The organism is Streptomyces sp. NPDC001513 (assembly GCF_042894695.1).
Lineage (GTDB): Bacteria > Actinomycetota > Actinomycetes > Streptomycetales > Streptomycetaceae > Streptomyces.
This window is the reverse complement of sequence record NZ_JBIAVU010000011.1, coordinates 1-56,123: the sequence shown is the minus strand read 5'-3', so window position 1 is coordinate 56,123 and position 56,123 is coordinate 1. Positions and strand designations below refer to the sequence as shown.

Here is a 56,123-nt window from a genome sequence, read left to right as displayed (position 1 = left end):
GCCGGCACCACCGCCGTCGTCCTGATCTCGCTCCTGGTCGACTCCACCAACGTGAAGAACGGCTTCTACGCCCTCTCCGCCCTGGTCGTCGTCATCGCCACCATCACCGTCATCTCCCTCAGCAAGCACGACCGTGAGGTCGCCGCCGCCGAGGCCGCCGCTGCCGCCGCCGAGATCGTCTCCGAGCCCGCCGCCGCTGCCGCCACCGTGTCCGAGCCCGTCGCCGAGGCCGCCCCGGCCGAAGCCGTCCCGGCCAAGGTCTGAGGGGGGCGGCACAGATGAAGCTGCTCGCGATCGAAGCCAGTCAGAACGCCACCTACTACGTCTCGCGGTACCGGCAGATCGAGGCCCTCGGAGCCGAGGTCCACGTCCTCAACGGCATCGGCACGGAGGACTTCTGGGACGCGGACCGCTACCGGATCGCCGGCTCCAAGCACATCGAGGACATCGTCACCGCCGCCAAGGTCTGGCACGCGGAGGAGGAGTTCGAGGGGGTCCTGACCTTCTCGGAGTCCGGGGTCGTCACGGTGGCGGTCGTCGCCGAGGCGCTCGGCCTGCCGAGCATCGGCCTGGAGGCCGCCCGCACCAGCCGCAACAAGTTCCTGATGCGCCAGGCCCACGAGCGCGGCAGCGCGGCGCACCCCGGCTTCCGTTACGCCCCCGACGTCGAGGCCGCCCTGGCGGCCGGTGAGGAGCTCGGCTACCCGCTGATCCTGAAGCCCACCCTGGGCGCGGCCAGCAACTTCGTGTTCAAGGTCGACGACCCGCAGGAGATGCGGGCCCGCTTCGCGGACGCCACCTCGGGCATCGAGACCATGACCTGGGCCCTGATGGAGGCCGACGGACTGGACCTCGGCCCGAACGGGATCATCGTCGAGGGCTACCTCGACGGCCACGAGCACCTCATCGAGGCGCTCGCCTGGGACGAGGAGGTGTACCTCGGCTCCATCGTGGACCGGATCACCGTGGAGAGCGGGACCTTCGACGACGACGTCCACCACGCGCCGAGCTCCCTGACCCCCGAGCAGATCGCCGCGGTCCACGAGGTGGTCCGGGACGCGGCCCACGCCCAGGGACTGCGCCGGTCCGTCCTGCACGCCGAGGTGAGGTTCCACCAGGGCAAGCCCTTCATCCTGGAGATAGCGATCCGTCCCGGCGGCGGCGGACTCGACCACATGGCGCGGATCAGCGCCGGCCACGACCCCATCCGGTGCGTGGCGGACGTGGCCCGGGGCCTGCGGCCGGACGTCTCCCACTACGCGCCGACGGGTGTGCACACCGCCGCGATGTGCCTGATCAGCGGGGCCGGAACGGTCGAGGCCATCGAGGTGCCGACCGAGGTCGCCGAGGACCCCGCGCTGTTCTTCCTCAAGATCACGGCCACGGCGGGAACCGTCATCAAGCGCCCGCCGGCGGGCAACAACATCCTCGGTTTCATCGGTGCCACCGGCACCTCCCTGACGGAGGCGCTGACCACCGCGCACCTCGCGGCCGGCCGCATCAGCACCGAGATGAGGCCGGAGCATGGCTGAGTCCCCGCGGCGCACGGCCACCAGGCGCCACTACCTGATGTGCCGGCCCACCCACTTCGAGGTGAGCTACGCGATCAACCCGTGGATGCACCCGGACAAGCCGATGGACGCCGAGCTGGCGCTGGCCCAGTGGGAGCGGATCCGGGACCTCTACCTCGGCTTCGGCCACGAGGTCTCCTTCATCGACCCCGTCCCGGGCCTGCCGGACATGGTGTTCTCCGCCAACGGCGCCACCGTGATCGACGACAAGGTGCTCATCGCGAAGTTCCGCCACGAGGAGCGGGCGGCCGAGGCCGACGCGTACCGGGCCTGGTTCGAAGGGCACGGCCACACCGAGGTCCTCGTACCGGAGCACGTCAACGAGGGCGAGGGGGACTTCGCCCCCGCCGGCCGGCGCGTGCTGGCCGGCGCCGGATTCCGCAGCGACCCCGTCGCGCACGAGGAGCTCCGCGCGTTCTTCGGCCTGCCGGTGGTCGGCCTGGACCTGATCGACCCCCGCTTCTACCACCTGGACACCGCACTGTGCGTCCTCGACGACGACCTGGTGACGTACTACCCCGCCGCGTTCTCCGAAGAGAGCCGGGAGGTGCTGCGGGAGCTCTACCCGGACGCGATCCTCGCGACCCGGGACGATGCCGAGGCCTTCGGTCTGAACGCGGTCAGCGACGGACTGAACGTGGTCCTGACGGAGACGGCCACGCACCTGATCGGTGAGCTGCGCGAGCGCGGCTTCGAGGTGCACGGCGTGGACATGTCGGAACTGCTGAAGGCCGGTGGCGCGGTCAAGTGCATCACTCAGGAGATACGACACCGGTGATCGACTACGACGGCAGAAGCTTCCGCAACACCGGATACCCGGCGGGCGAGGACGCCCCCGTCGGCCACTACCGCCAGGAAGGCGACCTGCTCTGGGCCGACTTCGACGGCGGCCCCGTCCGACGGGGCTCGCTGAACGGCCGGGTGGAGCCCGACGGGAACCTCGAATTCGCCTACACGATGGTCCTCGCGGACGGCGAGGTGATCGCGGGCAGGTGCTGGAGCACCCCCGAGTTCCTGGACGACGGAAGGATCCGGCTCAACGAGCGCTGGGAGCGCTACGGAGCCCACTCGGACAGCGGCGAATCCGCACTGGAGGAGGTACCGAGATGACCCCGCCCACCACCCCGCTCCGCGGGGGCAGCGTGACCTGGGCCTGCACCAGCGGCTTCAGCCCGGTCTTCATCTTCCCGTTCACCCCCGGCGAGTACTACGGGGTGGCCAACCTGCACGAGTTCCAGACCCTGATGTACCGGCCGCTGTACTGGTACGGCACCGGCGGCCAGCCGACCGTCGACTACGAGCGCAGCCTCGCCGAGCCCCCCGAGTGGAGCGAGGACGGACTCACGGCGACGATCACCGTCAAGCCGTACGCGTGGTCGAACGGCGAGACGGTCAACGCCGACAACGTGATGCTGTGGATGCACCTCCTGGAGGCCGAGAAGGACAGCTTCGGCGGCTACACGCCGGGCTTCTTCCCGGACAACCTGGCCGGCTACGAGAAGGTCGCCGAGGACAAGGTCAGTTTCACCTTCGACCGCGCCTACTCGCACAACTGGGTGCTGATGAACCAGTTCAGCACCATCACCCCGCTGCCGAAGGCCTGGGACCGCACCGGCGACGAGCGCCCGGCCGACGCCACCCACGACCCGGCCCAGGCCTCCGCGGTCTACGCCTACCTGCGGGCCTGCAACGACGAGCGCAAGGGCTGGGACACCAGCCCCGTCTGGAGCGTGGTCAACGGACCCTGGAGGCTCAGCAGTTACACCATCGACGGGACCTCGGGCGAATGCGTCCTGGTGCCCAACGAGCGCTACTCGGGCCCCAACAAGCCCTACCTGGACGAGTTCCGGCTGGTGCCCACCGACTCGGACACCGACCAGTACGAGATGCTCCGCCGCGGCCCCGAGGCCCTCGACGGCGTACAGATCGGCTTCCTGCCCTTCGACGAGGTCACCGAGCCGGCCGAGGACCCGCTGCTCGGCGGGCCCAACCCGCTCGGCGAGCACTACGACCTCGTGCCCCAGCTCACTTACAAGATCCATTACTTCCCGATCAACTTCAACAACCCGACCGTTGCCGGAAAGATCTTCAAGCAGCTCTACTTCCGCCAGGCACTCCAGTCCAGCCTCGACTCCCGGGGCGCCATCCGCGACGTCTACAAGGGCTACGGCTATCCGACCACCGGGCCCATCCCGGCCCTGCCCGACAGCCCGCTGCTCTCACCCGCCGCGCACGAGGACCCGTACCCCTTCGATATCGACGCGGCCCGCCGCTTCCTGACCGAGAACGGCTGGGACACCGGCACCACTCCGGGCATCTGCGTCCGCGAGGGCACCGGACCCGGCGAGGCGGGGGAGGGCATCCCGGCCGGCACCCCGCTGCGCTTCTCGATGCGGTACGCCAAGGGCCACGAGACGCTGACCGCGGTCATGCGCAAGTTCGCCGCGGACGCCGCACAGGCCGGCATCGAGATCGAACTCACCGAGGTCGAGGCGAGCGTGCTGGTCCTGGAGGACACGACCTGCACCCCGGGCCCCGACAGCCCGTGCCTGTGGGAGTTCAGCGACTGGAACGGCGGCTGGGGCTACGGCCCGGGCTTCTACCCCACCGGAGAGGCCCTCTACTCGACCGGATCCTCGGTCAACTTCGGCAGCTACAGCGACCCGAAGGCCGACGAACTGATCGCCCGCACCGTGGTCAGCGACGATCTGGAGGACCTCTACGCCTACCAGGACCACATCGCGCAGCAGGTCCCGGTCATCTGGATGCCCAACTTCCCCTTCCGTCTCCTGGAGGTCGCCAAGGACCTCCGCGGCGTGGCCCCGATCAACCCCTTCGGGCTGATCAATCCCGAGGACTGGCACTACGTCGGCGAGGTGCTGTGATGTACCAGAGGCTGCTCGACCACCTCGACGGGCACCAGGCCCGCTACCGGCTGATCGACCACCCCTCCGAGGGCCGCACGGACCTGGCGAGCGTGCTGCGCGGCCACCCGCTGGAGCAGGCCGCGAAGTGCATCGTCGTCCGCGTGAGCATCACCAAGCGGGTCGGCAAGTACGTCCTCGCGGTGGTGCCCGGTGACCGGCAGGTCGACCTGGAGGCGGTGGGCGCGCTGTTCGGCGGCGGCCGGACGGCCTTCGCGACGCCGGAGATCGCCGAGCGGCTGGCCGGCAGCGTCTGCGGCACGGTGATGCCGCTCAGCTTCCACCCCGATCTGCACCTCGTCGTCGACGAGGGCCTGATCCTCACCGAAGAGATCTACTTCAACGCGGCCCGCCTGGACCGCTCCGTGGCCCTGTCCACCCCCGACTACCTGGCCATCGCCCAGCCGCAGCTCGCGGCGATCGCGACGGCCGGCGACCGGGTCCTGACCCACTCCGCGAGGTGACGAAGATGACGGAAGACGCCAAGACGACCGATGACGGCGTGGTGATCCTGGTCGGCAGCGGACAGCGCGCCTACCGCGAGTACCTGCTCGCGGGCGCCGCCCGCCGGCGCCCGATCTGGATCCTGGACGCGGTGGACCCGACCTGGCAGAAGGAGTACGTGATCGGCTCGACCACCGTCGGGCTGCTCGACCGGGAACGCCTGGTGCCCGACCAGGAGGGGCTGATCAAGGCCGCCGAGGCGGTGGCCGCCGAGCACCGCGTGATCGGGGTGTTCAGCTACGACGAGACGCTCGTGGTGACCACCGCGCTCATAGCCGAGCGGCTGGGCCTGCCCGGACTGACCTCGCGGGGCGCCGACAACTGCCGCAACAAGCACAACACCCGGCAGCTGCTGACCGCCGCCGGACTGCCCCAGCCGCACTTCGCCTACGTGACCGACGCCGATCAGGCGCTCGCGGCGGCCGACTCCTTCGGCTACCCGGTGGTGCTCAAGCCCCGCGGCATGGGGGCGAGCATCGGCGTCATCCGGGTCGACGGACCCGATGCGGTCCGCGCGGCCTTCGAGGTCGCCGACGCCGCCGGCCGCGGCGGGAACAGCGACTACGAGGGCGGGGCGCTGGTCGAGGAGTGCGTGATCGGGCCCGAGATCAGCATCGACGGCGCGGTCTTCGACGGCGGCTACACCCCGCTCTTCCTCGCGCACAAGGAAGTGGGCCTGGAGCCCTACTTCGAGGAGACCGGGCACATCGTCAGCGCCACCGATCCGCTGCTGGCCGACGAGGAACTGCTGGGCATCCTCCGGGACGCCCACCGGGAACTGGGAGTCGGCTACGGGATCACCCACACGGAGGTGAAGCTGACCTCCCGCGGGCCGGTGATCATCGAGGTGAACGCCCGCCTGGGCGGCGACCTCATCCCGTACCTCGGCAGTCTCGCCACCGGCATCGAGCCGGGCGAGGTGGCCGCGGAGCTGGCGACCGGCACCCGCCCCGAGTGGACGCCGACCCGGGCCCGCACCGTGGGCATCCGCTTCCTCTACCCGCCCCAGAACGGCACCGTCCGCTCGGTCGACGTGCCCGCAGCGTCCGACACCCCGGGGCTGCTGGAGGCGAACGTCATGGTCGGGCCCGGGACGACGCTGCTGCTGCCGCCGGACGGCTACCTCAGCCGGTACGCCAACGTCATCTGCGCCGGCGACGACCGGCCGGGCTGCGAGGAGTACCTCGCCAAGGCCGCCGCACTGACCACGATCGTCCTCGACAGCTGACACGTCGGCACCGGAACACGGAAAGGAGGTGTGTGATGTCGGCGAGGGTGACGGTAGTGGGCGGCGGTGTGATCGCCCTGCTCACGGCAGTCGAATGCGTGCTCGACGGACACAAGGTCACGGTCGTGGACCAAGGCCCCATCCCGCACAGCAGAGCCACCTCTTTCGACCAGCACCGGATCCTGCGGGCCCTGCACCCCGCGGATCCGCAGGCCACGGCGGCCGCGCTGCGCGCGCACCACCGCTGGGTCGAACTGGAAGACCTCTTCCTGACCCGCTTCTACGAGCAGGTCGGCGCCCTCACCGTGCTGCCGCCCGCGGCGGCGGCGGAAGCGGCGGCGATGCTCGGCAACGCCGGAGGCAGCGTCAGGGAACTGACCGCGGCCGGCCTGTCCGACCGCTATCCGCACCTGCACGTGGACGGCGGTCTCGGCGCGGTACTCGAGGACGAGGCGGGGGTCCTGCTCGCCGAACGGGTCCTGGCCGCTTGCGTCGGCTGGCTGAAGTGGCAGTCCGGCATCGAGCTCATCGAGCACCGGGCCGTGACCGCCGTCGACGGCGAGAGCGGCACCGTACGGCTGGTGGACGGACGGGTGCTGCACGGCGACGCGGTCCTGGTCGCGGTGGGCCCCTGGTCCCGCGGGCTGATGCCGGAGAGCATCGCCGAACGGCTGACGCTGTTCCGCCAGTCCCTCCTCTACTGCCGGGTGCCCCGGCACCAGGCCCGGGCCTGGGCGTCCACCCCGGCCATCCCCGCCCTCGGAACCAAGGGGGGAGCCTGGCTGATCCCGCCGGTGGCGGGCACGGCCCTCAAGCTGACCTCGGCCACCGCCTGCCGGGTGGTGGACGAACTCACCGACCACGCCACCGACCCGTACTGGCAGCGCAGGCTGGAGAAGGAGTTCGGGGACCTGCTGCCCGGCTTCGGCCCGGCCTGGGTCACCGCCGCCAAGGACGCCTACTACTCCTCCTTCTCCGAGACCGGCGGGCCGCTGGTGGTCGCCCTCGGCGGCGACGCGTACGCGTACGCGGCCTGCGGTGGCACATCCTTCAAGTTCGCGCCGCTCATCGCGCGGTCGCTGGCGGACCGGCTGACCGGCCGGATCCCGTCACCGATCGGGCTCGGCGCGCTCGACGGGCCGCCGCTCGACGCGCTCGCCCCGCAGCTCGCGGGCCGGTGAGCGGGCGGCCGAGGGTGAAGCCGAAGGCGAAGGAGGAAACGGTGGTCACGACGGACGACGTGCGCAGGCTCGCGCTCGGCCTGCCGAGGACGGAGGAGCACCTGATCCGGGACCGGGTGAAGTTCCGGATCGGGAAGATCGTCTATCTCGCCCTCTCCCGGGACGAGACCGAGCTGGGCTTCGCCTTCCCCAAGGAGGAGCGGGCGGCGCTCGTCGCCGCCGAACCGGCGAAGTTCCTCATGCCCCGTGAGTCCGACCTGCGCTTCAACTGGGTCGAGGCCAGGATGGCGGCCCTGGACCCGGAGGAGCTGACGGAACTGGTCACCGAGGCCTGGCGGATGGTGGTGCCGGCCAAGGTGGCGCGCGCGTACCCGGCCCCGGCCGCACCGCCGCTCCCGCCCGCGCCCACCCTGGCCGAACTGCACGCCTCGGCCGAGGTGTTCAACGGCTTCGCCGGGGTGGACCGGAGCTGGCTGGCGCTGCGCGAGGAGACCGCGCCCGGTCTCGACCTCTCCACCGCCGCCCACCGCACCGCCCTGCACCGCTGGCTGAACTCCTGGGGCTGCCGGATCCGCTACCCGCGGGAGGGGGAGCCCGACCTGTTCGGCGCGGGGCTCGCCGCCTGGTGGGGACGCCACCCCCTGCCGGACGCACCGCTGTCCCGGCTCACCCCCCGCGACATCTCCCGCTTCGCACGGGCCTACGAGGAACTGGCCGCGCTGCCGATCGGCCGCCGCAGCCTCGGCCCGACCGCGGCGGCCAAGGCGCTGTACGCCCTGCGCCCCGACTCGGTCATGCCGTGGGACGCGGCCATCGCCGACCGGCTCTACGGCGTACGGGACGGGGCCGCCTTCGCCCGCCACCTGGAGACCGGCCGGGCCTGGGCACGCGCGGCGCTCGCGGAGGGCGGCGGCGCGGACGAGCGGATCCTGTGCGCCGACCTCGGCCGCCCCGGGATCTCCCTCGCCAAGATCCTCGACGAACACCTCTACCTCACGATCACCCACGCGGCGGCCCGGCAGCGCTCCGACGCCCGAGACGCCTGAGGGGGCGACGTACGACGGCGCCCCGCAGCCGGAGCTGCGGGGCGCCTGCGCACCAAGGGGCCGGGCGGTGCTAGCGGGAGATCCGGGCGAGCGCCTCGGAGCGGGCCACGGGCACCTGCTCCTCCTCCGTCGGGTCGGGCTGGGCCAGCGCGAACGCCCTGGCCATCGGCGTCAGCCCGTACTGCCCCGGCAGATCGGAGTGCTCGACCAGGCCCGCGTCGAGGAGGCGTTCGAGGAGGTCTTCCACCGGCTGGGCGGAGCGCTCGACCAGGACGGCGAGCGCGTCCGTGGACTCGTACACCACGTTGTCCACGGAGGGCGGGTTCTCGGAGCCGGCGAACTGGCGCAGCATCAGGCGGGCCCACGGGGTCAGCAGCCGGTAGGCGCTGTCCAGTCGGCTGCCCAGGCTGTCGTCCCCGACCTGGAGCCGGCCCAGGAAACGGCCGGGTTCCCGCCGTCCGTCGCCGAGCAGCTCGGACACGGAGTCCTGCAGCATCCACTCGGGCCGCGCCGCGATCCGCCGGCCCGCCAGGTTCAGCGCGAGCGGCAGGTCCCCGCACGCGTCGGCGAGCCGCAGGCAGGCGCGCGGCTCGGTGCCGACCCGGTCCCCGCCGATCAGTCCGGCGAGCAGCTCCATGGACTCGTCGCGGTCCAGTGAGGGCAGCCTTATTCGGCCAATTCCGTCGAGGCCCAGGAGCCTTGAGCGGCTGGTGACGAGGATGCGGCTTTCGGGCGCCGCGGTGAGCAGTTCCCGTACCTGCCGCTCGTGCTGCACACCGTCCAGCACCACGAGCAGCCGGCGCCGGTGGAGCAGCGACCGGTACAGGCCGATGCGCTGCCCGGGATCGTTCGGGATGCGGTCGGCGGGGATGCCGAGCGCCTCCAGGAAACCGCCCGCGATTCCCGCCGCGTCCTTGCGTCCGTCGGCGGCCGGGTCCAGGTTCGCGTAGAGCTGTCCGTCCGGCAGGCCGGGCGCCAGTTCGTGGGCGAGCCGCAGGGCGAAGGCCGACTTGCCCGCACCGACCTGACCACTGATCAGCAGCGGCCCCGGCGGGCGCTGTTCGCCGTAGCAGGGGGCCGTCAGGGCGCGGGCCCGCTGGAGCAGTTCGGCCCGTCCCACCAGGGGATGAGGCTCCATCGGCAGCTGGGCGGGCGGCGGCAGGACGGCGCGCACGTCGGCGGCGCGCAACTCGTTCTCCTGGTGCTGCTGCACGGCCTTGGCCGCCGGGCGGGCCGCGCCCTCGTCACCGTCGGCGCGCGCCGCCTCGTGCCAGCGGCGCTCCCAGGTGGCGCGGTCCCCGCCGCAGGCTTCCGCGAAGGCGAGGGCCACCTGAAGGGTCGGGAGGCGGTAGCCGGCGGCCGCGTCGGAGAGCACCGAGGCGGAGAACATGGCCCGTGTGGCCATGTCGCGGTAACCGGGACTGCCGGCCGCGGTCCGCAGCCTGCGCAACTCCCGGGCGAACGCGGTGACTGGTCCGGCATCGGGGGCCAGTGGTCGCTCCAGTCTTCCCACACCTTGCTCCTTTGGCACTCGTTCTGTGTGCTGCCAGCTCCTCCGGCCTGCCCATGAACTGTCTGTGTCGCCCTTCCTGATCTGCTACCGGATGCTTACCGCCTGCTAGGGGGAACCCCTATGATCCGGGTGACATGACCTGGCCAGGGGTCGTGTTCTTGGGGGGTGGATAGCCGATGCCGGGGGCGGATGCGGAATCCGGGGAGAGACGAAGCGCGGTTCCCGTGGGGGGAAGACCGCGTTTCCATGTGCTCGGATCACTTGAGGGGTGGGACGGAGAAGTACGGCTGAGACTGGGGGGAGCGATTCAGGAACGGGTCCTGTGCATGCTCCTTCTGGAGGCCGGGCGGGTGGTGCCCGTTGCCCGGCTGGTCGAGGCCACCTGGGAGAAGGACCCGCCGGTGACCGCGGCGCACCAGGTCCGCAAGGCAGTCGCCGATCTGCGGCGGCGCATACCGGCCGGCAACGAGGTCATCGCGACCGACGGGCCCGGATACCGCGTGGTGGTGACGGACGACCAGGTTGACCTCCTGGAGTTCGACGCACTGACCAGGGCGGCGGGCCAGGCCGTACGGGAAGGCCGGCAGTCCGAGGCCGCCGAGACCCTGCGGGCCGCCCTCGCGCTGTGGCGGGGCTCGGTGCTGTCCGGCGCGGGCGGGCCGGTGATCGAGGCCGCGGCGACCGCGCTGGAAGAGCGCCGGCTGGCCGCGGCCGAGCAGCGCTTCGAGCTGTGCCTGGCCCTGGGCGAGAGCGGCGAGCTCATCTCCGCGCTACGCGCGCTGATCACCCAGCATCCGCTGCGGGAGACGCTGCGCGGCCAGCTGATGCTCGCCCTGTACCGCTCGGGCCGGCAGGCCGAGGCGCTCAAGGAGTACGGGGAGGTCCGCGAGCTCCTCGTCGACGAGCTCGGGATCGATCCGGGACCGCGGCTGGCCCGGCTGTACGAGGCGATCCTGCGGGACAGCCCCGAGCTGGCCGCGCCCGAGCGCCCGCAGCCCGTACCCGTGGCCGTGGCGCCCGTACCGGCCGCGGCCGTGCGTCCGGAACCGGCCGAGCAGCCGGCCCCCGTACCGCCGGCGCCCGAGCCGGCCGGTCCCGTGGGGACGGCTGCCGAGCCCGCGGCGGCCGGGGCGCCGGCGCCCGCCGCCGGGGAGCCGGGGGCGCAGGCGGGGACGGCCGTACCGGCGGACGCCCCGTGCACCCTGCCGTACGACCTGCCCGACTTCACCGGCCGCGCCAAGGAGCTGGCCGAGCTCTTCGACTACGTGCAGGACGAGGGCCGGGGCGCCGAGCGGTACTCCCGGATCGTGGCCATCGACGGCATGGGCGGCATGGGCAAGACCACCCTGGCCGTACGCGCCGCACACCGTCTGGCCGGGGGCTATCCCGACGGGCAGCTCCACATCGACCTGCACGGATTCACCCCGGGCGGCCTGCCGGTGTCACCGGCCAGCGCCCTCGACAGCCTGCTGCGGACCGTCGGTACGCCGGGCGACCGGATCCCCGAGGACCTGGAGGGCCGCACGGCCCTGTGGCGCTCGAAGCTGGACGGCCGGCGGATGCTCCTGCTGTTCGACAACGCCGTCGACGCCGCGCAGATCCGGCCGCTGCTGCCGGCCTCGCCCGGCTGTCTGGTCCTGATCACCAGCCGGGGCCGGCTGCTGGACCTCGACGGCGTCGAGTGGGTGTCGATCGGGATGATGGAGCCCGAGGACAGCACCAGCCTGATGACCGAGACGCTCGGCACCACCCGGGTGGCCGCCGAGCCGGAGGCCTCCGCCGAACTGGCCGAGCTGTGCGGCCACCTGCCGCTGGCCCTGCGGATCGCGACCGCCCGGCTGCGCAACAGGCCGCGCTGGACGGTGCGTTACCTGGTCGAGCGGCTGCGCGACGAGAAACGCCGGATGGACGAGCTGAGTTCGGGCGAGCGCAGCGTCGCGGCGACCCTGCGCCTGTCGTACCTGGCGATGGACGAGGAGTACCGCACGGCGTTCCGCATCCTGAGCCTGTACCCGTGTGCGGGAACCGACGTGTACTCGGCGGCGGCCCTGCTGGGCACGGCCGTCCGGGACGCCGAGGACGCGCTGGAGTTCCTGCTCGACGTCCACCTCGTGCAGCAGCCCGACATCGGTCTCTACACCTTCCACGACCTGGTGCGCAGCTTCGCGCAGAGCCTGCGGGGACCGGCGACGGCGGAGGACGACGCGGCGGCCGTCGAGCGGCTGCTCGGCTACTACCTGACGACCTCCAACGCGGCGTGCGAGGTGCTGTTCCCGGGCCGCGAGCGCCGGCCCACCGGCATCCCGCCCTACCAGGGCGAACGGCCGGCGTTCACGCTGGCCGAACAGGCGGTGAGCTGGTTCGACCGGGAGCAGGCCGGGCTGCTGGCGGCCGTGTCCCTCGCCGAGCGGTCCGGCCACGACCGGTACGCCGCCTGCCTGAGCCGCAACGTCGGCTTCCACCTGCACGCGCGCGGTCAGCTCGACGAGTTCTGGAGCGTCGGGCACCTCGCGGTCGCCGCCGCCCGCCGGGTCGACGACCCGGCGCTCCTCGGGATCAGCCTGGCCAATCTGGGCGCGGCCTGCTGGAAGCTCGGCCGCTTCGAGGAAGGGCTGGAGGTGGCCAGGGAAGCGCGCGACACCGCGGTACGCGCCGGGGACCGGCACACCGAGGCGCACAGCGAATCGACCATCGGGCTGCTGCTGTCGATGCTCGGGAGGTACGGGGAGGCGCTGCCCCTTCTGGAGCGCTCTCTCGGCATGTCCAGGGAGCTGGGCAATCCGCGCGCGGAGGCCGAGAACCTGACCACCCTCAGCACGCTGTACGAGCGGTGGGGCCGCTACCCGGAAGCGGCCCAGGCCGCCCGCCGGGCGATCGGGATCGGCCGCGACCTCGGCTACCGCAGCAACGAGATCGTGGCCCTGGCCGATCTGGCCTTCGCCCAGGTGGGCCTCGGCGACTACACGGACGCGCACGAGACCCTCAAGCGCGCCCGCGACCTGTGCGACGAGACGAGGTCGCCGGGTGACGTGGCCCTGGTGCTCGCGGTGTCCGCCCAGGTGGCGCAGGAGCGGGGGGACGGCACGCAGGCCCGTTCGTTCGCCGAGCGGGCCCTGCTCCTCGGCCGTACGAGCGGCGCCCCGATCCGGCTCGCCAAGGTCGAGAACGTCATCGGGCGGCTCCACATGACGTGGGGGGAGTACGAGGAGGCGCAGGGCCTGCACGCCCACGCCCACAAGATCGCGGCCCCGATGAGCTTCCGGGCCGAGGAGGCGTCCGCGCTGGTGGGCCTCGCCCGTGCGGCGGAGGCGCTCGGCGAGTCGCAGGCGGCGGCCGGACACCGGGCGGCCGCCGAGGGGTTATTCGAGTTCATGGGGCTGCCGGAGCACCGCCGGACGTACTGAGCCCGCACACGGATGTGCCCCGCACCGGAATCCGGTGCGGGGCACATCCGCGTGGTGCGCGGGGAAGCGGCCTGTTCAGCGGGTGGTGGGGCCCGGGGAGGGGGCGCCCGGCCCCTTGTCGTCGGCGAGGACCTCGTACCCGGAGGGCTGACCGGTGTCCGCGGACTGGACCGTCACACCGACGCCGATCACGAGGGTCGCCGCGAAGATCCCGATCAGTCCGGCCAGCTTGCTGCGCATGTGTTGAACCCCCAGGTTGTGTACCGGCGCGGCTCCCGTGTGGTGCGGTGGCCGCTCTCGACAAGACACAGACTGGCCGAGGCCCTTACCGGTCCGTTCCCCTCTCGATCCCGTTCGCGGCCGCCGCGCGGGAACGGCCGTTACCGGCCTGTTCCCGGTCCGGCTCGGTGGCCGCCGCGATCCGCGATCCCCGCGCGCTGACCAGCACGTCCGTCCGCGTGGTGCCCGATTCGTAGCCGGCCAGATCCAGCAGGGCCCGTACCGTCGCGCGGATCCCGGCCTGCTCCGTCTCGTGCAGCGGTACGGCGTTCCCCTCGGGGGTGATGTCGGCGACGAGGTGCATTCCGTCGACCGTCAGGGTCTCCACCCGGAACTTGGCTCCCGTCAAGAGCTCTTCGACGAGATAGGGGGCCGAATGCCGGGAGGTGACGGCCTGTTCGGCCCACCGGTCGAGAGCGGGCCGGTCGTGCACCGGCACGGTCCACCAACAGCCAGCCTTGTCGGCCGACTTGATCACCACCGGCAGCGGGAAGTCCTCCGCCAGCGAGCGCGCCTCGGCGACGGACCTCGCCTCCTCGGCGCGTACGGCCGAGGTCCGGCTCTCGTTGAGGATGCGCCGGATCGTCACCACGTCGGGCAGCCGCCCCGAGGGGGTCTCCCGGCACAAGGAGAGTTCCTGCAGCACCTGCCCGGCGGCGGCCGCCGCGCCGCTGCCGAGACCCTTCTCGAGATCGCTCGCGAGGTACAGGACGTGCCCGATGCCGTGCTCGACGACCGTGTCCGTCAACAGGGCGCGCAGTGCGGCCGTGTCGTCGAAGTCCACCCGGAGGAGTCGCTGCGGGGGCAGCTCTGCGGGAAGCCGTGCCCGGTGCGGACACGGGCCGGTGTCCGTCACCACCCAGACGTCCAGGCCCGCCACGACAGCGGCGCTTACGAGCCCTGGTCCGGGCCTGACGAGCACGACCTGTTCCGCGGACTGGTTGATGATCACAGAATTCTCCTCCATCGTGTCCCACGATGCTGGCGCCGGGCGTTCCCGGTCGGTTCCCGCCGTGTTCCCGGCCGCCGGCCGCCGTATCGCCGCCTTGTCGCCGCCCTGGCGCCGCCGTATCGCCGCAGGTCCCCCGGATGGCCCCGTCACAGGGCCGCCCGGCGTACCGTGTCCGACAGTGGGGGAAGGCACCGAGCCCAGGGGGCACCACACGCCGGAGGCGTACAGACATGGGACTCTTCGACTTCCTGAAGTCCGAAAAGCAGAAGGAACACGAGGCCGCCGAGAAGGCGAAGGGGCAGGTGGAGCAGCAGCCGGCCGCGCGGGCGACACCTCCCGCGAGCTCGGCCGCCGACGCCGCCGCGGCCACCAGGGCCACCGCCGAGCGGATGGCGGCCGCCGCACCGCCCAAGCCCAAGCCCAGGCCTCCCGCCCCCGCGACCCCGAGCCCCACGTCCGCCGCGCACAAGGCCGTGCCGGCCCCTCCCAGGCCCGCCGCGATGCCGAAGCCCGGTCCCCCGCCCGCCGCGCCGGCGGGCGCCGCGCACACCCCCTCCCCCACGTCGGCCGCGCACAAGGCCGTGCCCGCGGCCCCGATGCCCAAGCCGGGGGCGGCCGCGAAGAAGCGCACGTACACGGTCCGGACCGGCGACTCGCTCCCCGCGATCGCCCGCCGCGAGCTGGGCAACGAGGCCCGCTGGCGCGAGCTCTACGCCATGAACAAGGGCGTCGTCGGCGCCAACCCCGACCTGATCCGCCCGGGCATGGTCCTCACCCTCCCCGGCTGAGTCCCGCGGGCGCATGCCGAAGGGGCCCGGATCCGATCGGATCCGGGCCCCTTCCGCGTGGCCGAGCGTTCAGCGCTGCTGGTCGTCCGCAGCCGAACCGGACTCGTGTTCCTTGGCCGCGAGCTCGTCGTCGAAGCTCGCCGGAGCGGCGTCCTGCGTCGACAGCTCCGTGGCGGCCGGCGGCTCGACGAGCCAGTCCGGGTTCGACTGCTGGTCCCACCACTTCCACGCGGCGAAGGCGGCGCCGGCCACCAGGCCGACCACGACGGCACCCTTGAGCAGGCCCTTGCAGCGCGCCCGCCGCTCATGGCGCCGCACCAGCTTCTGCACTTCCTTGGCGGTCACCTGGCCGCGCAGCGCCGCGAACGCCGCCGCCGACCGCGAGGCGGCCTCCTCGGCCACCGGCGTGGCGGCCGCGATCGCGCTCTCGAGCCGCGGCTGGGTGTAGTCGGCGGCCTGTCGCGCCGCGACGCGGGTCTGGTGCACCGCCTTCGTCGCCGCCCGGTCCACGTTCGGCGGCACGTGCGCGCGCGCCGCCTTGAGCCGGGGATGCAGATGGCTGTCGTAGGTCGTACGCGCCTGCCGGGCGGCCGCGTCGGCCGCGTACGACATCTTGGGCGCGAGCAGTTCGTTGGCTTCTTGGGCGTAGTGCACCGCGGCGTCCCTGGCGGATTCCGCGTACGGTGCCACCACTTCCGCCGCGTGCAGGAAACTCTCCCTGGCGCTCTCGGCTGCCAGGCGCACGCTGTCCTTGCGGGTCACGGGATCCTCCTCCTCGGTGGCGGACACAGTTCACCTTTCCACCCTTTGTCGGATCATGCCTCTCCTATCGCCGACAGGCATGCGTGACAGGGCATACGGGTGGACGATTTCAGTGCTGCGGAGCGCTCCGTGCGACCATCTGGACCGACAGTGATGACTATGGAAGGCAGATCCGTGGCCGAGAAGCTCTACGCCACCCTGAAGACGACCCACGGCGACATCGAGATCGAGCTGCTGGAGAACTTCGCCCCGAAGACCGTCCGGAACTTCGTGGAGCTCGCCACCGGCGCCCGGGAGTGGACCCGTCCCACCGACGGTCAGAAGACCACGGACCCGCTGTACGACGGCACCGTCTTCCACCGCGTCATCAGCGGCTTCATGATCCAGGGCGGCGACCCGCTCGGCAACGGCACCGGCGGCCCCGGCTACCAGTTCGCCGACGAGTTCCACCCCGACCTGGCCTTCACCAAGCCGTACCTGCTCGCCATGGCCAACGCGGGCCCGGGCACCAACGGCTCGCAGTTCTTCATCACCGTGGCGCCCACCGCCTGGCTGACGCGCAAGCACACCATCTTCGGCGAGGTCGGCGACCCGGCCAGCCAGAAGGTCGTCGACGCCATCGCCGGCAGCGCCACGAACCCGCGCACCGAGCGCCCCCTGGACGACGTGATCATCCAGTCCGTGGTCGTCGAGAAGCGCTGACGGCCCCCGGGAACCTTTCCGCCCCGCCCGTCCGTCCTGCATGCGTATGAAGTGATGGGGCATACCGGACCGGCGGGGCGCGCCCCTGCCTCGCCGCTGATCGAGGGAACCGATGGACACCGACCGTCTGCCGGGCTGCTACCGCCACCCGGACCGCGACACGGGGATCAGCTGCACCCGGTGCGAGCGCCCCATCTGCCCCGATTGCATGATCAGCGCATCGGTCGGCTTCCAGTGCCCCGAGTGCGTCCGCGAGGGTTCCGGCACCGGGCACCGGCCGGCCGCGAACGCGCCGCGCACCATCGCGGGCGGGGTGGTCGCCTCCGACCCCCACCTCGTCACCAAGATCCTCATCGGGATCAACGTGCTGCTGTTCCTGGTGGTGCTCTTCGACCCGGCGCTCGTGCTCCGGCTGGAGCTGATCGGAGGCCAGTACCGGGAGTACCCCGGCGGCCCGATCCACGGCGTCGCGTCGGGCGAGTACTACCGGCTGCTGACGTCGGTGTTCCTGCACGTTCAGTGGTGGCACATCATCGGCAACATGATCGCCCTGTGGGTGATCGGCGGCCCGCTGGAGGCGGCACTGGGCCGGGTCCGATATCTCGCGGTCTTCCTGCTCTCGGGCCTGGGCGGCAGCGCGCTCGTCTATCTGCTGAGCGAGCCGTACGTGCAGACCCTCGGCGCTTCGGGCGCCGTCTTCGGCCTGCTCGGCGCCACCGTCGTGCTGGCGAAGCGGCTGCGGTACGAGATGCGGCCGGTGATCGTCATGGTCGTGCTGATGCTGGTGTTGACCTTCGTACCGCTCGGCGGTGCGCTCAGCGTGTCCTGGCAGGCCCATGTGGGCGGCCTGGTCACCGGTGCGCTGGTGGGCGTGGGCATGCTCATGCCCACCACGGGCAGGATGCGCGCACTCGTTCAGTGGGGCACCTGCGCGGTGGCGTTCCTGCTGGTCGCGGCGGTGATCGTGGCCCGCACGGCGGAACTCACCTGATCACACCGGCGTCAACTCTCCACAGAGTTATCCACAGATCTTCTGTCTTTTCCTCAGGTGTGGATGACGCTGTGGATAACTCATGGGGAGAGCTTCCGTCAGCGGTCGAGAGGTGCTACTTCCACTGCGTGGACACGCCGAATCCTGCGGCGATGAAGCCGAAACCGACCACGATGTTCCAATTGCCCAGTGCCTCGATCGGCAGCTGGGTCTCGGTCACGTAGAAGACGACGATCCACGCGAGTCCGATCAGGAAGAACGCCAGCATGACCGGGGCGACCCAGCTGCGGTTCGTCAGCCGGATGCTCTGCGGCTGCCGCGTGGGCGGCGGCGTGTAGTCGTCCTTCTTGCGGATACGTGACTTCGGCACGAGGGGCTCTCCTGTCGATGCGCTGGGGACCTTGCCTGCCCCGGGCGTCCGTTAGCGTAGTGGACCTGTGGCGTTGAAGGAGAAGGGTACGTTGAGCAATTCCGACGACTCCTCCGTGGGTCCCCGTCGCCGGGCCAGGCCGGTCCGGCTGCTGACGGCCGCCGTCTTCGCCCTGGCCGGGCTTCTCTTCGTCACCAGTTTCAACACCTCCAAGGGTACGAACATCCGGACGGACGCGTCGCTCCTCAAGCTGTCGGACCTCATCAAGGAGCGCAGCCAGGACAACGCGGAGCTGGAGCAGAGCACCGGCGTGGCCCGCCGGCGGGTGGACGCCCTCGCGGACCGCGACGACGGCAGCACCAAGGCCGAGGACGCGAAGCTGGCCGCCCTGCGCGCGGCCTCGGGCACCGAGGAGCTGTCCGGCAAGGGGCTGACGGTCACCCTCAACGACGCCCCGCCGAACGCCACCGCCCGCATCCCCAACGTGCCCGAGCCGCAGCCCAACGACCTGGTGATCCACCAGCAGGACCTGCAGGCCGTGGTGAACGCCCTCTGGCAGGGTGGCGCCCAGGGCATCCAGGTCATGGACCAGCGGCTCATCTCCACCAGCGCGGTGCGCTGCGTGGGCAACACCCTGATCCTCCAGGGCCGCGTCTACTCGCCCCCGTACAAGATCTCGGCGGTCGGCGACCCGAGCGCGCTGAAGAAGGCCCTGGCCGCCTCGCCGGCCCTGCAGAACTACCAGCTGTACGTGAACGCGTACGGGCTCGGCTGGAAAGTGGACGAGCACAAGGCGCTGACACTGCCCGGCTACTCCGGCACAGTGGACCTCCACTATGCGAAGCCGGTGGCGCCCACCCCGTGAGCGGGTCCGTTCCGACGTCGTACTGCGCCTGGTGGTACGGACGTTCAGCGAGGTGTGCCTGACGGCGGGCACGCTGATCGTGCTCTTCGTCGCGTACGTCCTCCTGTGGACCGGGGTGAAGGCCGACCGGGCCATGGACGGGGAGAGGGCCGGGCTGCGCGATCGCTGGGCGGCGGCGGCCCCGGCGGCCGCGCCGCAGCCCGCACCGTCCGAGACGGCGGCGGACCCCGCCAAACCGGCCGAGCCCGCCGAACCGCCCCCCTACCCCGCCGGCCGGGCCTTCGCCGAGATGTACGTCCCGCGCTTCGGCCCGGACTGGGTCAAGCCCGTCCTGGAGGGCACGGACACCGAGCTGCTGAAGAGGGGCCTCGGCCACTACGCCGGCACCGCCCGCCTCGGCGCCACCGGGAACTTCTCGGTGGCCGGGCACCGGCGCACCTACGGCGATCCCTTCAAGGACTTCCCGGAGCTGCGCACGGGGGACGAGGTGATCCTCAAGGACGAGAGCACCTGGTACACGTACACCGTGCGGGGCGGGCCCCTGCGCACGCTGCCGACCCAGGTCGGGGTGGTCGCCCCGGTCCCGGAGAGGTCGCCGTTCACCACGCCCGGCCGCTACCTGACCCTGACGACCTGCGATCCGGAGTGGGGCCACAGTCACCGGCTGGTCGTCTGGGCGGAGCTGACCGGCACCCGCGCCGTGGGGCAGGGCCGGCCGGAGGGTTTGTCCGGGTGACCCACCCCGTCGGGCCGCTGCCTTTAGTCTGTTCGCGTACCGCCCCCGCGGTGCGTTGAACGAATGTGGACGAAAAGGAAACAGGCGGCATGTACGGCTGGATCTGGCGGCACCTGCCGGGCAACGCGTGGGTCCGCGCGCTGATCTCACTCGTACTGGTCCTCGCGGTGGTCTTCGTGCTGTTCCAGTACGTCTTCCCCTGGGCCGAGCCGCTCCTGCCGTTCAACGATGTGACGGTGGACGAGGGATCGGGAGCCACTCCGTGAGCGCGCGCATTCTGGTTGTCGACAACTACGACAGCTTTGTCTTCAACCTGGTCCAGTACCTCTACCAGCTCGGCGCCGAATGCGAGGTGCTGCGCAACGACGAGGTCGAGCTCGCCCACGCGCAGGACGGTTTCGACGGAGTCCTGCTGTCCCCCGGGCCGGGCACGCCCGAGGAGGCGGGCGTCTGCATCGACATGGTCCGGCACTGCGCGAAGACGGCCGTTCCCGTCTTCGGCGTGTGCCTCGGCATGCAGTCGATGGCGGTCGCCTACGGCGGTGTCGTGGGCCGGGCGCCCGAGCTGCTGCACGGCAAGACCTCACCCGTGATCCACGAGGGGCTGGGCGTCTTCGAGGGACTGCCCTCGCCGTTCACCGCGACCCGCTACCACTCCCTCGCCGCCGAGCCCGGCACCCTGCCCGACGCGCTGGAGGTCACGGCGCGCACCGAGGACGGGATCATCATGGGCCTGCGCCACCGTGAGCACGACGTCGAGGGCGTGCAGTTCCACCCCGAGTCCGTGCTGACCGAGTGGGGTCACCGGATGCTCGCGAACTGGCTGGTGCGCTGCGGTGACGCGGGTGCCGTGGAGCGCTCGGTGGGGCTGGCCCCGGTGGTGGGCAAGGCCGTCGCGTGACGACGGTCGCGCCGTCCGCGCCCACGGAGGGCCGGGCCGCGCGACGCAGGGCAGCTCAGGAGGCCGCGAAACGGGCCGCCAGACACACCCGGAGGCGGGGCGGACGGCGGCGCAGGCGGCCGGCTTCGGGCGGCCCGGTGGTCATCGCGAGCCGGCTGGGCGGAGAGCTGTTCATCACGGTGGGGCTGGTGATGCTGCTGTTCGTCGCCTATCAGCTCTGGTACACGAACGTCGTGGCGGAGCGGGCGGCGAACGGGGCCGCCGGCTCGCTGCGCCAGACCTGGGAGCACCCGCCCGGCGGTGACGGGGCCGCGGCGCCGCCGGTGACGGCCTTCGAGCCCGGCCAGGGCTTCGCCATCCTCCACATCCCGAAGCTCGACGTGAAGGTCCCGGTGGCGGAGGGCATCAGCAAGCCCAAGGTGCTGGACCGGGGCATGGTCGGGCACTACGGCGAGGGCGCGCTGAAGACGGCGATGCCCTCGGACGAGCAGGGCAACTTCGCGTTGGCCGGCCACCGCAACACCCACGGCGAGCCCTTCCGCTACATCAACCGGCTGGTGCCCGGGGATCCCGTCGTGGTCGAGACCCGGGACGCGTACTACACGTACGAGATGACCTCGTCGCTCGCGCAGACCCCGCCGACGAACGTGGCGGTGATCAAGCCCGTGCCGGAGGGATCGGGATTCACATCCGAGGGCCGGTACATCACGCTGACCACCTGCACCCCCGAGTTCACCAGCACCTACCGGATGATCGTATGGGGCAGGATGACCGAGGAACGGCCCCGCAGCCAGGGCCCGCCGCCCGCGCTGACCAGTTAAGGACGAAACAAGCAGTGTCTCGAGCCCGCCGCCGCGCCGCGGCCCCGCCCGCCGGCAACCGCAGTGTGCTCGCCGGGTTCCTGAGCCTGCTGGGCGAGGTCCTGATCACGGTCGGCCTGGTGCTGGGCCTGTTCGTGGCCTACTCGCTGTGGTGGACGAACGTGCTCGCGGACCGGCAGGCCTCCGCGAAGGGCGACGAGGTCCGCCAGCAGTGGCAGACACCGGACGGGCCCGCGGAGCCCGGGGCGCTGGACACCGGGGACGGCGTCGGCTTCCTGCACGTACCGGCGATGAAGAACGGCGAGGTGCTCGTCAAGCCGGGAACGGCGCCGGACATCCTCGACGACGGCGTGGCCGGGTACTACACGGAGCCGGTGAAGTCGGCGCTGCCGTGGGACGAGAACGGGAACTTCTCGCTCGCCGCGCACCGCGACGGGCACGGGGCGAAGTTCCACAACATCGACAAGGTGCGCAACGGCGACGCGATCGTCTTCGAGACCCGGGACACCTGGTACGTCTACAAGGTCTTCGCGGAGCTGCGCCAGACGTCGAAGTACAACACCGACGTGATCAACCCGGTCCCGAAGGAGTCGGGGAAGACCGCCCCGGGCCGGTACATCACCCTCACCACCTGCACGCCGGTCTACACCTCGAAGTACCGGTACATCGTGTGGGGCGAGCTGGTCCGCACGGAGAAGGTCGACGCGAAGCGGACGCTGCCGGCGGAGCTGCGCTGAGGAAGGCTCCTGCGGGCTCCTGTGGCGCCTCCTGAGCCCCACGGGGCCTCCGGGGTCACCCGGGACCCGCACGGCCCCGGGCGGGGCGCAGGCGGCCGCGCAGCGGCGGGTACGGAAGGCGGGTCCGGGCGGCGGTCCGCGCGGCGGGTACGAAAAAGGTCCGGCCCTCCTCCCCTTCGACGGGGGAGGAGGGCCGGACCCTTCGTACCGGGCTTCCGCGCTACCTGCGGCCGTTGCCGCCGGTCAGGCCGGAGATGATGCCGCCGCCGTCCTGCTGGCCCTGGGTGGTGGCGATGTTGACGGGCTGGCCCGAGGTGAGCGGGGTGCCGGGCGGCGGGTTGGTGCCCACCACGAGCGCGGTGTCGTCCGACGGACCGCCGACGATGCCGACCCTCAGATTGGCGCGCTGGAGATCGTCCTTGTACTGGCCCAGCGTCCGGCCGGTGAAGTTCGGCACCACGGCCGCCGTCGAGGCCTTGACGATGGTGATGTTCACCGTCTTGCCCACCTCGAGCTGCTGCCCCGCCGCGAACTGCTGGAAGACGACCGTTCCCGGAGCGGCTCCGGGCTGCTCGTTCTCCGTCACGCTGCCGAGCTTGAGCTTGACGTCCTTGAGCGCCTTCTCCGCGTCGTCCCTGGTCTTGCCCTTGAGGTCGGGGACCACGGCCTTGGCCAGCTCCTTGGAGACCGTCAGCTTGATGACGGAGTTCTTCTCCGCCTCGCCGCCCTTCGGGTCCTGCTCCAGCACGATCCCGGGGGTCTGGTCGGACTCCTCGGTCTTGCGCTCGACCTGGAAGCCCCGGTCCTTCAGGGTCTTCTCGGCCTCCTCGTACGTGAGCCGCAGCACGTTGGGGACCTGCACCTTGGGCGCGCCCGAGGAGACGGTCACCGTGACCGTGGAACCGTCCTTGACCTTGGTGCCGTCCGCCGGGTCCTGCTTGCAGACGTTGCCCTTGGGCTGGTCGTCGCATGGCGCGTCGCCGCCCTTGACCACACTCAGGCCGACGTTGGTGCCGCTCCGCTGCGCCTGTTCGAAGGTCTGGCCGATGAGCTTGGGCACGGCGGGCCGGTTGTCGGCCGTCTCGCTGAAGAGGGAGCGGCCGATGAGGATCGCGCCGACGAGGACGAGGACGCCGGCCAGCACGAGCAGGACCGTGGAGGCCTTGCTCTTCTTCTGCTGGCGGCGGTTCGGGCCCTGGTCGTAGCCGCCGTGGCCCTGGTCGCCGTAGCCGTAGCCGCCGTCGCCCGGGGGCATCGGCGCCATCATCGCGGTCTGGCCGCCTTCGGTGGCGCGCAGCGCGGTGGTGGGCTGGTCGTAGCCGGGCTGCCCGTATCCGTGGCCCTGGTCGGGGTAGCCGTAGCCGGCCGCGCCCATGGAGGCGGTGGCGGCGACGGGCTGCCCGTCGAGGCAGGCCTCGATGTCGGCGCGCATCTCGTCGGCCGACTGGTAGCGGTAATCGGGGTCCTTGACCAGGGCCTTGAGGACGATGGCGTCCATCTCGGGCGTGATCTCGGGGTCGAAGTTCGACGGAGGCTGCGGCTCTTCCCGTACGTGCTGGTAGGCGACGGCCACGGGGGAGTCGCCGACGAACGGGGGCCGCACGCTGAGCAGCTCGTAGAGCAGGCAGCCCGCGGAGTAGAGGTCGGAGCGCGCGTCGACCTGCTCGCCCTTGGCCTGCTCCGGGGAGAGGTACTGGGCGGTGCCGATGACGGCGGCCGTCTGCGTCATGGTCATGCCGGAGTCGCCCATGGCGCGGGCGATGCCGAAGTCCATGACCTTGACCTGGCCCGTGCGCGTCAGCATCACGTTCGCGGGCTTGATGTCGCGGTGCACGATGCCGGCCCGGTGCGAGTACTCCAGGGCCTGGAGGATGCCGATGCACATCTCCAGGGTGCGCTCGGGCAGCAGCTTGCGGCCCGAGTGCAGCAGCTCGCGCAGGGTGGAGCCGTCGACGTACTCCATCACGATGTACGGGATGGAGATGTTGTCGACGTAGTCCTCGCCGGTGTCGTAGACGGCGACGATCGCGGGATGGTTCAGCGACGCGGCCGACTGGGCCTCGCGCCGGAACCGGGCCTGGAAGGACGGGTCACGGGCGAGGTCGGCACGCAGGGTCTTGACGGCGACGGTACGGCCGAGCCGGGTGTCGTGGGCGAGGTAGACCTCGGCCATGCCACCACGGCCGAGCACGTGGCTCAGCTCGTACCGGCCGCCGAGGCGACGCGGCTCTTCCATAACGTTGCAGCCCTCTCCGTCAGTCCCGACCGCACCTGTGTGTGGTCCGGCGGTGTGCTGTTCGCGCAAAGGCTACCGGCCGATCGTCCGTGATCGGTTCGTGGCCACAGGCTGATACTGGACCGGTACCGTACGCTCGGATCCGGGCGGATTTCAGTGAGGTGCGTCACTCCGCTCCGGCCCGTCATTGCTTGGTCACTTCTGGCTGTTGAGCACTGCCTTCATGACCGCCTGGGCGACGGGGGCGGCGAGACCGCCACCGCTGATGTCGTCGCGGGCGGTGCCCTCGCTGTCCTCGATGACGACGGCGACGGCGACGGGCGAGGTGCCGTCCGCTGCCTCGGCGTAGGAGATGAACCAGGCGTAGGGGCGCTTCTTGTTGCCCTCGCCGTGCTGCGCCGTACCGGTCTTGCCGCCGACCTTCACGTCCTTGATCTTGGCGTTGGTGCCGGTGCCCTTCTCGACGACGTTGACCATCATCTCCTGGACCTTCTGCGCGTTGGCGGGGGAGAGCGGCCGGCTCATCTCCTGCGGCTCGTGCTTCTCGATGACGTCCAGGTTGGGGGCCGTGAGCATGTCGACCATGTACGGCTTCATCAGCTTGCCGTCGTTGGCGATCGCGGCGGTGACCATGGCCATCTGCAGCGGGGTGGCCGCGGTGTTGAACTGGCCGATGGCGCTCTGGGCGTTGCCGTCCTTGCCCATCTTCTTGTCGTAGATGCTGGCGAAGGCGCGGACCGGAATGTCGATCTTGTCGTTGTTGAAGCCGAACTTCTCCGCGGTCTCCACCATCTTGTCGCGGGTGACCTTGTCGCCCATGTTCGCGAAGACGGAGTTGCAGGAGATGCGCAGGGCCTCGTTGAGGCTGGCCTTCTCACAACCGGTGTGGGAGTTGGGCAGCTTGGTCTGGGTGCCGGGCAGGATGTACGGCTCGGGGGTGTCCGTCGGGTCGTCGATGTTCTTGACGACGCCGTGCTCCAGGGCCGCGGCCGCGGTGACCACCTTGAAGGTGGAGCCCGGCGGATAGGTCTCGCGCAGGGCGCGGTTGACGAGCTTCTTGTCCTCGCTGTCCTTCAGCTCGACCCAGGCCTTCTCGTCGGCCTTGGAGTTGCCCGCGAAGCTGGAGGGGTCGTACGAGGGGGTGGAGACCAGGGCGAGGATGGCGCCGGTGCGCGGGTCGATGGCGGCGACCGCGCCCTTCTTCTCGCCGAGCTCCTTGAAGGCGGCGCGCTGCGCGTCGGGGTTGAGCGTGGTGACGACGTTGCCGCCCTGCTTCTTCTCCCCGGTGAACATGCCGATGGTGCGGTCGAAGAACAGCCGGTCGTCGTTGCCGGTGAGGATGCCGTCCTCGAGCGATTCGAGCTGGGTGGAGCCGAAGGCCTGCGAGGCGTACCCGGTGACGGGCGACCACAGTGCGCCGTCCTTGTAGGTGCGCTTGAACTTGTAGTCGCTGCCGTCGGTCTCCGCGGAGCCGGTGATCGGCTCGCCGCCCCTCACGATGATGTTGCCGCGCTCCGTCGCGTACTGGGCGATCTGGACCCGGCGGTTCTCCTTGCGCGTGCTGAGTTCCTCGGCCTGGACGTACTGCAGCCAGTTCGTACGGATCAGCAGGGCGAGGACGAGCAGCCCGCAGAACAGCGAGATGCGGCGCAGGGGCTTGTTCATGACGGGCGGACCACCTGGGTCATCTCGGAGTCGGGGGACGGGGCGGGGGCCGGTGCGGGGCGGCGTGCGGTGTCGCTGATCCGGATGAGGACGGCGATGAGGATCCAGTTGGCCAGGACGGAGGAACCGCCGGACGCGAGGAAGGGCATCGTCATGCCGGTGAGGGGGATGAGGCCCATGACTCCGCCGGCGACCACGAAGATCTGGAGCGCGAAGGCGCCGGAGAGGCCGATGGCGAAGAGCTTGCCGAAGGGGTCGCGGGCGGCGAGGGCGGTGCGGACGCCCCGCTCGATGATCAGGCCGTAGATCAGGAGGAAGGCCATCACACCGGCGAGCCCGAGCTCTTCGCCGACGGTGGAGAAGATGAAGTCCGAGTTGGCGGCGAAGCCGATGAGGTCGGAGTTGCCCTGGCCCCATCCGGTGCCGAGGACCCCGCCCGAGCCGAAGCTCATGATCGACTGGCCGACCTGCTCGCAGGCGCCGGAGGTGGAGTAGCAGGCGAAGGGGTCGAGCCAGGCGGTGACGCGGGCCTTGACGTGGCTGGCGGTGGCCCCGACGACGGTGGCGCCGCCGACCGACATCAGCAGGCCGATGACGATCCAGCTGGTGCGCTCGGTGGCCACGTACAGCATGATCACGAACATGCCGAAGAAGAGCAGCGAGGTGCCGAGGTCGTTCTCGAAGACGAGGACGAGCAGGCTCATCGCCCAGATCATCAGGATCGGGCCGAGGTCGCGGCCGCGCGGCAGGTAGAGGCCCATGAAGCGGCGGCTGGCCAGCGCGAGCGCGTCGCGCTTCACCATGAGATAGCCGGCGAAGAAGATCGCGATGACGATCTTCGCGAACTCGCCGGGCTGGATGGAGAAGCCGCCGACGCTGATCCAGATCTTGGCGCCGAAGACGTCGGCGCCGAGGCCCGGGATGACCGGCAGGATCAGCAGGACCAGGGCGCCGGCCATGGAGATGTACGTGAACCGCTGCAGGACGCGGTGGTCCTTGAGGATCAGCAGCACGGCGGCGAACAGGGCGATGGCCACCGCCGTGTACATCATCTGGCGGGGAGCCGACGGGGAGAACGTGCCGAAGGACCGCTTCGCCAGGTTCTGCAGCCGCTCGGACTGGTCCAGGCGCCAGATCAGGACGAGGCCCAGCCCGTTGAGGAGCGTGGCCAGCGGCAGCAGCAGCGGGTCGGCGTACTTGGCGTACCGGCGCACCACGAGGTGCGCGATCCCGGCGAGGCAGCCGAGGCCGAGCCCGTAGAGCACCATGCCGGGCGGCAGGCTGCCGTTGATCGCGAGACCCACGTTGGCGTAGGCGAACATCGGGATGACCACGGCGAAGACGAGCAGCAGGAGCTCGGTGTTCCGCCGGCTCGGCAGCTCGATGGCCCCGATGGTGGTCGTGTTGGTGACAACGCTCATGGTGTGGCAGGCCCCCTGCGCCCGCGTGTGACTGCTACTTCTCGCACAGGCCGACCAGCTGCTGCTCCTCGGCAGTCAGGCTGGGACCGGTTGCCGGAGGGTTCTGCGCCTCGGCGTTGCGGCGCTCTTCGTCCTTCTTGCAGGCGGCGGCCTGGACGCCGAGGTCGTCGAGCTTCCTCTTGGCGACGTCGAGGTTGCCCTCGCTGATGGTGGCCTCGACCAGCTTGCGCTTGAAGGGCGGCAGGTACTTCAGTTCGATGTCGGGGCGGTCGGTCTCCACCTTGGAGAGCTCCAGCGGGCCGAGCTTCGGGCTGATGCCGCGGAAGAGCGCGACGTGCTCGCCCTTCTTGCCGACGTAGAACTGGGTCTGGGTCCAGCGCCAGCCGGCGTACAGGCCGCCGCCGATGACGCCGACGACGATGAGCAGGGTCAGCGTACGGGTGGTCCACTTGCGCCCTTTGCCGCGGCGCCTGCGGGGGTGGTCGTACGTGTCCTCGTAGCCGGAGTCGGCGTCGTAGCCGTCGGCTTCGCCGAAGCTGCCGTAACCGCCGCCGCCCTGGCCCTGCTCGGAGTACCCGTAGCCGGGGGCGTCGCCGCTGCCGGGGGGGCCGAAGGCACCGGCGGGCGGCGGGGCCTGGCGGCCGAGGCCCGAGGCCCGGCCGGCCGGCGTCTGCATGGCGTTGCCGCCGTCGAAGAGCTGGTGCTGGTTCTCGGCGACCGCGCCGACGACCACAGGGGTGTCGCTGACCTGGGCGGCGAGGGTGTCGCCGCTGTCCGTGTCGAGGACGTCCGCGACGATGCAGGTGATGTTGTCGGGTCCGCCGCCGCGCAGCGCCAGCTGGATCAGCGACTGCACGGTCTCGCGGGGGCCGTGGTAGTCGGCGAGGGTCTCTTCCAGGGTCTGGTGCGAGACGACGCCGGAGAGCCCGTCGGAGCAGATCAGGTAGCGGTCGCCGGCCCGGACCTCACGGATGGAGAGGTCGGGTTCGACGATGTCGCCGCTGCCCAGCGCGCGCATCAGCAGGGAGCGCTGCGGGTGGGTGGTGGCTTCCTCTTCCGTGATGCGGCCCTCGTCGACGAGGCGCTGCACCCAGGTGTGGTCCTGGGTGATCTGGGTGAGGACGCCGTCGCGGAGCAGGTAGGCGCGGGAGTCGCCGACGTGGACGAGGCCGAGGCGCTGACCGGTCCACAGCAGGGCGGTCAGGGTGGTCCCCATGCCTTCGAGCTGGGGGTCCTCCTCGACCATGACGCGCAGCTGGTCGTTGGCCCGCTGCACGGCGGTGGCGAGGGAGGTGAGGATGTCGGAGCCCGGGACGTCGTCGTCGAGCTGCACGAGGGTGGAGATCACCTCGGAGCTCGCGACCTCGCCGGCGGCCTGGCCTCCCATGCCGTCGGCGATCGCGAGGAGACGGGGGCCGGCGTAGCCGGAGTCCTCGTTCCCCTCGCGGATCATGCCCTTGTGTGATCCGGCGGCGAACCGCAGGGACAGACTCATGCGCACCTCGCCGGTCGGCTCCGGGTACAACCGGTCTCGAGCCACACTGCCCACCCTCCGGTCGGGAGCGCGCGCGTGTCCGTGTCCTCGGTGGGACGGATCGCCGTCGCGCGCTCGCTCCGCTCGCTCATTCTCGTACTACTTCCGCAGCTCGATGACGGTCTTGCCGATGCGGATCGGTGCGCCCGGCGGAATGGGCGTCGGGGTGGTCAGCCGGGTCCGGTCGAGATACGTGCCGTTGGTGGACCCGAGATCCTCGACGATCCACTGGCCGTCACGGTCGGGATAGATCCTGGCATGGCGGCTGGACGCGTAGTCGTCGTCCAGCACGATCGTGGAGTCGTGGGCGCGGCCCAGCGTGATCGTCTGGCCTGCGAGGGCCACCGTGGTGCCCGTGAGGGTGCCCTCGGAGACGACGAGCTTGGTGGGCGCACCGCGGCGCTGGCGCTGCTGCGGAGGCGCGGCCTGGCGGCCCGCCTGCTGCGGGGCGCTCGTGGCGCCACCGCGGCGGGAGCCGCGCTGGGTCACTCTCGTCCCGAAGAGATCGCTGCGGATGACCTGGACGGCCACGATGACGAACAGCCACAGAACGGCTAGGAAACCCAACCGCATGACCGTCAGGGTCAGCTCTGACATTGCCCCCGCTTCACCCTTCGGCTTGCCGGTAAATGATGGTGGTGCTGCCCACGACGATCCGCGAGCCGTCGCGGAGCGTAGCGCGGGTGGTGTGCTGCCCGTCCACCACGATGCCGTTGGTGGACCCGAGATCCTGGATCGTCGAGGGCGTTCCGGTCCGGATCTCACAGTGCCGGCGGGATACGCCGGGGTCGTCGATCCGCACGTCGGCTTCCGTGCTTCGGCCGAGTACGAGCGTGGGGCGCGAGATCTGGTGGCGGGTGCCGTTGATCTCGATCCAGTGCCGCCGGGGGCCGCCAGAGCCGGCCGCGGGGGCCGCTCCGGGAGGTCCGCCGGGGGCGGGCCTGCGCGCGCCCGCGCCGCCGGGAGGCGGCGCGCTGGGCATGGGCGGGGCGGCGACCGGCGGGTAGCCGTATCCGCCCTGCGGCTGGTTCTCCGGCGGGTAGCCGTAGCCGCCCTGCGGTGACGGTGGCCCTGCCTGCGGCTGGGAGGTGCTGGAGGCGAGGGTGCGGCTGCGGACCCGGTAGAGCCCGGTGTCGAGGTCGTCGGCCTTCTCCAGCTGGACCTTGATGGGGCCCATGAAGCTGTAGCGCTGCTGCTTGGCGTAGTCGCGGACGAGGCCCGCGAGCTCGTCGCCGAGCTGCCCGGAGTAGGGGCTCAGACGGTCGTAGTCGCCGGCGCTGAGCTCGACGATGAAGTCGTTGGGGACGACGGTCCGCTCGCGGTTCCAGATGGTGGCGTTGTTGTCGCACTCCCGCTGGAGGGCTCCGGCGATCTCCACCGGCTGGACCTCGGACTTGAACACCTTGGCGAAGGTGCCGTTCACCAGACCTTCGAGTCGCTGCTCGAACCGCTTCAGAACTCCCATGGGGCACCTCCTCCGTCGTTGTCGCCCTGTACTGCTTACTGATCGTATCCACGCGTGGCGGATTCGAGTGGTTCCCCATCGCTCCTGTGAGGACGAGTGTTGGTCCTCACAAGGGATCGTAGGGGCGCCGCAGGAACAGTGTCCCGCACCGGGAGCGGAGTGCGGGAGGGGCCGTCCACGGCGGGGTGCGGCTGTCCCGGGAAAGCGATTTCAAACCACCCCGTTCACCGTGCTAATGTTTCGACGTCGCCAGGGGAACGGCCCGAAAGGGAAGAACCACTGGGACGCTGCTCGGGCGAGTGGCGGAACGGCAGACGCGCTGGCTTCAGGTGCCAGTGTCCTTCGGGACGTGGGGGTTCAAATCCCCCCTCGCCCACATCGACGAGACGGTCGTCACTGCGAAAGCGGTGGCGGCCGTTTCGTGTTTCCCCGTCCTTTCTGTTTCCCCGGTCACTTCTGCGGCCCGGCCGAGGGTGATCCAGGACACGTCGTCGAAGTCGCCGCCCGTTCGACTTCCGTTGTCCGACTTTCGTCGGGGTGGGTGCGACGAAAGAGGGCAGTCGGGCGGGGGGCCGGGTGTCTAGGGTCGGGCGGGTGGATGTGAAGGCGAAGGCGCGGGCGGGCTGGGCGTGGCTGAGGGGTCCGGAGCCCTGGACCCGGCGGATGGTGGCGGGGGACCTGGCGGTCGGCGGGGTGCTGGCCATCCTCGGGCTGGGCGTCGACGAGCTCAGCGACGGGTCCGGTCTGCGGATGCTCGTGAGTTCCGTGGCCGTGGTGGCGCTGACCCTGATGCGCCGGCGGCTGCCGGGGACCGCGCTCGTCGTCGCCTCGGCGGTGGGCGCCCTCCTGCCGGGGACGTTCTTCGTCACGCCCCTGCTGGCCTGGTCGGCGGGGCGGCGGATCGTCGGGGTGGGCCGGGCGGTGGCCGCCTTCGCGCTGGCCTTCGTCGCGGCGGTCGGCGCCAGCGTGACGGACAACTCGGCGCAGATGCAGCCGCTGCTGGTGATCGTCTTCTCCACGCTGATGTTCCTGGCCATGATCGTGATGCCGGGTCTGGCCAGCCGGTACTGGTCGCAGCGGCGCACCCTGCTGCGGGCGCTCCACGAGCGCAACGGACAGCTGCTGCGCGAGCGGGCCATGGTCGCCGGGCAGGCGAGGCTGCGCGAGCGGCAGCGCATCGCCCAGGACATGCACGACAGCCTCGGGCACCAGCTGGCCCTGATCTCGGTGCACACCGGGGCGCTGGAGGTGGATCCGGAACTCACCGGCCGTCAGCGCGAGGCGGTGGGCGTGCTGCGGCAGGCCTCGGTGGCCGCGATGCACGAACTGCGCGAGGTCGTCGGCATCCTGCGCGACGGCGTGGAGGCGCCCGCGCCGGTGGAGGAGGCCCAGCCCGCGGCGCGCGGCGTGGCCGGGATCGCGGGGGTCGTGGAGGCGGCGCGGGGTTCGGGCACCGACGTACGGCTGACCACGTCGGGGCAGCCGAGGCCGCTGGTCGCGGCGTGCGACCACGCCGCGTACCGGATCGTCCAGGAGGCGCTGACGAACGCGTACAAGCACGCTCCGGGGGCGCCGATCGCCGTCGAGCTGCGGTACGAGGACGACTCGCTGGTGGTGGAGATCGCCAACGGGCCGGCGGCCGGCCCGGCGGACGCCGAGGTGGTCTCGGGCGGGCAGGGCCTGACGGGGCTGCGCGAGCGGGCGCGGCTGGTCGGCGGGATGGTGCACGCGGGCGCCACCGAGGGCGGCGGGTTCCGGGTCGCCGGGGTGCTCCCGTACGGGACCGAGCCGGCCGGTGTGGAGGACGTGGCCGACGACTTCGGGCAGCGGGCCCACGCGCAGACGTACGCGCCGGACGGGGTGCGGGGGCCGGCCGGGGAGCAGCCGATGGACTGGGCGGCGGTGGACCGGGAGCTGGCCGTACGGGTGCGCAGCCGGACCGGCGGCGTCGCGGTGGGCTGCGGGATCGCCTTCGCGGCGGTGGTGCTGCTGGTGATCGTGCTCGGCGCCGGGGCGGTGCTGCTGGCGGACTCGGCGGGTGACGCGATGATCGGCCGGGACGAGTACGACGCCGTGCACGTGGGCGAGTCGGAGCAGTCCGTCCGCGACCGGCTGCCGAGCGGCGAGAGCTTCATGACGGCGGGGGCGGTGCGCAAGGGGCCGGCCAGGCCGCCGGGCTCGGAGTGCCTGGCCCTGCTCGCCGAGGAAGCCTCGGGAAGCTGGGGCACGGACCTGGTTTTCCGGTTCTGCTTCCAGGACGGCAAGCTCGTCGACAAGCAGGTCTACGAGGTCAAGCAGTAGGAGCACGGGTGACAGCCGAAGTGATCCGCGTGGTGATCGCCGACGACGAGCCGCTGATCCGGGCCGGGATCAGGATGATCCTGACCTCGGCGCCGGACATCGAGGTCGTCGCGGAGGCGGCGAACGGCCGGGAGGCGGTGGAGCTGGCCCGCTCGCACGCGCCCGACGTGATGCTCCTCGACATCCAGATGCCGGTGATGGACGGGCTGACCGCGCTGGGGGAACTGCGGCGGGCCGCGCCGGAGGTGCGCGCGCTGATCCTGACCACCTTCGGCGAGAAGGAGAACGTGCTGCGGGCGCTGGGCCAGGGCGGCGCGGGGTTCCTGCTGAAGGACTCGGCGCCGGGCGAGCTGATCGGGGCGGTCCGGGCCGCCGCGGCCGGGGACGCGTACCTCTCGCCGGGGGCCACCCGGCACGTCGTGGACCAGCTGGCGTCCGGGAAGGCCGCCGCGCGCGGCGAGGAGGCCCGGCGGCAGGTGGCGGCGCTGAGCGAGCGGGAGCGCGGTGTGCTGGCGCTGCTGGGCGAGGGGCTGTCCAACGCGGACGCGGGCCGGCGGCTGCACATGAGCGAGGCGACCGTGAAGACGTACGTGAGCCGCATCCTGGCGAAGCTGGGCTGCGAGAACCGGGTCCAGGCCGCACTGCTGGCCAGGGACGCCGGGCTGTAGATACGGTCAGCCCGTTCGAAGACGATCGATGAACGGGTGGGGGCGGCGCCGATGGCGGCGGTAGCGGGGCAGCGGATTCCGGACGTGGCGGGCTTCGCGCCGCGAACGGCGGCGGGTTCGCCCAAGGCGGAGGGCCGGGCGCTGCGCGTCCGCGTGCCGCGGTCGGCGCACGCCGGCTTCGTGGCGCCGGCCGGGCGGCCGGACGCGGTCCGGGCGGTGGAGGAGTCCAACGCGGGGCGGGTCGCCGAGCTGACTCCCATAAGGGTGGGCCGGATGGCCGCGAACCCCTTCGCGTTCCTGCGCGGGGCGGCCGGGCTGATGGCCCACGACCTGTCGGGCGGCCCCGTGACCGGGGTCGGCGCGCAGATCTGCGGCGACGCCCACGCGGCGAACTTCGGTCTGTACGGGGACGCCCAGGGGCGGCTCGTCATCGACCTGAACGACTTCGACGAGACCGTGTTCGGCCCGTGGGAATGGGACGTCAAGCGGCTGGCGACCTCGCTGGTGCTGGCCGGCCGGGTGGCCGGCGCGGACGAGGACACCTGCCGGGCGGCCGCGCTGGACGCGGTGGGCGCGTACCGGCGGACCATGCGGCTGCTGGCCAGGCTGCCCGCCCTCGACGCGTGGAACGCCATCGCGGACGAGGAGCTCGTCTCGCACACCGACGCCCGGGACCTGCTGGGCACGCTGGAGCGGGTCTCGGAGAAGGCCCGCAACAACACCTCCGCCCGGTTCGCCGCCAAGTCGACGCGGACGGGCCCGGACGGCGGGCTGCGCTTCGTCGACGCGCTGCCCGTGCTGCGCCGGGTCGGCGACGGGGAGGCGGCGGCCGTGGCGGCCTCGCTCGGCCCCTACCTCGGGACGCTGCAGGGCGACCGGCTGCCGCTGCTGGCCCGGTACGCGATCCAGGACGTGGCCTTCCGCGTGGTGGGCACCGGGAGCGTCGGCACCCGCTCGTACGTGGTGCTGCTGCTGGACCACCGCGGTGAGGCGCTGGTGCTCCAGGTGAAGGAGGCCCGGCCCTCGGTGCTGCTGCCGCACCTGCCCGCGCTGGGCTTCACATCGCCGCCCGAGGAGCACGAGGGCCGCCGGGTGGTCGCCGGGCAGAAGCGGATGCAGGTGGTCTCCGACATCATGCTGGGCTGGACCACGGTGGAGGGCCGGCCGTTCCAGGTCCGGCAGTTCCGCAACCGCAAGGGCAGCGTCGACCCGGCCGCACTGACCGTCGACCAGATCGACGACTACGGGCGGATGACCGGCGCCCTGCTGGCCCGGGCGCACGCGCACAGCGTCGACCCGCGGCTGCTGGCCGGCTACTGCGGCAAGAACGAGGAGCTGGACGAGGCGATGGCGGCCTTCGCGGTGGCCTACGCCGACCGGACCGAGGCCGACCACGCCGACCTGGTGGCGGCCGTGCGGGCGGGCCGGATCGCGGCGGAGGCCGGGGTCTGACGGCGTCGGCGGGCCCTGTCGCCGCGGGCGGTGTTTCACGTGAAACACCGCCCGCGCGGACGGGCCGTAGGCTGGCCGGGTGAGCGAGCAGACCGAGCAGCCTGAGCAGACAGTCCCCGGTGATTCCGGCGACTCCTCCGTCACCGGTGAGGAGCGCCCGGAGGCGCGCCTGGAGCGGGCCGTACGGGCCGCCGAGCAGGCGCTGATCGAGTTCGAGATCGCGGTCGAGACCTTCCGCGTGGAGGTGGAGAACTTCTCCCGCCTGCACCACCAGAAGCTCGGCCCGATGTACTCCCGGCTCGACGAGCTGGACGCGCTGATCGCCGAGGCGAAGGCGGCCCGCAGCGGGGATCCCGAGGATCTGCGCAAGGCCCGGGAGGCACGCTCGCTGGTCATGCCGATGCCGGGTGTGGACGAGCTGTTCCACGACTGGCTGGGCTCGGACGGGATCTCCGACGACGCCGGCGCGATGCTCACCGACCGGCCCGTGCGGCCGCCGGAGCGGGTGCGCCCCACGGAGGAGGTCCGCCGCCTGTACCGCGAGCTGGTCCGTCAGGCGCACCCCGACCTCGCCCAGGAGGAGGCGGAGCGCGAGCGGCGCGACGCGTTCATCGCGCGGGTCAACGCCGCCTACGGGCGGGGCGACGCGGGGCGGCTGCGCGAGCTGGCCGAGGAGTGGGCGGCCGGACCGGCCCCGGAGGCGGCCGCGCCGAGCGAGAGCGAGGAGCTGTACGCCCGGCTGGAGTGGCTGGCCCAGCGCAAGGAGCTGCTGGCGCTGGTGGCCCGGGAGCTGGAGGACAGCGCGATCGGGTCGATGCTGAGGATGGCGCCCGAGGAACCGGACCGGCTGCTGGAGGAGATCGCGGAGCAGCTGCTGGCGCAGGTGTCCGAGCGCGAGGCGGAGCTGGCGGAGGCGCTCGCCGCGGAGTGAGCGGGCGGGCCGTGCGGCGGGCTGTGCCGGGGGTCGTGTCGGCGGGGCCGAACGTGCCCGTCGGATAGGTTGTGAGGACCATCTGCGATGAGAGAAGGCGACGTATGAACTTCGGACCGCTTCCCTCGGTGGACGCCGCCGCGGTGCCCTCCGAAGGCTTTGTCCTGGACGTCCGTGAGGACGACGAATGGGCGGCCGGCCACGTCGAGGGCGCCCTGCACATCCCGATGAGCGACTTCGTCGCCCGCTTCGGTGAGCTCACGGAGGCCGCCGAGGACGGCCGCCGGGTGTACGTGATGTGCCGGGTCGGCGGCCGTTCCGCGCAGGTCACCCAGTACCTGGTGCGCCAGGAGATCGACGCCGTGAACGTCGACGGCGGGATGCAGGCCTGGGACGGTGCCGGGCGCCCGATGGTGACGGACAACGGGAACCCGGCCTTCGTGCTGTAGTCCCGGCTCAGCCGAGGGGGTGGGCGGCCAGCAGGTCGCCCAGGGCCTCCTCGTGGGCGGCGGCCGGGCCGAGCTGGAGTTCCAGCTGCTTGGCCCAGGCGTGGTAGCGGTGCAGCGGGTAGTCGGTGTCGGCGCCGAAGCCGCCGTGCAGGTGCTGGGCGGTCTGCACGACCCGGCGTACGCCCTCCGCGGCCCAGATCTTGGCGACCGCGACGTCACCGGAGCTCGGCAGCGGACCGCCGGCGCCGCCGGTCGCGGCGTCGAGCCGCCAGGCGGCCTGCCACAGGGTGACCTCCATGGCGCGCAGGTCGATGTAGCGGTCGGCGGCCTGGACGGCGACGGCCTGGAAGGTGGCCACCGGGAAGCCGAACTGCTCGCGCTTGCCGGTGTACTGGCCGGTCATCGTGAGGACGTTCTCGCCGAGCCCGAGGGCCAGTGCGCAGGTGCCGGTGGCGAGGAGCTGGCGCAGCCGCTCCCAGGCTCCCGGGGTCTCGATGAGGTGGGCGGTTTCCACCCGTACGCCGTCCAGGGCGAGTTCGGCGAGCCGCTCCCCGCTGGTGGAGACCTGCTCGGCGAGGGCGAGGCCCTCGGCGGTGCGCGGGACGAGCGCGAGGACGGCATCGCCCTCGCCGGTGTGGGCCGGTACGGCGATCCAGTCGGCGTTCTGCGCCCAGGGCACGGCGGTCTGCGTGCCGTCCAGGATCCACGCACCGTCCTCGTGGCGGGCGGTGACGGCGAGTTCGGCCGGGTCGTGGCCGGAGCGGCCGTGGGCGGCGGCGGTGAGCACGAGCGTGCCGCGCGCCGCGCCGGGCAGCAGGGCGGCGGCCAGTTCGGGGCTGCCGTGGGCCTGGACCGCCATGGCGGCGGCGCAGTGCTCCAGCAGCGGAACCCGGGCGAGCACCCGGCCCGCCTCGCGCAGCACCAGGCACAGGGCGATGGCGTCGAGGCCGGCGCCGCCGTGCTCCTCGGCGAGGACCAGGCCCAGCAGGTCGGACCCGGCGAGCCTGGCCCACAGCGGGCGGTCGAAGTCGTCGGCGACGGCGCCCGGGGTGAGCGCGGGGCTGGGCACGCCGTCGGGCGCGACGTCCGCGAACACGGCCCGGGCCGCCTCGACGGCCGCCTGCTGCTCCTCGGTGAAGGTGAAGTCCACTGCCTGTCCTCCCGCGCGCGTTCAGGTCTGACGGTGCGTCAAGATAGAACACGTTCTGGAAATTGGACAGAGGAACTCCGGGACAGGAACTCCCGGCGAGGCCGCCCTAGCGGTCGAAGTCGATCTCCACTTCCTCCGTCAGCGGGTGCGACTGGCAGGCCAGGACGAACCCGGCCTCCGTCTCCTCGGATTCCAGGGCGAAGTTCCGGTCCATCCGGACCTCGCCCGACACCAGGAAGGCCCGGCAGGTGCCGCAGACCCCGCCCTTGCAGGCGTACGGGGCGTCCGCGCGGTTGCGCAGCACCGCGTCGAGCAGGGATTCCCCGTCCTGGACCGGCCAGGTGCCGGAGCGCCCGTCGAGCCGCGCGGTGACCCGCCCGTGCGAGGCGACCGCCGAGGCGGCCGTGCGGGCCGGCGCCGTGACCTCCTCGACGTGGAAGATCTCCTCGTGCACCCGGGTCCGTGCGACGCCGAGCCCGCTCAGGGCGCGCTCGGCCCCCTGCACCAGACCGTAGGGGCCGCACAGGAACCAGCCCGTCACCTCGGCCACCGGAAGCAGCGCGGGCAGCAGGGCCGCCAGCCGCTCCTCGTCCAGCCGTCCGGAGGGCAGCCCGGACTCCTGCTCCTCCCGGGAGAGGACCGTCACCAGCTGGAACCGTGCCGGGTACCGGTCCTTGAGGTCGGCGACCTCCTCCAGGAACATCGTCGAGGATGCCGTACGGTCGCTGCGCACGAGGCAGAAGCGGGCGTCGGGGCGGGCGGCCAGCAGGCTCGCGGCGATGGACAGCACGGGCGTGATGCCGCTGCCGCCGACGATCGCCGCATAGTGCCCCGAGGCCGGGGCGGCGGTGGGCTCCAGCACGAACCGGCCGGCCGGGACCATGACGTCGAGGACGTCCCCGGCGGCGATCTCCTTGTGGGCGAAGGTGGAGAACTCCCCGCCCTCCACCAGCCGCACCCCGACCCGCAGCTCTGCCGGTCCCGGGCCGTCAAGCACCGGGGCGGGAGAGCAGATCGAGTAGGTGCGGCGGACCTCCGTGCCGCCCTCGGGGGCGGTGCGGCGCAGGGTCAGGTGCTGGCCGGGGGCGTGCCGGTACTCCGCGCGCAGTTCCGCGGGAACCCGGAGGGTCAGCGCCACCGAGTCGTCGGTGAGCCGGTCGACTGCCGCCACCGTCAGCGGGTGGAACGCGCCGTGGCGGGGGGCGGCCATCTACAGCTCCTTGAAGTGGTCGAACGGTTCGCGGCAGGAGGTGCAGCGGCGCAGCGCCTTGCACGCGGTGGAGGAGAACCGGCTGAGCAGTTCGGTGTCGGTCGATCCGCAGTTCGGGCAGCGGACCGACAGGGTGAGCGGGACCGGCCCGCCGGCCGCGTGCGGGCGGGGCGGGGCGATGCCGAACTCGGCGAGCTTGCGGCGGCCCTCGGCGCTGATGTCGTCCGTCGACCAGGCGGGGGCCAGCACGGTGGTCACCCGCACCGCGGGTATGCCGTGGCCGGTCAGGACCCGCTCGATGTCCGCCGACATGGCCTCGATGGCCGGGCAGCCGGTGTAGGTGGGCGTGAGGGTGACCTCGGCGTGGCCGTCCTCGTGCATCCGCACGCCGCGCACGACGCCGAGCTCGCCGAGGGTGAGCACGGGCAGCTCGGGGTCCGGGACGGAACCGGCCAGCTCGGTCAGCTCCGCCTCCAGGCGGGTCATTCCGGCGTCGGTGGTCACCATGACGCCCCCGGGTGGCTGCGGTGCAGGTGCTGCATCTCGGCGAGCATCCGGCCGAAGGGCTCGGTGTGCAGGCCCTGCCGGCCGGCGCCCGCGGCCCAGGCGCCGGTGCGCGGCCCCTCGGGCAGGGCGAGCCCGGCCCGCTCCAGTACGCCGCTCAGCGCGGACAGCCAGCGCTCTTCCAGGGCGGCCCAGTCCACGCCGTCGACGCCTTCCACCGGCTGGAACATCTCCCCGGTGTACTTCCACAGGGCGTCGAGGGCGGTCCGCATGCGGAGCCGGCTCTCCTCGGTGCCGTCGCCGAGCCGCAGGGTCCACTGCTCGGCGTGGTCGCGGTGGTACGCGGTCTCCTTGACGGCCTTGGCCGCGAGCGGGGCGAACGGGCCGTCCCCGCGGGCCAGCTCCCCGTACAGCTCGTGCTGGTGGAAGGAGAAGTAGAGCTGGCGGGCGATGGTGTGGGCGAAGTCGCCGTTCGGCTGCTCGACCAGCTGGAGGTTGCGGAAGGACCGCTCCTCGCGCAGGAAGGCCAGCTCGTCCTCGTCGCCGGCCATGGACAGCAGGATGCGAGCCTGGCCGAGCAGGTCGAGGGCGATGTTCGCGAGGGCGACCTCCTCCTCCAGGACGGGGGCGTGCCCCGCCCACTCGGCGAGGCGGTGGGAGAGGATCAGCGCGTCGTCGCCGAGCGCCAGAGCCGCCGCGGCGGTGGTGCCGGTGGTGCCGGTCGTACCGGTGCCGGTGCTGGTGTCGGTGCCGCTCACAGGTGGCTCACCCCCTCCGGGATGTCGTAGAAGGTCGGGTGCCGGTACGGCTTGTCGGCGGACGGCGCGAAGAACGGGTCCCGCTCGTCCGGCGAGGAGGCGGTGATCTCGGTGGAGGGCACCACCCAGATCGAGATGCCCTCGCCGCGCCGCGTGTACAGGTCGCGGGCGTTGCGCAGGGCCATCTCCGCGTCGGGGGCGTGCAGGCTTCCCGCGTGCGTGTGCGAGAGGCCGCGGCGCGAACGCACGAAGACCTCCCACAGGGGCCAGTTCTGCGTCATACCCGTGCCTCCTCGTTCTGTTCGGCGTGCTCCGCCGCTTGCCTTGCCGCCTGCTTGTCCGCGTACGCCGCGGCGGCGTCGCGCACCCAGGCGCCTTCCTCGTGGGCCGTGCGCCGCTGGCCGATCCGCTGCTCGTTGCAGGGGCCGTTGCCCTTCAGCACGTCCCAGAACTCCGCCCAGTCGATGGCGCCGAAGTCGTGGTGCCCGCGCTCCTCGTTCCACTTCAGGTCCGGGTCGGGCAGGGTCAGGCCGAGGGACTCGGCCTGCGGGACGGCGATGTCCACGAACCGCTGGCGCAGCTCGTCGTTGGAGTGGCGCTTGATCCGCCAGGCCATCGACTGCGCCGAGTGCGCCGACTCGTCGTCCGGCGGGCCGAACATCATCAGCGAGGGCCACCACCAGCGGTCCACCGCGTCCTGCGCCATGGCGTGCTGGGTCTCGGTGCCCCGCGAGAGGGCGAGGAGCAGCTCGTACCCCTGGCGCTGGTGGAAGGACTCCTCCTTGCAGATCCGGACCATGGCGCGGGCGTAGGGCCCGTAGGAGCAGCGGCAGATCGGCACCTGGTTGGTGATCGCCGCGCCGTCCACGAGCCAGCCGATGGCGCCGACGTCGGCCCAGGTCAGGGTGGGGTAGTTGAAGATCGAGGAGTACTTCTGCTTCCCCGAGTGGAGCTTGTCGAGCAGCTCGTCGCGGCTGGTGCCGAGCGTCTCGGCCGCGCTGTAGAGGTACAGCCCGTGGCCGGCCTCGTCCTGCACCTTGGCCATCAGGATCGCCTTGCGGCGCAGCGAGGGCGCGCGGGTGATCCAGTTCGCCTCGGGCTGCATGCCGATGATCTCGGAGTGGGCGTGCTGTGCCATCTGACGAACCAGGGAGGCGCGGTACTCGTCGGGCATCCAGTCGCGCGGCTCCACGCGCTCGTCCGCCGCCACGGCGGCGTCGAACGCCGCCGCGAGCTGTGCGCCCAGGTCAGCAGTCATGCCCGTCCCGTCCGTCCTGTCTGCCCCGAGGGCCGTGTCCGGCCCCGTCTCCGGGGTCACTGCCACCATTCCGGCCCCTTGTCAGTGTCTGCCGTCCGCCCGACCGACCGATCGTTCGGTTCATTCGCTTCAATGGTGAGACGGCGGCCCGTAGGGTGTCAACCTCTGTGGTCAACCCTGTGGACGCCGGACGATCGGGGCGGGATGGATTCGAACGGGCACGAGCTCGCCGAAGGGGCCGCTCCGCCACCGCCCCGGGCGCCCGGAATAGCCGGTCTGTCCACCCCGTACCGGGTCGTGACGGCCCTGGCCCTGGGGGCGGTCGCCGTGGCGGCCTGCACCCACCTCGCGCTCGTCTTCCTGCACGTGGCCCCGTCCAACACCGTCAGCAAGCAGCACGCGCGGACGATCGACAGCTGGATCTACCCCGAGTTCGAACAGAACTGGAAGCTCTTCGCCCCCAACCCGCTCCAGCAGAACATCGCCGTGGAGGCGCGCGCCGAGGTGCGCACCGCCGGCGGCGAGCTGATCACCACCGACTGGCGCGACCTGAGCGCCGAGGACGCCGCCGCCATCCGGCACAGCCTGCTGCCGAGCCACACCCGGCAGAACGAGCTGCGCCGGGCCTGGGACTTCTTCACCGGCTCCCACGACGAGGACAACAAGTCCACCGGCGAGCGCGGCGAGCTGTCCGAGGAGTACCTGCGGCGGATCGCCGTGAACCGGCTCTCCCCGCACCACCCGGGCGGGCACCTCCTGCGGATCCAGCTGCGCTCGGCGACGACGTCGGTGCCCGCGCCGGAGTGGAGCACCGAGACCACCGACACCCAGACCTACTACCGGGAGCTGCCGTGGTGGACGGTGTGAGACGGGCCCGCGCGGCGCTCGGGCGGGCGGCCGCGAAGGTCACCGGAGAGGCGCTCGGCCCCTACCAGAGCGCCGTAGTGCGCATCGGCTTCGCCGGGACCTGGCTGTTCTTCCTGCTGGCCGAGTTCCCGAACCGCGCCGAGCTGTACGGGCCGGACGGGCCGTGGAGCTGGCGCCTCGCGGAGCGGCTGACCGACTCCAACGGTGCCTTCACGGTGCTGATGTGGTCCGACTCGACGCTGTGGTTCGAGATCGTCTACGCCGTCTCGGTGCTGGCGAGCGTGGGGCTGCTGCTGGGCTGGCGCACGCGGGCGACGTCCGTGCTGTTCATGGTCGGGGTGCTGTCGCTGCAGAACCGCAGCGTGTTCATGGGCGACGGCGGGGACAACGTCATCCACCTGATGGCGATCTACCTGGTGCTGACCCGGTGCGCGCAGGTCTGGTCGCTGGACGCGCGGCGGGCCCGGCTGCGCGGGTCGGCCTGCGCGGGAGCCGCCGGGCCGGTGCTGTGGGGCGTGCTCGGGGTGGTCTTCGCGTACGGGGCGGCGACCGGGCGGTTCGGCTACGGCTGGCTGGCGGCCTTCGCGGCGGTGTGGGTGGTCTGCGGGCTGTGGTGGCTGGTGGACCGCCACGAGCCGGAGGGCGAGGGGCGGGCGGTCCTGGATGTCCTGGCCAACCTGCTGCACAACGCGGGCCTGTTGGTGATCATGGCGGAGGTCTGCCTGATCTACGCGACGGCGGGCTGGTACAAGATCCAGGGCTCGCGGTGGCAGGACGGCACGGCGCTGTACTACCCCCTGGGGCTGGACTACTTCACCCCGTGGCCGGGGCTGTCGGGGCTGGTGGCGGGCAGCGGGACGCTGGTGATGCTGCTGTCGTACGGGACGGTGGCGGTGCAGGTGGCGTTCCCGTTCACCCTGTTCAACCGGCGGATCAAGAACGTGCTGCTGGCCGTGATGATGCTGGAGCACGTGGGGATCGCGGTGCTGCTGGGGCTGCCGTTCTTCTCTTTGGCGATGATCGCCGCCGACGCGGTCTTCTTGCCGACGGGGTTCCTGGTGTGGCTGGGCGCCCGCGTGGCCGCGGTGCGGCCCGCCCGCCGCGCGGTACCCGCCGCCGAGCCCGTCCCGGAGCCGTCCACCCCGGTCCCGGCCGCACTCCCCTGACCGAGCCGCCGTTCCGGGGGCCAGCCCCCGACCCCCGGTCCTCAAACGCCGGACGGGCTGCATTTTCCAGCCCCTCCGGCGTTTGAGGAGCGGGGTCTGGGGCGGAGCCCCAGGGAACGGCGGAAGGGTGGGGCGGGGAGGGCTCCGCGCAGCGGTACGTGCCGTGGACCGTAGGGTCGGGGCATGAGTGAGCTGGCGGGCGCGGACGAGACGGTGCGGGAGTGGCGGGAGGCCGCCGGGCGGGGGGACCTTGTTCTGCTCGACGGGTTCCACACCCTGAAGCACGCCCTCCGCTTCGGCGCCGACGTGCGCCTGGCCCTCGCCGACGACCCCGCCGAGGTCCGCGCGCTCGCCGCCGAGCTGGCTCCCGACGTGGAGGCCGACGTGGCCCGGCTGGTGCGCCGGGCCCGCCTCAAGGAGCTGCTCCCCCGCGTGCACCCCACCGGCGTCGCGGCCCTCGCCGTACGCCCCGACCGCGCGGCCGCTCTCGCCGGGCTCGGGCGGATGCCCAGGTCCGCGCCCGTCGTGGTCCTCGACAACCCCCGCAACCTCGGCAACGTCGGCGCCGTCGTCCGCCTCGCCGCCGGCTTCGGCGCCACCGGCGTGGTGACCCGCGGCGACCTCGACCCCTGGCACCCGAACGTGGTCCGGGCCGGGGCCGGTCTGCACTACGCCACCACCGTCGAGCGCCTCGCGCTGCACGAGCTGCCGCCCGGGCCGCTGTACGCGCTCGACCCCGAGGGCGTGGACATCCGCACCCTCACCCTCCCGGACGACGCCCTCCTCGCCTTCGGCTCGGAGCGCCACGGGATCTCACCGGAGCTCCGGGACCGGGCGGACCACCTCGTCTCCCTGCCCATGCGCCCGCAGGTCTCCAGCTACAACCTCGCCACCAGCGTGGCCATGGCCCTCTTCCACTGGGGCGGCCCGCCGGCCGGCGAACAGGGCGACGAGGAGGCCTAGCCCGCCCCCGGCCAGGATCAGCGCGGCCGCGCCGAGCGTGGCCGCGCCCGGGTGGACCAGCGGCTCGCCGCGCAGTGCCTGCCAGGTCAGCAGGGCGAGCACCGCCGCGTACACCGCACCGGACACGAAGACCAGCCGGACCCGCACCCGTTCGTCGCGCAGCCGGCGCACGCGCGGGGCGAAGGCGGTCAGGACGAGCACGAGCAGCGGGAGCAGCTGCAGGGCGTGCATGCCGAAGAAGTGCGGGATGCGCAGGTCGCCGCCGGTGGTGGACCAGCCCGTGAGGAACATTCCGGGGCCGCCGTCGGGCACGCCCACGCTGTGCCCGCCGTTCTCCAGGACTTCGCCGCCGGCGGCGCCCCGGCGCTGCTGCTCGGCGGTGGGCAGGGTCATCAGGATGGCGAGTCCGGCACCGGTCAGCGCGAGGACCGTGGAGATCCGGATCGACCACGCGGTGGCCCGGTCGGCGATCCCGGCGCGCCAGAGCAGGGCGGCGACGACGAGGGTGCCGAGCCACAGCACGACCACGGTGTTGCCCATGAGCGAGTAGACCCGGGTGTCGAAGGGCGTCGCGGCGTTGAAGTGGCTGCGCACCCCGCGCAGGACCTGAAGGGTGATCAGCACCATTTCCAGGGCGCTCGCGGCGACCACGACCGTCGCGGCCCACCAGACGGTGCGGCGCAGCCGCGGCCCGGCCTCGTCCAGCAGCGAGATCATCCAGGCCAGGCTGAGGCAGTAGGCGACGAACGAGACCGAGAACTTGAAGGGCTTGGCCCAGATCGGCGCCCCGGTCAGCACGCGGTCGTCGACCAGGAGTCCGACGGCGGAGCCGAGCGCCCACACGGCCATGACCAGGGAGAACACCACCAGCGGGCGGTGCCGGGTACGCCAGGTGGGCCATAAGGACTTCATCTGCATCATTCATACCCCCGTGATGAATGGATAGCGGCACTCTCTGCTATCTGATAGCCCCACTATCTATGATGGAGGCGGACAGGGCAAGCAAAAAAAGGGTGAACGCGCGTGCGCATCGGAGAGCTGAGCCGGCGGACCGGGGTACCGGTCCCGACGATCAAGTACTACGTCCGGGAGGGTCTGCTCCCGCCCGGGGAGCTGACCAGCCCCAACCAGGCCAGCTACGGGGACGGGCACGAGCGCCGGCTGCGGCTGGTGCGCGCACTGCTGGAGGTCGGCGGCCTGTCGGTGGCGGCCATCGGCGAGGTGCTGGCGGCCATCGACGACAAGGAGCGGCCGGTCCACAAGGTGCTGGGCTCGGCCGCGCAGCGGCTGGTGCCCGACTACGGCCGTGGCGACGCCGGCGGCGACGGTGCGCCGGACGCGGAGACCGTACTGGCCCGGGAGCGGGTGGCGCGGCTGATCGAGGCGCGCGGCTGGTGCATCGGGCCCGGCAACAAGGCGGCCGAGGCGCTGGTGTCCGCGCTCGCCTCGCTCGCGCGGGTGGGGCAGGGCGGCTTCATCGAGGTGCTCGACGACTACGCGGAGGCGGCCGAGCGGGTGGGCCGCGCGGACCTGGACTACACCGCCCGCCAGGTGGCCCGTGAGGACCTGGTGGAGGCGGTGGTCGTCGGCACGGTGCTGGGCGACGCGGTCTTCGCCGCCCTGCGCAGGATGGCCCAGGTGGACGCCTCCGCCCGCATCTTCGGACAGGAGGCGTCCAGCGCCTGATCAGGGGCGGGGGTCCTACGCCTGGCGGCGGACCTCCACCACCCGGAAGCGGTTCGCGACGAAGGCGCCGTCGCACAGCGCGGCGTTGGCCGCCGGGTTGCCGCCCGAGCCGTGGAAGTCCGAGAACGCGGCGGTCTGGTTGACGTACACCCCGCCGGTCAGGTTCAGCGAGAGCTGCGCGGACTCCTCCAGGCAGACCTCCTCGATCGCCCGCTCGGTGTCCGCGGACGTCGTGTACGCGCCCACCGTCATGGCGCCCTTCTCCCGCACCGTGCGGCGCAGCAGGTCGAGGGCGTCGGCGGTGGTGTCCACTGCCACGGCGAAGGCGACCGGGCCGAAGCACTCCGAGAGGTAGGGCGCGTCCGGGTCCGGCTTGGCCGCGTCCAGCTTGACCAGGACGGGGGTGCGGACCACGGCGTCCGGGAACTCCGGGTTCACGACCTCGCGGGAGGCCAGCGCGACCTCGCCCAGTCCGGCCGCCGCCTCCAGGCGGGCCTTGACGTCCGGGTTGACCAGCGCGCCGAGCAGCGCGTTGGCCCGGGCGTCGTCGCCGAGCAGGCCGCCGACCGAGGCGGCGAGGTCGGCGACGACCTCGTCGTAGGTCTTGTGGCCGGCGTCCGTCGCGATGCCGTCGCGCGGGATCAGCAGGTTCTGCGGAGTGGTGCACATCTGGCCGCTGTACAGGGACAGCGAGAACGCCAGGTTGGACAGCATGCCCTTGTAGTTGTCGGTGGAGTCCAGGACGACGGTGTTGACGCCGGCCTTCTCCGTGTAGACCTGCGCCTGGCGGGCGTTGGCCTCCAGCCAGTCACCGAACTCCGTGGACCCGGTGTAGTCGATCAGCTTGATCTCGGGACGGACCGCGAGGGTCTTGGCGATGCCCTCGCCCGGGCGCTCGACGGCGAGCGCCACCAGGTTCGGGTCGAAGCCCGCCTCCGCGAGGACCTCGCGCGCGACCTGGACGGTCAGCGCGAGCGGCAGCACGGCCCGCGGGTGCGGCTTGACCAGCACGGCGTTGCCGGTGGCGAGGGAGGCGAACAGGCCCGGGTAGCCGTTCCACGTCGGGAAGGTGTTGCAGCCGATCATCAGCGCGATGCCGCGCGGGACCGCGGTGAAGCTCTTGCCGAGGTTCAGCGGGTCCTTCTTGCCCTGGGGCTTGGACCAGTCGGCCTGCCCCGGGACCCGGGTCTGCTCCTCGTAGGCGTAGGCCACGGCCTCCAGGCCGCGGTCCTGCGCGTGCGGGCCGCCGGCCTGGAACGCCATCATGAACGCCTGGCCGCTGGTGTGCATGACCGCGTGCGCGAACTCGTGGGTGCGGGCGGAGATGCGGGCCAGGATCTCGATACAGACCAGGGCGCGCGCCTCGGGTCCCGCGTCGCGCCAGGCGGCCATGCCGGCCTTCATCGCGGGCAGCAGCACGTCCGGGTCGGCGTGCGGGTACTCGACGCCGAGCTCCGGGCCGTACGGGGACACCTCGGCGCCCGTCCAGCCGTCGGTGCCGGGCTGGCCCAGGTCCAGCCGCGTGCCGCGCAGGGCCTCGAAGGCGGCGAGCCCGTCGGCAGGCGCGGTCTCGCCGTACGCCTTGGGGTGCTCGGGATGCGGGGACCAGTAGGCGCGGCTGCGGATCGCCGACAGGGCCTGGTCCAGGGTGGGCCGGTGCTTGGCGGACAGCTGGGGGACGGTGAGCTCGGCGGCCATCAGGGACCAACTCCTCGTTGAGCCGGGCGAAGAACAGCAGACTGGAGTTAGAGTAACCGAACGATCGGTCGGGACAAGAGGGCCCGGCAGACCTGTGGATAAGTCGGTGCGGGAGGATCAGGACATGACAGCAATCGAGCGGTCCCGCACTGTGGCGGTCGTCGGCGCGGGCACCATGGGCCAGGGCATCGCCCAGGTCGCCCTTCTCGCAGGTCACCGCGTGCTGATCTACGACATCGACGCCGCACTCGCCGCCGACGGCGTGGGCTTCGTGCAGGACCGCGTCGAGCGGATGGCCGCCAAGGGCCGCCTGGACCGGGCCGAGGCCGAGGAAGCGATCGGCCGGATCGCGTCGGCGGCCGCCCTCCCGGACCTCGCCGGGGCCGCCCTCGTCATCGAGGCGGTGGTCGAGAACGTCACCGTCAAGCAGGCGCTCTTCGCCGCACTCGAAGAGGTGGTCGCGCCGGACGCGCTGCTCGCCACGAACACCTCCTCGCTCTCCGTCACCGAGCTCGCCGCCGGACTCGCGCACCCCGGCCGCTTCCTCGGCCTGCACTTCTTCAACCCGGCCCCGCTGCTCCCGCTCGTCGAGGTGGTCAGCGGCTTCGCGACCGACCCGGCCGCCGCCGAGCGCGCGTACGCCACCGTCCTCGGCTGGGGGAAGACGCCGGTCCGCTGCGCCGACACCCCCGGCTTCATCGTCAACCGGATCGCCCGCCCCTTCTACGCCGAGGCCTTCGCGGTGTACGAGGAGCAGGGCGCCGACCCGGCCACCATCGACGCCGTGCTCCGCGAGAGCGGCGGCTTCAAGATGGGCCCGTTCCAGCTGACCGACCTGATCGGCCAGGACGTCAACGAGGCCGTGACCCGCTCCGTGTGGGAGTCCTTCTTCCGCAGCCCCAAGTTCACCCCCTCCCTCGCGCAGCGCCGGCTGGTCCAGTCGGGCCGCCTCGGCCGCAAGACGGGCCACGGCTGGTTCCCGTACGGCCCGGAGGCCGTCGCCGCGCAGCCGCACACCGCCGGACCCGAGGAGGCCCCGGCCAAGGTCACCGTGGTCGGCGACCTCGGGCCCGCGGCGGAGCTGGCCGACCTGCTGGAGGAGGCCGGGATCGCGGTCACGGCCACCGAGCACGGGGGCCCGTACATCCAGCTGCCCGGCGAGGGCCAGCTGGTCCTCGCGGACGGGAAGACCTCGGTCGAGTTCGCGGACGTCGTGTACTTCGACCTCGCGCTCGACTACCGCGGCGCCACCCGGATCGCGCTCGCCGCCAGCGAGGACACCAGCGAGCGGACCCTCGCCGAGGCGATCGGCCTCTTCCAGAAGCTGGGCAAGCAGGTCTCCGTCATCGGCGACGTCCCCGGCATGATCGTCGCCCGGACCGTGGCGATGCTGATCGACCTCACGGCGGACGCGGTGGCCCGCGGCGTGGCCTCGGCCGAGGACATCGACACGGCGATGCGGCTCGGGGTCAACTACCCGGTGGGCCCGAGCGAATGGCACGAACGGCTCGGTCGGGACTTCGCCTACGACCTGCTGCACAACCTCGACGAGCGCTGTCCCGGCGGCCGGTACGCGCCCTCGCTGGCGCTGTTCAAGCTGGGCTACGCCGCAGGTGACGAGGAGGAGGCCGAATGACCACGGTCAAGCGGGACACGTACACCCCCGAGACGCTGCTGTCCGTCGCGGTCCAGGTCTTCAACGAGCGCGGCTACGACGGCACCTCGATGGAGCACCTCTCCAAGGCCGCGGGCATCTCGAAGTCCTCGATCTACCACCACGTCACGGGCAAGGAGGAGCTGCTGCGGCGGGCCGTCAGCCGCGCCCTCGACGGCCTCTTCGCGGTCCTGGAGGAGTCGGGGGCGGTCCGCGGCCGGGCGGTCGAGCGCGTCGAGTACGTCACCCGCCGCACGGTCGAGGTGCTCGTCTCCGAGCTGCCGTACGTGACGCTGCTGCTGCGGGTGCGCGGCAACACCCGGACCGAGCGCTGGGCGCTGGAGCGCCGCCGCGAGTTCGACCACCAGGTGGCCGACCTGCTCAAGGCGGCCGCGGCGGACGGCGACCTGCGGGCGGACGTGGACATCCGGCTGGCCACCCGGCTGCTCTTCGGCATGGTCAACTCCCTCGTCGAGTGGTACCGGCCGCACCCGGGAACCAGCCAGGACCAACTCGCGGACGCGGTGGTCAGCATGGCCCTGGACGGTCTGCGCACCGCCCGCTGACCAGCGGGTAAAACCCCCCTGACGGACCGTCGGACGGTTCTGTACTCTGATCATGATTTCGGTCTTGAGCACGTTCAAACGGCGTGTTCAAGACAATCATGTTCAAAACAAAAAAGGGGGGGGGCCGGTGCGTAGTCGCCGTCTCGTAGTTTCCGCTGCCGCCATCGTCGCGGCCGCCGTGGGTTTCCTGCCCGGAACGGCCCAGGCCGCGGATCCGTCCGCGCCCGTGGCCCGACACGCGGCGAAGGCTCCGGACCTGAAGAAGGCCGGAGCGTCGAACATCAAGACCTTCAAGAGCGGTGCCGAGAAGACCCACCGGGGCGGGGCGGCCGCCACCGCGCAGGCGGACGGCGCCGTCGCGGGCAATCCGGACCTGAAGATCGCCCTGACCGCCACGAACACCACGGCGCGCGGGATCCACCTGAAAACCGTCATCACGAGCGTTCCCTCGTCGCTCGATGTCGTCGTCAGCTGGGGCGACGGCGTCCTGGAGAGGATCGACGCGGCCGGCGCCGCCACGCTGGAGAACCACCACGTCTACGCGAAGGCCGGCACGTACAAGATCACGGTCGGCGTGGACGACCCCGCCAACAAGGTCTACCTGGAGAACGACGTCACGATCGTGACCACGGGCTCCGAGTTCACCCCGCACACGCCCACGCGCCTGCTGGACACCCGCGACGGGTTCCGCGCGCCGAAGGCCAAGGTCGGCCCGCGCAGCAGCGTCCGCGTGCAGGTCGCCGACTACGGCCTCATCCCGAAGAAGATCACCGCGGTGGTCCTCAACGTCACCGTCACCAACACCACCGGTGGCGGGCACATCAGCGCCTACCCCTCGGGCACCCAGCGGCCGATCGCGTCGAACGTGAACTACGAGGCGGGCCAGTCCGTGCCGAACCTGGTGATCGTGCCGGTCGGCGAGGACGGCTCCGTCGAGTTGTTCAACGGAGGCTGGGAGTCGGTCGACCTGATCGCCGACATCACCGGCTACTTCACGCAGACCGCGGCCAGCGGCTACACCCCGATGGCCCCGGCCCGCTTCGTCGACACCCGCGAGGGCCTCGGCACGACGAAGGGCCAGGTCCCCGGTCAGACGAGCTTCGGCACGCAGATCAGCGGCCTGCGCGGGGTTCCCCAGGGCGTCACGGCGGTGGCGCTGAACGTGACGGTGACCAACCCGAAGGAAGCCGGCCACCTGGTCGTCTACCCGAGCGGCGGCCGGATCCCGCTCGCGTCCAACGTGAACTTCACCGCCGGCCAGACCGTCGCCAACTCGGTGATCGTCCCGGTCGGCCCCGACGGGTCCGTCAGCGTCCGCAACAGCGCCTGGGCCGGCGCCGACGTGATCGTCGACGTCGTCGGCTACTACAGCCCCGAGAGCAAGGGCGCCCTCATGTCCTTCTCGCCGCTGCGCTGGCTGGACACGCGTGACCCCAAGGGCGAGTTCGGACCGCTGGAGGGCCGCAGCTACATCGCCAGCCAGCTGTCCCACTGGGAGCCGGGGGACACCGGCGTCTCCGGCGTCGTGCTGAACACCACCGTCACCAACACGGCCGGCGGGGGCTTCCTCTCCGTCTCCCCGGACCCGAACTCGTCCCAGCAGTACGAGGAGGGCACCGCGGTCACGCCGGAGCGGCCCACCTCCTCGACGCTGAACTGGACGAAGGGCAAGACGGTCGCGAACCTGGTCCAGGCCGACACGGGCAAGCACGGCCTCGTCGACTTCTGGAACCAGGGCTGGGACGACACCGACCTCGTGGTCGACCTGTTCGGCTTCTACGACACCGAGTGATCCACCGGTAGGTGTCCGGTGGACACCGCGCACAGCGCCCCGGGAACGGCCTCCAGGCCCTTCCCGGGGCGCTGTCGCACGTACGGCCTACTCCTCGGCGATCGCGGGGGCCCCGCCGGCAGGGCCCGGACCCGTGTCCAGGAGATCCGTTTCCTCGAAGACCAGCAGGGTGCGCGTGGAGAGGACCTCCGGGATGGCCTGGAGGCGGGTCAGGACCAGCTCGCGCAGCGTCCGGTTGTCCGGCGTGTGCACCAGCAGCAGGACGTCGAAGTCCCCGCTGACCAGGGCGATGTGGGCGGCGCCCGGAAGCTCGCGCAGCTGCTCGCGGACCGTCCGCCAGGAGTTCTGGACGATCTTCAGGGTGATGTAGGCGGATGCGCCCTGGCCCGCGCGTTCGTGGTTGACGCGGGCCGTGAAGCCGCGGATCACCCCGTCGTCGATGAGCCGGTTGATACGGGCGTAGGCGTTCGCGCGCGAGACGTGCACCTGCTCCGCCACCGACCGTATCGACGCGCGGCCGTCGGCTTGGAGCAGCCGCATGATCGAGCGGTCGATCGGGTCCAGGGGGCGGGGTGTGACCGGCGGGACGGCCGGGGCACCAGGTGTGCCCGGTGCGCCCCCCGGTGGAACCGGTGCGGAACCAGCTCCGGCCATTTGTTCATCCGGCATTGCCCGATGCCTCCCTCTCCTGGACGTCCTGCATCCATACCAGGGCCCCGGCGCCAGTTTGTCCACAGCCTGGAGTCGCCTGTAGCCAAATTGCGCGGACAACCGAACAATCGGTAGGTGAGGCGCCTCACACTCCCCCGGCTACCGCCGGGGGTACCCCCAGAGCGTCCAATCGACTTCCCACGAGGAGGTGTACGCCGCCATGACGGTCCAAGAGCTGCCCGGTGCCGGTGCGTCCCACCGTCCCACCCCGCCGCCCGCCTGGAGGCCCCGTACGGACGCCGCTCCGCTGCTCCCGGACGCCGAGCCCTACCGGGTCCTGGGCACCGAGGCGGCCGACCGGCTGGACCCCGCGCTCATGCGGCGCTGCTACGCCGAGCTGGTGCGCGGCCGCCGCTACAACGCCCAGGCCACGGCACTGACCAAGCAGGGCCGGCTCGCCGTCTACCCCTCCACCGTCGGCCAGGAGGCCTGCGAGATCGCGGCCGCCATGGTCCTGGAGGACCGGGACTGGCTCTTCCCGAGCTACCGCGACACCCTGGCGGCCGTGGCGCGCGGACTGGACCCCGTACAGGCGCTGACCCTGCTGCGCGGCGACTGGCACACCGGCTACGACCCGCGTGAGCACCGCATAGCCCCGCTGTCCACCCCGCTCGCCACCCAGCTGCCGCACGCGGTGGGCCTGGCGCACGCGGCCCGGCTGCGCGGCGACGACGTCGTCGCCCTCGCCATGGTCGGCGACGGCGGCACCAGCGAGGGCGACTTCCACGAGGCGCTGAACTTCGCCGCCGTCTGGCAGGCCCCGGTCGTCTTCCTCGTGCAGAACAACGGCTTCGCGATCTCCGTCCCGCTCGCCAAGCAGACCGCCGCCCCGACGCTGGCCCACAAGGCCGTGGGGTACGGGATGCCCGGCCGGCTGGTCGACGGCAACGACATCGCCGCGGTGCACGAAGTGCTGGCCGAGGCGGTCCGGCGGGCCCGGGCCGGCGGCGGTCCGACGCTGATCGAGGCGGTCACGTACCGGATGGAGGCGCACACGAACGCCGACGACGCGACCCGCTACCGCGGTGACGCCGAGGTCGAGGCCTGGAAGGCGCACGACCCGATCGTTCTCCTGGAGCGCGAGCTGACCGCGCGCGGGATCATCGACGAGGCGGCCGTCCAGGCGGCGCGCGACGAGGCCGAGGTGATGGCCGCGGCGCTCCGCGAGGGGATGAACGCGGACCCGGTGGTGGACCCGATGGACCTGTTCGCGCACGTGTACGCGGAGCAGACCGACCGGCTGCGCGAGCAGGCGGCCATGCTCCGTGCAGAGCTGGAAGCCGAGGACCAGGCGTGACGACGGTGGCGGCGGCGAAGTCCGCGAAGCCGGGGGCCAAGCCCTCGACGATGGCGCAGGCCCTGACCCGGGCCATGCGCGACGCCATGGCCGAGGACCCGACGGTCCACGTCATGGGCGAGGACGTCGGCACGCTCGGCGGGGTCTTCCGGATCACGGACGGCCTCGCGAAGGAGTTCGGCGAGGACCGGTGCACGGACACCCCGCTCGCGGAGGCCGGCATCCTGGGCGCGGCGGTCGGCATGGCCATGTACGGGCTGCGGCCGGTGGTGGAGATGCAGTTCGACGCCTTCGCCTACCCGGCGTTCGAGCAGCTGATCTCGCACGTGGCGAAGATGCGCAACCGCACGCGCGGCGCGATGCCGCTGCCCATCACCATCCGTGTGCCGTACGGCGGCGGGATCGGCGGCGTGGAGCACCACTGCGACTCCTCCGAGGCGTACTACCTGGCGACGCCGGGCCTGCACGTGGTGACCCCGGCGACCGTCGAGGACGCGTACGGGCTGCTGCGCGCGTCGATCGCCAGCGACGACCCGGTGGTCTTCCTGGAGCCGAAGCGGCTCTACTGGTCGAAGGCCGACTGGTCGCCCGAGGCGCCGGCGGCCGTGCCGGGCATCGGCAAGGCCCTGGTCCGGCGGACGGGCACGAGCGCGACGCTGATCACCTACGGGCCTTCGCTGCCGGTCTGCCTGGAGGCGGCCGAGGCGGCGCGCGAGGAGGGCTGGGAGCTGGAGGTCGTGGACCTGCGCTCGCTCGTCCCCTTCGACGAGGAGACGGTCGTGGAGTCCGTACGCCGCACCGGGCGCGCGGTGGTCGTCCACGAGGCGAACGGCTTCGGCGGACCGGGCGCGGAGATCGTCGCTCGCGTCACGGAGCGGTGCTTCCACCACCTGGAGGCGCCGGTGCTGCGGGTGACGGGCTTCGACATCCCGTACCCGCCGCCGATGCTGGAGAAGCACCACCTGCCGGGCGTGGACCGGATCCTGGACACCGTGGCACGCCTGCAGTGGGAGAACTGATGCCGCAGGTCATGGAATTCAAGCTGCCGGACCTCGGTGAGGGCCTCACCGAGGCGGAGATCGTGCGCTGGCTGGTGGCGGTCGGCGATGTCGTCGCCATCGACCAGCCGGTCGTCGAGGTCGAGACGGCCAAGGCGATGGTGGAGGTGCCCTGCCCGTACGGCGGAGTGGTCACCGCCCGCTTCGGCGAGGAGGGGCAGGAACTGCCGGTCGGGGCTCCGCTGATCACCGTGGCGGTGGGAGCGGCATCGCTCCCCGAGGCCCCGGCGGCTCCGGCGGCCGAAGCCGAAGGCTCCGGCAACGCGCCCCGCCCCCTGATCGGCTACGGCTCGGACCACTCGCGCCCGGCGCGTCGGCGACGGGTGCGACCCGTCACCGCCGCGGTGTCGGCGCCCGTGGCCCCGGCCCCGGTGGCTCCGGTGGTTCCGGTGGTTCCGGTCGCTCCCGCCGGGCCGGTGCCCGTCATCTCGCCGCTGGTGCGCAAGCTGGCCAAGGACAACGGCGTCGACCTGCGTGCCCTGCACGGCTCGGGCCCGGAAGGGCTGATCCTGCGGGCGGACGTCGAGGCGGCGCTTCGCCCCGCGCAGCCGGTGGCCGCACCGGTGTCGGCCGCTCCGGCCGCGCAGGGCGAGCGGATCCCGCTCAAGGGCGTACGGGGCGCGGTCGCCGAGAAGCTGTCGCGCAGCCGGCGGGAGATCCCGGACGCCACCTGCTGGGTCGACGCGGACGCCACCGAGCTGATGGCGGCCCGCGCCGCGATGAACGCGGTGGGCGGCCCCAAGATCTCGGTGCTGGCGCTGCTGGCCCGGATCTGCACGGCGGCGCTGGCCCGCCACCCGGAGCTCAACTCCACGGTGGACCTGGAGGCGAAGGAGATCGTCCGGCTCCCGGCCGTGCACCTGAGCTTCGCCGCGCAGACCGAGCGGGGCCTGATGGTCCCGGTGGTCCGTGACGCGCAGGACCGGAACCCGGAGTCCCTGTCGGCGGAGTTCGCCCGCCTGACGGAGCTGGCACGGACCGGGAAGCTGGCGCCGGCCGACCTGACGGGCGGCACCTTCACCCTGAACAACTACGGGGTGTTCGGGGTCGACGGCTCCACGCCGATCATCAACCACCCGGAGGCGGCGATGCTCGGCGTGGGCCGGATCATCGACAAGCCGTGGGTCCACGAGGGGCAGCTGGCGGTCCGCAAGGTCGTCCAGCTGTCGCTGACCTTCGACCACCGGGTCTGCGACGGCGGCACGGCGGGCGGCTTCCTCCGCTACGTCGCCGACTGCGTGGAATCCCCGGCGGTCCTGCTGCGCAGCCTCTAGGCCGTCTCTTCCGGATCTTGCCTGACCCGCGTCGTCTGGCACCGCACCTCGCCGCGTTGTCGGGGCGCCCAAGTACGTCCAGTACTCGGGCGCCCCTCCGCCTTGCGATGCACG

General features: G+C 72.0%; 52 protein-coding genes, 1 tRNA gene and 2 pseudogenes (1 of these 55 running past the window's edge). 35 read left to right on the top strand and 20 right to left on the bottom strand.

The annotated features are described in order from the left end of the window. The 9 genes in view from ACFYZ4_RS24520 to ACFYZ4_RS24480 are tightly spaced (at most 41 nt apart) and all read left to right on the top strand, a layout consistent with a single transcriptional unit that may run on beyond the window. Nucleotides 1–264 carry the 3' portion of an MFS transporter gene (locus ACFYZ4_RS24520; protein ID WP_384340101.1) on the top strand. The gene continues 1,059 nt to the left of window position 1, outside the view, so only the last 264 of its 1,323 coding nucleotides appear in the window; its start codon lies beyond the left edge, outside the window; its stop codon occupies nt 262–264. A gap of 14 nt (nt 265–278) precedes the next feature. Further along, nucleotides 279–1,532 (top strand): ATP-grasp domain-containing protein, encoded by a 1,254-nt coding sequence (locus tag ACFYZ4_RS24515; RefSeq protein ID WP_390784817.1) that lies wholly within the window; start codon nt 279–281, stop codon nt 1,530–1,532. Next, entirely contained in the window at nt 1,525–2,349 is an 825-nt protein-coding gene (gene ddaH / locus ACFYZ4_RS24510) for a dimethylargininase (RefSeq protein ID WP_351293335.1), read from the top strand. Before ACFYZ4_RS24515 ends, ddaH begins: the two co-directional genes overlap by 8 nt. Beyond that, nucleotides 2,346–2,681, top strand: a complete 336-nt coding sequence (locus tag ACFYZ4_RS24505; RefSeq protein WP_030707650.1) for a hypothetical protein — start codon at nt 2,346–2,348, stop codon at nt 2,679–2,681. Before ddaH ends, ACFYZ4_RS24505 begins: the two co-directional genes overlap by 4 nt. Then, nucleotides 2,678–4,456, top strand: a complete 1,779-nt coding sequence (locus ACFYZ4_RS24500; protein ID WP_351293338.1) for an ABC transporter substrate-binding protein — start codon at nt 2,678–2,680, stop codon at nt 4,454–4,456. The genes ACFYZ4_RS24505 and ACFYZ4_RS24500 overlap by 4 nt, the downstream gene beginning before the upstream one ends. Beyond that, entirely contained in the window at nt 4,456–4,959 is a 504-nt protein-coding gene (locus ACFYZ4_RS24495) for a YbaK/EbsC family protein (RefSeq protein WP_390784816.1), read from the top strand. The genes ACFYZ4_RS24500 and ACFYZ4_RS24495 overlap by 1 nt, the downstream gene beginning before the upstream one ends. Before the next feature lie 5 nt (nt 4,960–4,964). Further along, nucleotides 4,965–6,227, top strand: a complete 1,263-nt coding sequence (locus ACFYZ4_RS24490; protein ID WP_351293341.1) for an ATP-grasp domain-containing protein — start codon at nt 4,965–4,967, stop codon at nt 6,225–6,227. A 35-nt stretch (nt 6,228–6,262) separates the two neighbouring features. Beyond that, nucleotides 6,263–7,408 carry an FAD-dependent oxidoreductase gene (locus ACFYZ4_RS24485; RefSeq protein WP_351293344.1) on the top strand — a complete coding sequence of 382 codons (1,146 nt, stop codon included), beginning with the start codon at nt 6,263–6,265 and terminating at the stop codon, nt 7,406–7,408. Nucleotides 7,409–7,449: 41 nt separating this feature from the next. Continuing rightward, complete coding sequence (locus ACFYZ4_RS24480; protein ID WP_390784815.1) at nt 7,450–8,454, top strand: MmcQ/YjbR family DNA-binding protein; 1,005 nt, start codon at nt 7,450–7,452, stop codon at nt 8,452–8,454. Between the two features lie 70 nt (nt 8,455–8,524). On the opposite strand, the gene ACFYZ4_RS24475 is transcribed toward ACFYZ4_RS24480, so the two are convergent. After that, a complete protein-coding gene (locus tag ACFYZ4_RS24475; RefSeq protein ID WP_351588871.1) occupies nt 8,525–9,967 on the bottom strand; it encodes an NB-ARC domain-containing protein in 1,443 nt (480 codons plus the stop codon). 326 nt (nt 9,968–10,293) lie between these two features. Here ACFYZ4_RS24475 and ACFYZ4_RS24470 point away from each other — a divergent pair, with 326 nt between their 5' ends. Further along, the gene (locus tag ACFYZ4_RS24470; protein ID WP_390784814.1) at nt 10,294–13,371 is read left to right on the top strand and encodes a BTAD domain-containing putative transcriptional regulator; all 3,078 of its coding nucleotides are present in this window, start codon (nt 10,294–10,296) and stop codon (nt 13,369–13,371) included. Nucleotides 13,372–13,446: 75 nt separating this feature from the next. Here ACFYZ4_RS24470 and ACFYZ4_RS24465 read toward each other — a convergent pair whose 3' ends face one another. Together ACFYZ4_RS24465 and ACFYZ4_RS24460 are read right to left on the bottom strand one after the other, a co-directional pair. Further along, complete coding sequence (locus ACFYZ4_RS24465) at nt 13,447–13,611, bottom strand: hypothetical protein (protein ID WP_351293356.1); 165 nt, start codon at nt 13,609–13,611, stop codon at nt 13,447–13,449. A gap of 85 nt (nt 13,612–13,696) precedes the next feature. Further along, nucleotides 13,697–14,617, bottom strand: a complete 921-nt coding sequence (locus ACFYZ4_RS24460) for a hypothetical protein (RefSeq protein WP_390784813.1) — start codon at nt 14,615–14,617, stop codon at nt 13,697–13,699. A gap of 215 nt (nt 14,618–14,832) precedes the next feature. Between ACFYZ4_RS24460 and ACFYZ4_RS24455 the strand changes: the two genes are divergently transcribed. Continuing rightward, complete coding sequence (locus ACFYZ4_RS24455; protein ID WP_351293362.1) at nt 14,833–15,390, top strand: LysM domain-containing protein; 558 nt, start codon at nt 14,833–14,835, stop codon at nt 15,388–15,390. A 69-nt stretch (nt 15,391–15,459) separates the two neighbouring features. Here ACFYZ4_RS24455 and ACFYZ4_RS24450 read toward each other — a convergent pair whose 3' ends face one another. After that, entirely contained in the window at nt 15,460–16,152 is a 693-nt protein-coding gene (locus ACFYZ4_RS24450) for a DUF5324 family protein (protein ID WP_390784812.1), read from the bottom strand. A 174-nt stretch (nt 16,153–16,326) separates the two neighbouring features. Between ACFYZ4_RS24450 and ACFYZ4_RS24445 the strand changes: the two genes are divergently transcribed. Beyond that, complete coding sequence (locus tag ACFYZ4_RS24445; RefSeq protein ID WP_351297041.1) at nt 16,327–16,854, top strand: peptidylprolyl isomerase; 528 nt, start codon at nt 16,327–16,329, stop codon at nt 16,852–16,854. A gap of 112 nt (nt 16,855–16,966) precedes the next feature. Further along, nucleotides 16,967–17,845 carry a rhomboid family intramembrane serine protease gene (locus ACFYZ4_RS24440; protein ID WP_351297030.1) on the top strand — a complete coding sequence of 293 codons (879 nt, stop codon included), beginning with the start codon at nt 16,967–16,969 and terminating at the stop codon, nt 17,843–17,845. Nucleotides 17,846–17,960: 115 nt separating this feature from the next. On the opposite strand, the gene crgA is transcribed toward ACFYZ4_RS24440, so the two are convergent. Next, on the bottom strand, nt 17,961–18,215 hold the full coding sequence (gene crgA, locus ACFYZ4_RS24435; RefSeq protein WP_030383881.1) for a cell division protein CrgA: 255 nt from the start codon (nt 18,213–18,215) through the stop codon (nt 17,961–17,963). Between the two features lie 91 nt (nt 18,216–18,306). On the opposite strand from crgA, the gene ACFYZ4_RS24430 reads away from it, so the two are divergent. The 6 genes and pseudogenes from ACFYZ4_RS24430 to ACFYZ4_RS24405 all read left to right on the top strand — a co-directional run bounded on the left by ACFYZ4_RS24430 (nt 18,307) and on the right by ACFYZ4_RS24405 (nt 22,275). Then, a complete protein-coding gene (locus ACFYZ4_RS24430) occupies nt 18,307–19,080 on the top strand; it encodes a DUF881 domain-containing protein (RefSeq protein WP_351297027.1) in 774 nt (257 codons plus the stop codon). After that, nucleotides 19,052–19,816 (top strand): class E sortase, encoded by a 765-nt coding sequence (locus ACFYZ4_RS24425; protein WP_390784811.1) that lies wholly within the window; start codon nt 19,052–19,054, stop codon nt 19,814–19,816. The genes ACFYZ4_RS24430 and ACFYZ4_RS24425 overlap by 29 nt, the downstream gene beginning before the upstream one ends. Before the next feature lie 89 nt (nt 19,817–19,905). Beyond that, nucleotides 19,906–20,082 carry a hypothetical protein gene (locus ACFYZ4_RS24420; RefSeq protein WP_030011120.1) on the top strand — a complete coding sequence of 59 codons (177 nt, stop codon included), beginning with the start codon at nt 19,906–19,908 and terminating at the stop codon, nt 20,080–20,082. After that, nucleotides 20,079–20,717, top strand: coding sequence for an aminodeoxychorismate/anthranilate synthase component II (locus tag ACFYZ4_RS24415; protein WP_351297020.1), 639 nt, complete (start codon nt 20,079–20,081; stop codon nt 20,715–20,717). Before ACFYZ4_RS24420 ends, ACFYZ4_RS24415 begins: the two co-directional genes overlap by 4 nt. 143 nt (nt 20,718–20,860) lie before the next feature. Further along, nucleotides 20,861–21,538 (top strand): annotated as a pseudogene (locus ACFYZ4_RS24410) (class E sortase); the annotation flags it as partial. Nucleotides 21,539–21,552: 14 nt separating this feature from the next. Next, entirely contained in the window at nt 21,553–22,275 is a 723-nt protein-coding gene (locus ACFYZ4_RS24405; protein ID WP_390784810.1) for a class E sortase, read from the top strand. 220 nt (nt 22,276–22,495) lie between these two features. Here the strand turns inward: ACFYZ4_RS24405 and pknB are convergent, their stop codons facing one another. From pknB to ACFYZ4_RS24375, 6 genes are all read right to left on the bottom strand, one after another. Then, nucleotides 22,496–24,511, bottom strand: coding sequence for a Stk1 family PASTA domain-containing Ser/Thr kinase (pknB, locus tag ACFYZ4_RS24400; RefSeq protein ID WP_390784809.1), 2,016 nt, complete (start codon nt 24,509–24,511; stop codon nt 22,496–22,498). 195 nt (nt 24,512–24,706) lie between these two features. Further along, the gene (locus ACFYZ4_RS24395; protein ID WP_351297012.1) at nt 24,707–26,176 is read right to left on the bottom strand and encodes a penicillin-binding transpeptidase domain-containing protein; all 1,470 of its coding nucleotides are present in this window, start codon (nt 26,174–26,176) and stop codon (nt 24,707–24,709) included. Continuing rightward, on the bottom strand, nt 26,173–27,597 hold the full coding sequence (locus tag ACFYZ4_RS24390) for an FtsW/RodA/SpoVE family cell cycle protein (protein ID WP_030707604.1): 1,425 nt from the start codon (nt 27,595–27,597) through the stop codon (nt 26,173–26,175). The genes ACFYZ4_RS24395 and ACFYZ4_RS24390 overlap by 4 nt, the downstream gene beginning before the upstream one ends. A 34-nt stretch (nt 27,598–27,631) precedes the next feature. Continuing rightward, nucleotides 27,632–29,092, bottom strand: coding sequence for a PP2C family serine/threonine-protein phosphatase (locus ACFYZ4_RS24385; protein WP_351297009.1), 1,461 nt, complete (start codon nt 29,090–29,092; stop codon nt 27,632–27,634). Nucleotides 29,093–29,230: 138 nt separating this feature from the next. Further along, a complete protein-coding gene (locus ACFYZ4_RS24380; RefSeq protein ID WP_215014477.1) occupies nt 29,231–29,728 on the bottom strand; it encodes an FHA domain-containing protein in 498 nt (165 codons plus the stop codon). A gap of 10 nt (nt 29,729–29,738) precedes the next feature. After that, nucleotides 29,739–30,596 (bottom strand): DUF3662 and FHA domain-containing protein, encoded by an 858-nt coding sequence (locus ACFYZ4_RS24375; RefSeq protein WP_351297005.1) that lies wholly within the window; start codon nt 30,594–30,596, stop codon nt 29,739–29,741. 293 nt (nt 30,597–30,889) lie between these two features. Here ACFYZ4_RS24375 and ACFYZ4_RS24370 point away from each other — a divergent pair. The 6 genes from ACFYZ4_RS24370 to ACFYZ4_RS24345 all read left to right on the top strand — a co-directional run bounded on the left by ACFYZ4_RS24370 (nt 30,890) and on the right by ACFYZ4_RS24345 (nt 36,397). Further along, nucleotides 30,890–30,972, top strand: a tRNA-Leu gene (locus ACFYZ4_RS24370). 218 nt (nt 30,973–31,190) lie between these two features. Further along, nucleotides 31,191–32,897, top strand: a complete 1,707-nt coding sequence (locus ACFYZ4_RS24365; RefSeq protein WP_390784808.1) for a sensor histidine kinase — start codon at nt 31,191–31,193, stop codon at nt 32,895–32,897. A gap of 8 nt (nt 32,898–32,905) precedes the next feature. Further along, nucleotides 32,906–33,565 (top strand): response regulator transcription factor, encoded by a 660-nt coding sequence (locus ACFYZ4_RS24360; protein ID WP_351296994.1) that lies wholly within the window; start codon nt 32,906–32,908, stop codon nt 33,563–33,565. Nucleotides 33,566–33,616: 51 nt separating this feature from the next. After that, nucleotides 33,617–35,017, top strand: a complete 1,401-nt coding sequence (locus ACFYZ4_RS24355; RefSeq protein WP_351296991.1) for a DUF2252 domain-containing protein — start codon at nt 33,617–33,619, stop codon at nt 35,015–35,017. Nucleotides 35,018–35,186: 169 nt separating this feature from the next. Next, a complete protein-coding gene (locus tag ACFYZ4_RS24350) occupies nt 35,187–35,948 on the top strand; it encodes a J domain-containing protein (protein ID WP_351297038.1) in 762 nt (253 codons plus the stop codon). Nucleotides 35,949–36,052: 104 nt separating this feature from the next. Then, nucleotides 36,053–36,397 carry a rhodanese-like domain-containing protein gene (locus tag ACFYZ4_RS24345; RefSeq protein ID WP_351296988.1) on the top strand — a complete coding sequence of 115 codons (345 nt, stop codon included), beginning with the start codon at nt 36,053–36,055 and terminating at the stop codon, nt 36,395–36,397. Nucleotides 36,398–36,404: 7 nt separating this feature from the next. Here the strand turns inward: ACFYZ4_RS24345 and ACFYZ4_RS24340 are convergent, their stop codons facing one another. The 6 genes from ACFYZ4_RS24340 to paaA form a co-directional block, all read right to left on the bottom strand. Then, complete coding sequence (locus ACFYZ4_RS24340) at nt 36,405–37,547, bottom strand: acyl-CoA dehydrogenase family protein (protein ID WP_351296985.1); 1,143 nt, start codon at nt 37,545–37,547, stop codon at nt 36,405–36,407. A gap of 106 nt (nt 37,548–37,653) precedes the next feature. Next, nucleotides 37,654–38,757 (bottom strand): 2Fe-2S iron-sulfur cluster-binding protein, encoded by a 1,104-nt coding sequence (locus ACFYZ4_RS24335; protein ID WP_390784807.1) that lies wholly within the window; start codon nt 38,755–38,757, stop codon nt 37,654–37,656. Continuing rightward, a complete protein-coding gene (paaD, locus tag ACFYZ4_RS24330; protein ID WP_351296979.1) occupies nt 38,758–39,264 on the bottom strand; it encodes a 1,2-phenylacetyl-CoA epoxidase subunit PaaD in 507 nt (168 codons plus the stop codon). Next, nucleotides 39,258–40,019 (bottom strand): 1,2-phenylacetyl-CoA epoxidase subunit PaaC, encoded by a 762-nt coding sequence (paaC, locus tag ACFYZ4_RS24325; protein WP_384352931.1) that lies wholly within the window; start codon nt 40,017–40,019, stop codon nt 39,258–39,260. Before paaC ends, paaD begins: the two co-directional genes overlap by 7 nt. Further along, the gene (paaB, locus tag ACFYZ4_RS24320; RefSeq protein ID WP_030009045.1) at nt 40,016–40,300 is read right to left on the bottom strand and encodes a 1,2-phenylacetyl-CoA epoxidase subunit PaaB; all 285 of its coding nucleotides are present in this window, start codon (nt 40,298–40,300) and stop codon (nt 40,016–40,018) included. Before paaB ends, paaC begins: the two co-directional genes overlap by 4 nt. Further along, nucleotides 40,297–41,346 carry a 1,2-phenylacetyl-CoA epoxidase subunit PaaA gene (gene paaA, locus ACFYZ4_RS24315; RefSeq protein ID WP_384352928.1) on the bottom strand — a complete coding sequence of 350 codons (1,050 nt, stop codon included), beginning with the start codon at nt 41,344–41,346 and terminating at the stop codon, nt 40,297–40,299. The genes paaB and paaA overlap by 4 nt, the downstream gene beginning before the upstream one ends. A 135-nt stretch (nt 41,347–41,481) precedes the next feature. Here paaA and ACFYZ4_RS24310 point away from each other — a divergent pair, with 135 nt between their 5' ends. The 3 genes from ACFYZ4_RS24310 (at nt 41,482) to ACFYZ4_RS24300 (ending at nt 44,273) form a co-directional block, all read left to right on the top strand. Then, nucleotides 41,482–42,144, top strand: a complete 663-nt coding sequence (locus ACFYZ4_RS24310; protein ID WP_384352925.1) for a DUF5819 family protein — start codon at nt 41,482–41,484, stop codon at nt 42,142–42,144. Continuing rightward, entirely contained in the window at nt 42,132–43,310 is a 1,179-nt protein-coding gene (locus ACFYZ4_RS24305; RefSeq protein ID WP_390784806.1) for an HTTM domain-containing protein, read from the top strand. Before ACFYZ4_RS24310 ends, ACFYZ4_RS24305 begins: the two co-directional genes overlap by 13 nt. 183 nt (nt 43,311–43,493) lie before the next feature. Beyond that, nucleotides 43,494–44,273 carry an RNA methyltransferase gene (locus ACFYZ4_RS24300; RefSeq protein WP_351289938.1) on the top strand — a complete coding sequence of 260 codons (780 nt, stop codon included), beginning with the start codon at nt 43,494–43,496 and terminating at the stop codon, nt 44,271–44,273. On the opposite strand, the pseudogene ACFYZ4_RS24295 reads toward ACFYZ4_RS24300, so the two are convergent. Further along, nucleotides 44,229–45,122 (bottom strand): annotated as a pseudogene (locus ACFYZ4_RS24295) (hypothetical protein); the annotation flags it as partial. The gene ACFYZ4_RS24300 and the pseudogene ACFYZ4_RS24295 overlap by 45 nt on opposite strands. Nucleotides 45,123–45,296: 174 nt before the next feature. On the opposite strand from ACFYZ4_RS24295, the gene ACFYZ4_RS24290 reads away from it, so the two are divergent. Then, a complete protein-coding gene (locus tag ACFYZ4_RS24290) occupies nt 45,297–45,959 on the top strand; it encodes a MerR family transcriptional regulator (protein WP_390784805.1) in 663 nt (220 codons plus the stop codon). Between the two features lie 15 nt (nt 45,960–45,974). On the opposite strand, the gene paaN is transcribed toward ACFYZ4_RS24290, so the two are convergent. Beyond that, nucleotides 45,975–47,657, bottom strand: coding sequence for a phenylacetic acid degradation protein PaaN (paaN, locus tag ACFYZ4_RS24285; protein WP_351289934.1), 1,683 nt, complete (start codon nt 47,655–47,657; stop codon nt 45,975–45,977). 124 nt (nt 47,658–47,781) lie between these two features. Between paaN and ACFYZ4_RS24280 the strand changes: the two genes are divergently transcribed. From ACFYZ4_RS24280 to ACFYZ4_RS24270, 3 genes are all read left to right on the top strand, one after another. Then, on the top strand, nt 47,782–49,293 hold the full coding sequence (locus ACFYZ4_RS24280; RefSeq protein WP_351289932.1) for a 3-hydroxyacyl-CoA dehydrogenase: 1,512 nt from the start codon (nt 47,782–47,784) through the stop codon (nt 49,291–49,293). Continuing rightward, complete coding sequence (locus ACFYZ4_RS24275; RefSeq protein WP_351289930.1) at nt 49,290–49,877, top strand: TetR/AcrR family transcriptional regulator; 588 nt, start codon at nt 49,290–49,292, stop codon at nt 49,875–49,877. The genes ACFYZ4_RS24280 and ACFYZ4_RS24275 overlap by 4 nt, the downstream gene beginning before the upstream one ends. A 178-nt stretch (nt 49,878–50,055) precedes the next feature. Further along, on the top strand, nt 50,056–51,669 hold the full coding sequence (locus tag ACFYZ4_RS24270; protein WP_390784804.1) for a hypothetical protein: 1,614 nt from the start codon (nt 50,056–50,058) through the stop codon (nt 51,667–51,669). Between the two features lie 87 nt (nt 51,670–51,756). Here the strand turns inward: ACFYZ4_RS24270 and ACFYZ4_RS24265 are convergent, their stop codons facing one another. Beyond that, a complete protein-coding gene (locus ACFYZ4_RS24265; RefSeq protein WP_351289926.1) occupies nt 51,757–52,338 on the bottom strand; it encodes an Lrp/AsnC family transcriptional regulator in 582 nt (193 codons plus the stop codon). Between the two features lie 202 nt (nt 52,339–52,540). Here ACFYZ4_RS24265 and pdhA point away from each other — a divergent pair, with 202 nt between their 5' ends. The 3 genes from pdhA to ACFYZ4_RS24250 are packed head-to-tail and all read left to right on the top strand — an operon-like array spanning nt 52,541 to nt 56,009. After that, nucleotides 52,541–53,677, top strand: a complete 1,137-nt coding sequence (gene pdhA / locus ACFYZ4_RS24260) for a pyruvate dehydrogenase (acetyl-transferring) E1 component subunit alpha (protein ID WP_384350639.1) — start codon at nt 52,541–52,543, stop codon at nt 53,675–53,677. Nucleotides 53,678–53,727: 50 nt separating this feature from the next. After that, nucleotides 53,728–54,696: an alpha-ketoacid dehydrogenase subunit beta gene (locus tag ACFYZ4_RS24255; protein WP_351289948.1), complete on the top strand. Its 969-nt coding sequence runs from the start codon at nt 53,728–53,730 to the stop codon at nt 54,694–54,696. Beyond that, nucleotides 54,696–56,009: a dihydrolipoamide acetyltransferase family protein gene (locus ACFYZ4_RS24250; protein WP_390784803.1), complete on the top strand. Its 1,314-nt coding sequence runs from the start codon at nt 54,696–54,698 to the stop codon at nt 56,007–56,009. Before ACFYZ4_RS24255 ends, ACFYZ4_RS24250 begins: the two co-directional genes overlap by 1 nt. Nucleotides 56,010–56,123 lie beyond the last annotated feature (114 nt).

Coding starts and splice junctions, on each gene's coding strand:
- ACFYZ4_RS24515 (WP_390784817.1), top strand. CDS start 279: ATGAAGCTGCTCGCGATCGAAGCCAGTCAGAACGCCACCTACTACGTC.
- ddaH (WP_351293335.1), top strand. CDS start 1,525: ATGGCTGAGTCCCCGCGGCGCACGGCCACCAGGCGCCACTACCTGATG.
- ACFYZ4_RS24500 (WP_351293338.1), top strand. CDS start 2,678: ATGACCCCGCCCACCACCCCGCTCCGCGGGGGCAGCGTGACCTGGGCC.
- ACFYZ4_RS24495 (WP_390784816.1), top strand. CDS start 4,456: ATGTACCAGAGGCTGCTCGACCACCTCGACGGGCACCAGGCCCGCTAC.
- ACFYZ4_RS24490 (WP_351293341.1), top strand. CDS start 4,965: ATGACGGAAGACGCCAAGACGACCGATGACGGCGTGGTGATCCTGGTC.
- ACFYZ4_RS24485 (WP_351293344.1), top strand. CDS start 6,263: ATGTCGGCGAGGGTGACGGTAGTGGGCGGCGGTGTGATCGCCCTGCTC.
- ACFYZ4_RS24470 (WP_390784814.1), top strand. CDS start 10,294: ATGCTCCTTCTGGAGGCCGGGCGGGTGGTGCCCGTTGCCCGGCTGGTC.
- ACFYZ4_RS24465 (WP_351293356.1), bottom strand. CDS start 13,611: ATGCGCAGCAAGCTGGCCGGACTGATCGGGATCTTCGCGGCGACCCTC.
- ACFYZ4_RS24460 (WP_390784813.1), bottom strand. CDS start 14,617: ATGGAGGAGAATTCTGTGATCATCAACCAGTCCGCGGAACAGGTCGTG.
- ACFYZ4_RS24455 (WP_351293362.1), top strand. CDS start 14,833: ATGGGACTCTTCGACTTCCTGAAGTCCGAAAAGCAGAAGGAACACGAG.
- ACFYZ4_RS24440 (WP_351297030.1), top strand. CDS start 16,967: ATGGACACCGACCGTCTGCCGGGCTGCTACCGCCACCCGGACCGCGAC.
- ACFYZ4_RS24425 (WP_390784811.1), top strand. CDS start 19,052: ATGCGAAGCCGGTGGCGCCCACCCCGTGAGCGGGTCCGTTCCGACGTC.
- ACFYZ4_RS24420 (WP_030011120.1), top strand. CDS start 19,906: ATGTACGGCTGGATCTGGCGGCACCTGCCGGGCAACGCGTGGGTCCGC.
- pknB (WP_390784809.1), bottom strand. CDS start 24,511: ATGGAAGAGCCGCGTCGCCTCGGCGGCCGGTACGAGCTGAGCCACGTG.
- ACFYZ4_RS24395 (WP_351297012.1), bottom strand. CDS start 26,176: ATGAACAAGCCCCTGCGCCGCATCTCGCTGTTCTGCGGGCTGCTCGTC.
- ACFYZ4_RS24390 (WP_030707604.1), bottom strand. CDS start 27,597: ATGAGCGTTGTCACCAACACGACCACCATCGGGGCCATCGAGCTGCCG.
- ACFYZ4_RS24385 (WP_351297009.1), bottom strand. CDS start 29,092: ATGAGTCTGTCCCTGCGGTTCGCCGCCGGATCACACAAGGGCATGATC.
- ACFYZ4_RS24380 (WP_215014477.1), bottom strand. CDS start 29,728: ATGTCAGAGCTGACCCTGACGGTCATGCGGTTGGGTTTCCTAGCCGTT.
- ACFYZ4_RS24375 (WP_351297005.1), bottom strand. CDS start 30,596: ATGGGAGTTCTGAAGCGGTTCGAGCAGCGACTCGAAGGTCTGGTGAAC.
- ACFYZ4_RS24355 (WP_351296991.1), top strand. CDS start 33,617: ATGGCGGCGGTAGCGGGGCAGCGGATTCCGGACGTGGCGGGCTTCGCG.
- ACFYZ4_RS24345 (WP_351296988.1), top strand. CDS start 36,053: ATGAACTTCGGACCGCTTCCCTCGGTGGACGCCGCCGCGGTGCCCTCC.
- ACFYZ4_RS24335 (WP_390784807.1), bottom strand. CDS start 38,757: ATGGCCGCCCCCCGCCACGGCGCGTTCCACCCGCTGACGGTGGCGGCA.
- paaD (WP_351296979.1), bottom strand. CDS start 39,264: ATGGTGACCACCGACGCCGGAATGACCCGCCTGGAGGCGGAGCTGACC.
- paaB (WP_030009045.1), bottom strand. CDS start 40,300: ATGACGCAGAACTGGCCCCTGTGGGAGGTCTTCGTGCGTTCGCGCCGC.
- paaA (WP_384352928.1), bottom strand. CDS start 41,346: ATGGTGGCAGTGACCCCGGAGACGGGGCCGGACACGGCCCTCGGGGCA.
- ACFYZ4_RS24310 (WP_384352925.1), top strand. CDS start 41,482: ATGGATTCGAACGGGCACGAGCTCGCCGAAGGGGCCGCTCCGCCACCG.
- ACFYZ4_RS24300 (WP_351289938.1), top strand. CDS start 43,494: ATGAGTGAGCTGGCGGGCGCGGACGAGACGGTGCGGGAGTGGCGGGAG.
- paaN (WP_351289934.1), bottom strand. CDS start 47,657: ATGGCCGCCGAGCTCACCGTCCCCCAGCTGTCCGCCAAGCACCGGCCC.
- ACFYZ4_RS24280 (WP_351289932.1), top strand. CDS start 47,782: ATGACAGCAATCGAGCGGTCCCGCACTGTGGCGGTCGTCGGCGCGGGC.
- ACFYZ4_RS24275 (WP_351289930.1), top strand. CDS start 49,290: ATGACCACGGTCAAGCGGGACACGTACACCCCCGAGACGCTGCTGTCC.
- ACFYZ4_RS24265 (WP_351289926.1), bottom strand. CDS start 52,338: ATGCCGGATGAACAAATGGCCGGAGCTGGTTCCGCACCGGTTCCACCG.
- pdhA (WP_384350639.1), top strand. CDS start 52,541: ATGACGGTCCAAGAGCTGCCCGGTGCCGGTGCGTCCCACCGTCCCACC.
- ACFYZ4_RS24255 (WP_351289948.1), top strand. CDS start 53,728: ATGGCGCAGGCCCTGACCCGGGCCATGCGCGACGCCATGGCCGAGGAC.
- ACFYZ4_RS24250 (WP_390784803.1), top strand. CDS start 54,696: ATGCCGCAGGTCATGGAATTCAAGCTGCCGGACCTCGGTGAGGGCCTC.